The 57,671-nt window shown below is 67.9% G+C and carries 40 protein-coding genes and 1 pseudogene; 32 read left to right on the forward strand and 9 right to left on the reverse strand.

Annotated elements, in window-relative coordinates; all coding sequences use genetic code 11:
* Window positions 1-494: pseudogene (locus LRH25_RS31335) on the reverse strand (RHS repeat protein); the annotation flags it as partial.
* A 163-nt stretch (window positions 495-657) separates the two neighbouring features.
* On the opposite strand from LRH25_RS31335, the gene LRH25_RS31340 reads away from it, so the two are divergent.
* Window positions 658-2,694, forward strand: coding sequence for an alpha/beta fold hydrolase (locus LRH25_RS31340; RefSeq protein WP_231013166.1), 2,037 nt, complete (start codon window positions 658-660; stop codon window positions 2,692-2,694).
* A 2-nt stretch (window positions 2,695-2,696) separates the two neighbouring features.
* Here LRH25_RS31340 and LRH25_RS31345 read toward each other — a convergent pair whose 3' ends face one another.
* Genes LRH25_RS31345 through LRH25_RS31360 form a run of 4 tightly spaced genes read right to left on the reverse strand, consistent with a single transcriptional unit; the run spans window position 2,697 to window position 7,283 of the window.
* Window positions 2,697-3,326 (reverse strand): hypothetical protein, encoded by a 630-nt coding sequence (locus LRH25_RS31345; protein ID WP_141288015.1) that lies wholly within the window; start codon window positions 3,324-3,326, stop codon window positions 2,697-2,699.
* A gap of 15 nt (window positions 3,327-3,341) precedes the next feature.
* Window positions 3,342-4,910 carry a vWA domain-containing protein gene (locus tag LRH25_RS31350; RefSeq protein WP_141288014.1) on the reverse strand — a complete coding sequence of 523 codons (1,569 nt, stop codon included), beginning with the start codon at window positions 4,908-4,910 and terminating at the stop codon, window positions 3,342-3,344.
* A complete protein-coding gene (locus tag LRH25_RS31355) occupies window positions 4,907-6,133 on the reverse strand; it encodes a toxic anion resistance protein (protein WP_141288013.1) in 1,227 nt (408 codons plus the stop codon). Before LRH25_RS31355 ends, LRH25_RS31350 begins: the two co-directional genes overlap by 4 nt.
* Before the next feature lie 31 nt (window positions 6,134-6,164).
* Window positions 6,165-7,283: a hypothetical protein gene (locus LRH25_RS31360; protein WP_141288012.1), complete on the reverse strand. Its 1,119-nt coding sequence runs from the start codon at window positions 7,281-7,283 to the stop codon at window positions 6,165-6,167.
* Between the two features lie 469 nt (window positions 7,284-7,752).
* Between LRH25_RS31360 and LRH25_RS31365 the strand changes: the two genes are divergently transcribed.
* The 25 genes from LRH25_RS31365 (at window position 7,753) to drt3b (ending at window position 37,744) form a co-directional block, all read left to right on the forward strand.
* Window positions 7,753-7,935, forward strand: a complete 183-nt coding sequence (locus LRH25_RS31365; RefSeq protein WP_231013167.1) for a hypothetical protein — start codon at window positions 7,753-7,755, stop codon at window positions 7,933-7,935.
* An 82-nt stretch (window positions 7,936-8,017) separates the two neighbouring features.
* Window positions 8,018-9,973 carry a phage tail sheath C-terminal domain-containing protein gene (locus LRH25_RS31370; RefSeq protein WP_170200891.1) on the forward strand — a complete coding sequence of 652 codons (1,956 nt, stop codon included), beginning with the start codon at window positions 8,018-8,020 and terminating at the stop codon, window positions 9,971-9,973.
* 15 nt (window positions 9,974-9,988) lie between these two features.
* Window positions 9,989-10,489, forward strand: coding sequence for a hypothetical protein (locus tag LRH25_RS31375; RefSeq protein WP_141288010.1), 501 nt, complete (start codon window positions 9,989-9,991; stop codon window positions 10,487-10,489).
* Window positions 10,490-10,494: 5 nt separating this feature from the next.
* Window positions 10,495-11,004, forward strand: a complete 510-nt coding sequence (locus LRH25_RS31380) for a hypothetical protein (protein WP_211361401.1) — start codon at window positions 10,495-10,497, stop codon at window positions 11,002-11,004.
* Window positions 11,005-11,355: 351 nt separating this feature from the next.
* Entirely contained in the window at window positions 11,356-11,640 is a 285-nt protein-coding gene (locus tag LRH25_RS31385; RefSeq protein ID WP_231013168.1) for a hypothetical protein, read from the forward strand.
* A gap of 176 nt (window positions 11,641-11,816) precedes the next feature.
* Entirely contained in the window at window positions 11,817-12,191 is a 375-nt protein-coding gene (locus tag LRH25_RS31390) for a hypothetical protein (RefSeq protein WP_231013169.1), read from the forward strand.
* A gap of 30 nt (window positions 12,192-12,221) precedes the next feature.
* Window positions 12,222-12,818, forward strand: coding sequence for a DNA circularization N-terminal domain-containing protein (locus LRH25_RS31395; RefSeq protein ID WP_231013170.1), 597 nt, complete (start codon window positions 12,222-12,224; stop codon window positions 12,816-12,818).
* A complete protein-coding gene (locus LRH25_RS31400) occupies window positions 12,815-16,231 on the forward strand; it encodes a hypothetical protein (protein WP_231013171.1) in 3,417 nt (1,138 codons plus the stop codon). The genes LRH25_RS31395 and LRH25_RS31400 overlap by 4 nt, the downstream gene beginning before the upstream one ends.
* Entirely contained in the window at window positions 16,231-18,390 is a 2,160-nt protein-coding gene (locus LRH25_RS31405; RefSeq protein ID WP_231013172.1) for an RHS repeat domain-containing protein, read from the forward strand. Before LRH25_RS31400 ends, LRH25_RS31405 begins: the two co-directional genes overlap by 1 nt.
* A 13-nt stretch (window positions 18,391-18,403) precedes the next feature.
* Window positions 18,404-19,462 (forward strand): hypothetical protein, encoded by a 1,059-nt coding sequence (locus tag LRH25_RS31410; protein ID WP_231013173.1) that lies wholly within the window; start codon window positions 18,404-18,406, stop codon window positions 19,460-19,462.
* A 58-nt stretch (window positions 19,463-19,520) separates the two neighbouring features.
* Window positions 19,521-20,198 carry a hypothetical protein gene (locus tag LRH25_RS31415; RefSeq protein WP_141287781.1) on the forward strand — a complete coding sequence of 226 codons (678 nt, stop codon included), beginning with the start codon at window positions 19,521-19,523 and terminating at the stop codon, window positions 20,196-20,198.
* Between the two features lie 6 nt (window positions 20,199-20,204).
* Window positions 20,205-20,618: a hypothetical protein gene (locus tag LRH25_RS31420; RefSeq protein WP_141287782.1), complete on the forward strand. Its 414-nt coding sequence runs from the start codon at window positions 20,205-20,207 to the stop codon at window positions 20,616-20,618.
* 2 nt (window positions 20,619-20,620) lie between these two features.
* Complete coding sequence (locus LRH25_RS31425) at window positions 20,621-21,358, forward strand: hypothetical protein (RefSeq protein ID WP_231013174.1); 738 nt, start codon at window positions 20,621-20,623, stop codon at window positions 21,356-21,358.
* An 11-nt stretch (window positions 21,359-21,369) separates the two neighbouring features.
* A complete protein-coding gene (locus tag LRH25_RS31430) occupies window positions 21,370-21,810 on the forward strand; it encodes a GPW/gp25 family protein (RefSeq protein ID WP_141287784.1) in 441 nt (146 codons plus the stop codon).
* Window positions 21,807-23,759, forward strand: a complete 1,953-nt coding sequence (locus tag LRH25_RS31435; protein WP_141287785.1) for a baseplate J/gp47 family protein — start codon at window positions 21,807-21,809, stop codon at window positions 23,757-23,759. Before LRH25_RS31430 ends, LRH25_RS31435 begins: the two co-directional genes overlap by 4 nt.
* Window positions 23,760-23,775: 16 nt before the next feature.
* The gene (locus tag LRH25_RS31440) at window positions 23,776-25,098 is read left to right on the forward strand and encodes a hypothetical protein (RefSeq protein ID WP_141287786.1); all 1,323 of its coding nucleotides are present in this window, start codon (window positions 23,776-23,778) and stop codon (window positions 25,096-25,098) included.
* Between the two features lie 23 nt (window positions 25,099-25,121).
* The gene (locus tag LRH25_RS31445) at window positions 25,122-25,595 is read left to right on the forward strand and encodes a hypothetical protein (RefSeq protein WP_141287787.1); all 474 of its coding nucleotides are present in this window, start codon (window positions 25,122-25,124) and stop codon (window positions 25,593-25,595) included.
* A 41-nt stretch (window positions 25,596-25,636) separates the two neighbouring features.
* Window positions 25,637-26,779: a hypothetical protein gene (locus LRH25_RS31450; RefSeq protein WP_141287788.1), complete on the forward strand. Its 1,143-nt coding sequence runs from the start codon at window positions 25,637-25,639 to the stop codon at window positions 26,777-26,779.
* A gap of 15 nt (window positions 26,780-26,794) precedes the next feature.
* The gene (locus LRH25_RS31455; protein WP_141287789.1) at window positions 26,795-27,331 is read left to right on the forward strand and encodes a hypothetical protein; all 537 of its coding nucleotides are present in this window, start codon (window positions 26,795-26,797) and stop codon (window positions 27,329-27,331) included.
* A 12-nt stretch (window positions 27,332-27,343) separates the two neighbouring features.
* Window positions 27,344-27,604, forward strand: a complete 261-nt coding sequence (locus tag LRH25_RS31460) for a hypothetical protein (protein ID WP_141287790.1) — start codon at window positions 27,344-27,346, stop codon at window positions 27,602-27,604.
* A 15-nt stretch (window positions 27,605-27,619) separates the two neighbouring features.
* Entirely contained in the window at window positions 27,620-28,390 is a 771-nt protein-coding gene (locus LRH25_RS31465; protein ID WP_141287791.1) for a hypothetical protein, read from the forward strand.
* A 21-nt stretch (window positions 28,391-28,411) separates the two neighbouring features.
* A complete protein-coding gene (locus LRH25_RS31470) occupies window positions 28,412-33,541 on the forward strand; it encodes a S8 family serine peptidase (protein WP_231013175.1) in 5,130 nt (1,709 codons plus the stop codon).
* A 185-nt stretch (window positions 33,542-33,726) separates the two neighbouring features.
* The gene (locus LRH25_RS31475; protein ID WP_141287765.1) at window positions 33,727-34,050 is read left to right on the forward strand and encodes a hypothetical protein; all 324 of its coding nucleotides are present in this window, start codon (window positions 33,727-33,729) and stop codon (window positions 34,048-34,050) included.
* A 282-nt stretch (window positions 34,051-34,332) separates the two neighbouring features.
* The gene (gene drt3a, locus LRH25_RS31480; protein WP_170200865.1) at window positions 34,333-35,679 is read left to right on the forward strand and encodes an antiviral reverse transcriptase Drt3a; all 1,347 of its coding nucleotides are present in this window, start codon (window positions 34,333-34,335) and stop codon (window positions 35,677-35,679) included.
* A gap of 37 nt (window positions 35,680-35,716) precedes the next feature.
* Complete coding sequence (gene drt3b / locus LRH25_RS31485) at window positions 35,717-37,744, forward strand: antiviral reverse transcriptase Drt3b (RefSeq protein WP_211361387.1); 2,028 nt, start codon at window positions 35,717-35,719, stop codon at window positions 37,742-37,744.
* 415 nt (window positions 37,745-38,159) lie between these two features.
* Here drt3b and LRH25_RS31490 read toward each other — a convergent pair whose 3' ends face one another.
* Window positions 38,160-39,437 (reverse strand): hypothetical protein, encoded by a 1,278-nt coding sequence (locus tag LRH25_RS31490; RefSeq protein WP_141287768.1) that lies wholly within the window; start codon window positions 39,435-39,437, stop codon window positions 38,160-38,162.
* Between the two features lie 189 nt (window positions 39,438-39,626).
* Window positions 39,627-42,116 (reverse strand): bifunctional diguanylate cyclase/phosphodiesterase, encoded by a 2,490-nt coding sequence (locus LRH25_RS31495; protein ID WP_141287769.1) that lies wholly within the window; start codon window positions 42,114-42,116, stop codon window positions 39,627-39,629.
* 263 nt (window positions 42,117-42,379) lie between these two features.
* Between LRH25_RS31495 and LRH25_RS31500 the strand changes: the two genes are divergently transcribed.
* The 3 genes from LRH25_RS31500 (at window position 42,380) to LRH25_RS31510 (ending at window position 50,490) form a co-directional block, all read left to right on the forward strand.
* Window positions 42,380-45,217 (forward strand): ATP-binding protein, encoded by a 2,838-nt coding sequence (locus tag LRH25_RS31500; RefSeq protein ID WP_231013176.1) that lies wholly within the window; start codon window positions 42,380-42,382, stop codon window positions 45,215-45,217.
* Window positions 45,218-45,409: 192 nt separating this feature from the next.
* The gene (locus tag LRH25_RS31505) at window positions 45,410-47,599 is read left to right on the forward strand and encodes a TonB-dependent receptor (RefSeq protein ID WP_231013177.1); all 2,190 of its coding nucleotides are present in this window, start codon (window positions 45,410-45,412) and stop codon (window positions 47,597-47,599) included.
* 14 nt (window positions 47,600-47,613) lie between these two features.
* Window positions 47,614-50,490: an ATP-binding protein gene (locus LRH25_RS31510; protein ID WP_231013178.1), complete on the forward strand. Its 2,877-nt coding sequence runs from the start codon at window positions 47,614-47,616 to the stop codon at window positions 50,488-50,490.
* 4 nt (window positions 50,491-50,494) lie between these two features.
* On the opposite strand, the gene LRH25_RS31515 is transcribed toward LRH25_RS31510, so the two are convergent.
* Complete coding sequence (locus LRH25_RS31515) at window positions 50,495-51,865, reverse strand: MFS transporter (RefSeq protein WP_231013179.1); 1,371 nt, start codon at window positions 51,863-51,865, stop codon at window positions 50,495-50,497.
* 291 nt (window positions 51,866-52,156) lie between these two features.
* Here LRH25_RS31515 and LRH25_RS31520 point away from each other — a divergent pair, with 291 nt between their 5' ends.
* The 3 genes from LRH25_RS31520 (at window position 52,157) to ribA (ending at window position 56,459) form a co-directional block, all read left to right on the forward strand.
* Complete coding sequence (locus tag LRH25_RS31520; protein ID WP_231013180.1) at window positions 52,157-54,910, forward strand: ATP-binding protein; 2,754 nt, start codon at window positions 52,157-52,159, stop codon at window positions 54,908-54,910.
* Window positions 54,911-55,092: 182 nt separating this feature from the next.
* Entirely contained in the window at window positions 55,093-55,593 is a 501-nt protein-coding gene (locus LRH25_RS31525) for a universal stress protein (RefSeq protein WP_170201136.1), read from the forward strand.
* 227 nt (window positions 55,594-55,820) lie between these two features.
* On the forward strand, window positions 55,821-56,459 hold the full coding sequence (gene ribA, locus LRH25_RS31530) for a GTP cyclohydrolase II (RefSeq protein ID WP_141291294.1): 639 nt from the start codon (window positions 55,821-55,823) through the stop codon (window positions 56,457-56,459).
* A gap of 7 nt (window positions 56,460-56,466) precedes the next feature.
* Here the strand turns inward: ribA and LRH25_RS31535 are convergent, their stop codons facing one another.
* The gene (locus LRH25_RS31535; protein WP_231013181.1) at window positions 56,467-57,528 is read right to left on the reverse strand and encodes a glycosyltransferase family 4 protein; all 1,062 of its coding nucleotides are present in this window, start codon (window positions 57,526-57,528) and stop codon (window positions 56,467-56,469) included.
* Between the last annotated feature and the right edge of the window lie 143 nt (window positions 57,529-57,671).

Here is a 57,671-nt window from a genome sequence, read left to right on the forward strand (position 1 = left end):
GCATGGCCCAGGCGGGCGTGCATGCGGATCAGCTCGCCGACGGCCCGGTCGGCCATCGCGCGGGCTTGGGGGGATGGATCCTGCAGCGACTGGCCGATGGTCCAGGCGTCTTCCCAGGCGGCAATGGCGCGGGAGAAATAGCCTTCGCGGTAGTACCACAGGCCCAGGTTGGTCTGCAGGCCCAGGCGCCAGGCGGACTGCGGGTGGGCGGCGAGGAAGCGCTCGACCGGGGCCAGGCCGTCGAGACTGCCGGGGTTGAGGCCGGCCAGGGCCTGGGTGAGGGCGGCTTCGTCTGCGGCCACCAGAGGGCTGGTGGCGATCAGGGGTTCCTCAAAGCCGGGGACGGCGCGGGGCGCCAGTGACAGCGTGGGGGCGGCCACCATGCTGGCCGCAGGCGCTTCGGTGGCCTGGACGTTGGCGACCTGCAGCAGGCCGCCGATGACGAGCTTGGCGCTCAGGCGAGCCAGCATGCGCAGACTAGAAACCATGGCCATGGATCGCTCCCGTGGAAGGTGACGCAATGCGAAAAATTCTTGCACGCTCGCTCTCCCGCTTGCCGGTCTTTCGGCGAGCAAAGTAGGGGGATGGGTTAACGCGAGGGTGGCCGCGTTTTTGCTGGCGCGGATACTGCTGCCCACCGTTGTGACAAGGTTCCGCATGCGCCTGCAAGAGTCCCTGAAGTTCGCCTGCCGGCCTTTGCTGCTGCTGGCCCTTGCCTGTGTCACCGCTGCTGCGCAGGGCGCTGCGCAGCGCCTCGCGAAACCGGTCCCTGCCTGGCCGGACATGGCGGTTGGGCCCAGCCAGATCCAGGTCGGCAGCCTGACACTGGAACGCTGCCACGAGATCGCCTACTGTGGCCGGCTGGACCGCCCCTTCGACCCCACCGGCACGGTGCCCGGCACCATCGCCATCCGCTTCGAGCTCTACCGCCGCCACCTGGCGGACCAGCCGGCCACAGGTACCTTTGTCGCCGTCGAAGGCGGGCCTGGCTATCCGTCCAGCGGCACGCGCAGCGCCTACCTGCGCCTGCTGTGGCCGCTGATGGACAGCAAGGATTTGCTGCTGGTCGACAACCGCGGCACCGGCGGCTCACAAGCCGTCGACTGCCCGCGCCTGCAGACCGAACACCGCAGCGGCGGGCCGACCGTTGCCGACATCGCCGCCTGCGGCCGCCAGCTGGGCGCCAGCGCGCCGCTCTACAGCAGCGCCTACGCGGCAGACGACCTGGCCGCAGTGCTGGCGGCGCTTGAGCGCAGCTCGGTCGACCTCTATGGCGACTCCTACGGCACCTACTTCAGCCAGGTCTTCGCCTACCGGCATCCGTCCTTGCTGCGCTCCGTCGTGCTGGATTCGGCCTACCCTGTGCCCATGGTCGGCGGCGAGTCGCCCTGGTACCCGTATTTCGCGCCGACGATGAACAACGCGTTCAACCAGGTCTGCGCCCGCTCCCCGTACTGCGCTGCCTTGCCCGGCAGCGGCATGGACCACATCCAGCCTGCACTGGACCTGCTGCGCGCCCATCCGTTCGACGCCCAGGCCCGCAATGCCGACGGCGAGATGACCAGCTTCCGCGCAGAGCCCTCGACGCTGGCGCTGGTGATGCTGGCCGGCGCGCCGCCGTACGCGGTGGCCAGGGAGCTGGACGCGGCCTCGCGTGCGTTCGCGCAGGGCGACCAGGCGCCGCTGCTGCGCCTGATGGCCGAGGCCGTCAGCTCGCAGGACCCGCGTTATGCCCACGACCTGCCGCAGGCCTACAGCGAAGGCCTGTTCTGGGCCGTCAGTTGCCAGGACTATGCGCAGGTTTACGACATGACGCTGCCACCCGCCGCGCGCCAGCAGCAGCGCGACCGTCGCATCGCCGAGCGCGAGCGCCGCCAGCCCGGCACCTACGCACCGTTCAGCATCGACGAATTCCGCGGCATGTCGCTGGACTACAGCCTGCTGGACGCCTGCGTGCGCTGGCCCGCGCCTTCGGCCGCGCACCCGCCCGGGCCACTGCTGCCGAAACACCCGCAAATGCCGGCCGTGCCGGTGCTGGTGCTCAACGGCGAGCTGGACACCATCACCACGCCGCCCGAAGGCACAGCAGTGGCCTCGCTGTTCCCGAACGCCCGCCACATCGTACTGGCCAACGAGTTCCACATCGGCGCCTTGCCGCCGATGCTCGACGACTGCGGCGCAAACCTGGTGCGCCGCTTCTTCACGACGCTGGACGCAGGAGACGCCGACTGCGCGGCCCGCATCGCCCCGATCCGCACCACGCCGCTGTTCGCCCTGCGCTCGACCGACCTGCCGCTGCCCCAGCCCTTGCCCGGCAACCAGGCCGGGCCAGCCGCGCTCAAGGCCGCAGCCTCGGCCGTGCTTGAGTTGGGCGACGCCGTTGCCCGCCTCGAAAGCGCAGGCGGCTCGCTCAGCCCGGCGCTGCGCGGCGGCAGCGTGGCCAACCAGTTCAGTGAAGGCGTCTACCAGCTGCAGTTGGTCCAGGCGCGCTTCACGAACGACGTGGCCGTTGACGGCCAACTCAGCTGGCCCTGGGGCCGCGGCACCGCGGTTGCGCAGATCCGCTTCACGACCGCAGCCGGCGAGCGCGGCGAGCTGGCCGTCAACTGGCCCGAGCAGCAGGCCGGCAGCTTGGCGACGCTGAGCGGCACGCTGGCGGGCCGCCGCATTGAAGCGCAGATGCCCGCGCCCTGATCTCAGCCGGCCAGAAAGTCGGCCTGCCTGAACCTCGCCGCCAGGAACTGGCCGTTGGCGACCAGCGCGGCGGCGTCGTGCGAGGCCACGTTGGCGACGATTTCGCGCAGTTGGCTGTCCAGCAGGTCCAGCTGTTCGGCCAGCAATTCGCGTGCTGTCTTGCCGTCTTTGAGCGGATGGTTGAGGCGGAAGGCAGGGGGCAGGGCGGCGTAGTTGGCGAGGGTTTCGGGCAGGTAGCGCAGCACGGTTTCGCGCACGGTGAAGAGCTCGTCGCCGTGGGTCTGCGCGCCCACCAGGCGGGGCAGCACTTCGGCGGCGGACTCGCGCACGCGGGCCAGGTGCTGGCGCATCTCGTCGTTCAGGTGCGGGCTGGCCTGGGCGATGACGGCGTCCAGGCGGTCCAGCGTCTGCGCCACGGTCAGGCTGTCCTCGATGTGCCGCTCCAGCGCCGGTGGGCGGCGGCCGAGCAGCCAGCCCGCTGCGTACAGGCCGACGGTGATGAGCAGCCAGCCGTGGCCGATGAGGCCGGCGAACAGCAGCGCAGGGCCAAGCAGCGCCAGTGCGCAGCCGGCAATGTTGGCGCTGCTGTACAGCCACAGCAGCAGGCGCAGCTTCAGCGTGCGTTCAGGCATCGGGGTTCATTGAGGTCACTGATAACCGCGGATTTCCTTGAACACCTGGCTCAGCTGCAGCTTGCGGCCGTCGAACTCGCGGCCACCGGAGAGCTGGGCGATCTGCTGCATCTCGGCCACGTTGCCTTCGCCGAACAGGATGGGAAAGATGCGCGCCGGCAGCGGGCCGGTGTGGCTGGCGCGGAAGTCGGCCAGTTTCAGGCCCGCGTTGTTCTCGCCATCGGTCAGCAGCACGACGCTGACCTGGCGCTCCGGCTCGCGTTTCATCTCCTGCGCCGCCAGTGCCTCGGCCTCGCTCAAGGCGGAGTAGATCGCGGTGCCGCCGTCGGCACTCATCGCATCGGCCTGGCGCAGCAGGCTGGCGCGGGCGCTGTCGATCTGGCCGGCGTCAAAGCGCACCCAGACCGGTGGCGCGACCTCGCTGGCGAAGGTGATCAGCACCACGCGTTCGCGGCTCTGGAAGGCGCTGTAGCGGGCGCTGGCGGTGGTGGCAGTGGTGTCGGCACCGGTCAGCTGCTTGAGCGCGCTGCGCATCGCCTGCAGGCGCTGGCCCTGCATCGAGCCGCTGAGGTCCAGCACGAAGATGGAGGTGGCCGGCTTGCGCCATTTGGCCTGGTAGGCGGCCAGCACCGCGTCTATCACTTCCAGCCGGTTCGGGAAGGCCAGCTCGGCCACCGCGCTGGCAGGCAGCGTGCTGGCCAGCGGCGCCTCGGGGTTGGCCGGGCGAAGGAAGGCGGCGGCGAGCGCATCACGCTGGAAGGGCAGGGCCTTCAGCGCAGCGACCAGCTGGTTGTACGGCGCGCGTTGCGCCTCGTTCAGCAGCATCAGCGGGTAGTCGGCCGAGATCATGCCGTCGCGCGGGTAGACCAACACGAGCCGGTCGGCCGGTGCCAGCCGGGCATTGGCGCGCAGGATCACGGCCTCGTAGTTGACCATCGCGTCGATGGCCGCGGGGTTCTTGATGTAGGCCTCGGCCAACCAGCCCGAACTGCCGGCAGTCAGCTGCTGGCCGCTGAGGAAGGCTTTCAGACTGGCCTCGTCCACGTCCTTCTCGCTCAGGTCTTCGGTCTTGCCGGCCAGCGCCGAGGCCACGGCGAACAGCGCGCTCATGCCGGTGTTGGAACTGGTGGCGTTGGTCATGCCGTAGCGCAGCCTGCCGTCGCCCGCGGCCTGGGCGATCTCGGCCCAGCCGGGCGCCTGCCGGTCCCAGCCAAGCTCGGCCGCCTTCGCGGCCTTCACGCCCAGCGCAATGCGCGAATAGAAGAGCTTGTCGCGCGCCAGCGGTTTGGTCTGCAGCGCCAGCGCCGGGTAGGCGCCGTTGGGCGGCAGGATGGCGTCGAAATGCTCGCCGGCGTTGATGCGCTCGACGATGTCCAGCGTGCCGGCGTACGAGAGCTGCAGGTCCACGCCCGCGGCGCGCGCCGCGGCGATCAGCGGCGCTTCCAGATCCTTCAGCTCGGAGCCGGCGAGCACTGTGAATGGGGTGGCGCCTGCGCCGTTGTCGGCTGACGCTGCGGGCTGCTTGCCGCAGGCCGCAAGCGCCAGCAGCACGGCGGCGAAGAGCCACCACCGGCCCAGCCTCACAGCGTGACCCCGCCGCTCGGTGCTTGCAGTGCTGCGCTGCTGTCCTGCTGGCGCACCCTGTCCAGGTAGCTGCGGCTCTTGGCCACCTCGTCGCTCAGGGCGTCGACGGTGGTCTGCATGGCATCCAGCGCCTTGACCTTGAAGTCGGCAATCGCGTCCATGGTCTGGTAGATGTTGGCAAAGGCCTGCTGCAGCTTGGCAAGCTCGATGGTGCTGCTGGCGGCCTGCTGGTGGATCGCACCGCTCTGCTCGCGCAGCAGCTCGCTGGTGCTGGCGATCAGCTTGCCGGTGGTGGTGTTCAGCGCGCTCACCTGGTCCAGCACCAGCTTCTGGTTGGCCAGCGCCTGGGCCACGATCACGGCGGTGCGCAGCGCAGAGACGGTGGTCGTGGTGGCGCGGTCCACGCCCTTGCTCAGTTCCAGGTTGTTCTTGCGGATCAGGTCCAGCGCCAGGTAGCCCTGGATGTTGACGGCCAGCTGGGTCAGCAGGTCCGTGACCTTCTGGCGCGCGTAGAACAGCATTTCCTCGCGCACCACGCGGGCCTTCTCGGGGTCGCTGGCGTCCAGCTCGGCGGCCTTGGCGGCGAGCTGGCTGTCCAGGGCCTTGCCGATGTGCACGTACTTCTCCAGCCGCGTCATCAGCGCCCAGAGATTCGTCTTCTCCTGCTCGATCGCGGCGTTGTCGCGCAGCAGCTCGTCCTTGCCGCGCTTGAGCGATTCGATGATGGCGTTCAAGTGCGCCTGAGAGGACTGGTAGCGGTCGAAGTAGTCGACCAGCTTGTTGCCCAGCGGAATGAAGCCCAGCAGCTTGCGGGCCGAGAACAGGTCGCCCTGGCGGGACGGGTCCAGCGCCTCGACCTGGCGGCGCAGGTCGACCAGCGACTGGCCGATCTGCGAGCCCTGGTCGAACAGCCCATTCTTCAGCGAGCCGACCGGCCGCTCCAGCATGCGGTTGGACACCGAGGCCGAAGCTTCCACCTCCTTGTTGCCCATGCTGTGGATGCGCTCGACCGCCAGCTTGAACTGCGGGTGCTGGCTGTCGTGGGCGCTGATGTCGTCAATGAACTGCCGCACCTGCGCGTCCAATTCAGAGACCTCTTCCGGCTTCAGCCGCACCTTGCCGCTGGCCGATTCGATGGGCAGCGCCACCACCGGCGCCGGCGGCTCCAGCGTGAAGCTTGCGGGCGCTTGCAGCGTGTCGGTCGGCTTTTCGATGTTGTTCATGTTCGGCTCCCTTTCCTTGTTGGGTTCGTGTTCACTTGAAGCGGGCGTCAATGCCCACGATCATTCGTTCCAGCCACTCGAAGCTGGGCGGGTCGATCACGTCCACCAGCACCTCGGGCACGTTCACGCCCCGCTTGGCCCAGCCCTCCGGGCCATGGCTGTCGCCGCCGGTGCGAAAGCCGTATTCGTGGGCCAGCGCGCGCAGCGCCGGGTCGTTTTCCAGGGCAGTGCCCAGCCGCGCGCCGGCGGCGGTGTAGGGCACCAGCACGTGCTTGGAGAAGACGGTGGGGCGCGGGTAGATCAGCACCATGTCGCGCTGGCGCTGGTTCGGGTTCTTCAGCCAGAAGGCCACCAGCTGCGACTCGTAGGCCACCAGCAGCGGTGCCTTGCCCATGCCCAGCGCCAGGTAGTCTTCGAATGGCCCGGCAGACGACTGTTCCTGGAAGCCCTGGCGCAGGAACAGCGGCGCGACCATCGGCATCACCCGGTCCACGTCTTCCTGGCTCTGCACGATCTGCTGGCGGTTGGCCAGGTAGCTGGCCAGCGCCAGGTACATCGCGGCCGAGTTCGAGGTGCGCACGTCGGTCGAACTCACCAGCACCGACTTGCGGGTGGCAAAGGCCTCGCTGGCCTTGAGGTCCTGCCAGCGCGTGCCGTTTTCCACCAGCTTCATCAGCGCCGGCAGGTCGGTCAGCTCGTAGTAGTCGCCGTGTTTCGTCGCGATGCCGTTGGCCAACAGGATTTCGGCGATGGGCCGCCAGCTGGCGAAGACGATGGGCGTGTAGAACGGGTTGAAGACCGCGGCCGCCTTGGCCTTGGCTTTCAGCTGCTGCGCGGCCGGCGCGCCGGACGGGAAGCCGAAGTCGTAGCGGCTGGCGTCAAAGCCGGCGGCAATCGCGCGGGAACCGGCCGTCTCGACCGTCACGTGCAGGCCCTGGGCCGCCAGCGCCTGCTGGACCCGCGGGTCTGCGAAAAACGCTTCTTTCTCCGAGCCGATCAGCCCACGCAGCGTGACCTGCTGCGCCTGGACCTGCTGCGCTGCGGCACTGGCCGCGGACTCGCCTTTCAAGCGAGCGTGGGAGTACCACGCGCCTGCGCCGACGGCGGCCAGCAAGGCCAGCCCCAGCACAGGCGCCAACAACTTACGCACTGCCAAAGATTTGCGCTCCTCGCGACCGGTGGATGGTCATTGCGCGCGACGCTAGCGTCGCTTTGTGACAGGACACTGCACACGCGTCCTGATTTCCGCAGCGCTGGCCATCACCGTCACCTGATCAAGCGACAGTGATCGGGTATTTGTAACGGAACCGGAGAATCCCGATTCCCCATGCGGCAGCGCGGCGCCTGGGAATAACCCGCGGCTTCGATAATCATTGGCAGGTGCTGTACATCAAACAGGGGATAGGGTGATGGGTAGCGCTTGCTCGGCGGGTTGGCATCGAGTAAATTGAAATTGGAGTTGCGCTGCAGGGAATGTGGCGCGGTTTCAGTTCGCGTTGTAGGAAGAACTGCAATAAGACCTTGACGCGCACGCGGGAAATTCTGAGCGCTTTGCCCTTGGCTTGATGTTTCGCCCGGGCGTTGCGGCAGTACCTTGAATTCCTCCGAGTGTGGGCCCGATGTTGGCTGCCGCTGTTGCGCTTTTGGCGCCTCTGCGCAACCAGCAGGTTTGCTGCTGCATGGGAGTTTGGCGAAAAGAGTTCATCAAATCAGGCGAGGGTGCCGGTGAATACCGCGGCGAAGCCGTGGGCGTGCCCATTCATGCAATGCGCGTTACTGTTGCGGCAGCGCCGTTGCGTTGAAAAATTATTCATAAGCTCGTCTGCCCCATGCATATGGGGCTGGATTATCTTTTTCTTGGCTGTCCGAATATTGGAGGAAGTCATGGCAGAAATGGTGGTGCCTGGCACCTACGTCGAGGTACGTGCGGAAGGTTTGATTTCGGCGGGTGGCGTGAGCTCCGGCATCGTCGCCGTCATCGGGACCGCCGCGGCGGGCCCGGTCGGCCAGCCGGTCACCCTGTCTGGCATGGCAGACGCCAGTGAGCTGTTCGGCGCGCCCGACAGCTTCAGCGTGCCCAACGACGGCAGCAACCCGCTGACGCTGACGCGCGCGCTGCAATACGTCTACGGCAATGGCGCCTCCACCGTCATTGCGGTGCGCGTGGCGAGCTCGCGGGCCACTGCGGCCCAGTTCGCGCTGAAGGATGGTGCGGACAACACCATCGCCACGCTCAGCGCGGCCACGCCCGGTTCCTGGGGCAACAACCTGCAGGTTTCGGTGGACGCGGCCAAGGTACCGGCGCGCATCAACAGTGAGCGCCAGACCTCGGGTTTCGCCAACCTGGCCTACCACCGCGTGCTGCCCACGCCGCAGAACCGGATCCAGGTGATCCGCGGCGACACCCGGCGCGTGGACACCTTCAACATCGTCTACAAATCGGTCGCCACGGCCGAGCCGGTGGGCAAAGTCGGCAACGTGTTCCAGCTGGCCAGTGCGCCGGTGGCGCAGGTCGCGTCCATCAATGCCGTCACCGTGCTGGACGGCGATGGCAAGCCGCTGCGGGCCTATGGCGCCAACCCGCCGGCCGGCGTCACCGCCGGCACGCTGCTCTACGACATCGCGGTCACGCCCGCGCTCAACGAGTTGCGCATCAACCCGGCCAACGGCCAGCTGACCTTCGAGGCCACGCAAGTGCCCACGGCGCAGCAAAGCGTGGTCGCCACCTACGCGGTGGACCACGCCGCGCCAGCCGCCGGCCAGGTGCTGGTGACGGTGTGGAACGGCCACCTGGACTTCCACGCCGGCGAAGCGCCGCGCGCGCCGGCCGCCGACACGCTGCTCGCCAGCTACTCGGTCGAGTCGGCAGACAGCGTGCAGGTCACCATCGGCGGGGGCCAGACCAAGGAAAGCTACATCGTGCCGGACGGCAACATGCTGGCGCAGCTGGCCGCAGGCTCGCGGCTGGTCAGCGTGGCGCCCAACGGCAACTTCGCCAGCGCCAAGCCGGCGGCAGGCGTGGCCTCGTACTTCGGCACCGGCAGCAACCAGGGCGGGGCAGACGGCGCCGACGCGGCGGACACCGATTACGCCGCCGGGCTGGAAGCCATCGCCAACCAGCTGGTCAACATCGTGCTGCTGGCCGGGCAGGACGCCAACACCATGGGCTCGGTGCTGATCGACCACCTGAAGGCCACCGAGGAAACCGACTTCGAGCGCATCGGCGTGATCGGCGCCACCGGCAGCTCGGTGGCCGAATTCCTGGGCCACAACCTGGCCGAGGCGCGCGTGGTGCTGGTGGCGCCCGGCATCAAGCTGCCGGACGGCTCGGTGCTGCCGCCGGCCTACACGGCTGCGGCGGTGGCCGGGCTCATCTCGTCACTGCCGGTGCAGACCAGCCTGACCAATAAGGCGCTGAACATCCCGAACGTGGCCTTTGCCGCCAACCGCGGCCAGCAGGCGCAACTGATCGAGCGCAACGTGCTGGCTGTCGTCGTGAAGGAAGGTTTGCGCGTGCTCAAGGGCGTGACCACCGAAGGCGTGGGCGAGCCGTATTCGGCCATCCCCACGCGCCGCATCGTCGACTACGCCAAGTACGGCGTGCGCTCTGCCGCCAACCCTTACATCGGCCGGCTCAACAACACGCGGGTGCGCACCGCGCTGAAGGCCACGCTGGACGCCTTCCTGACCGGCATGGTCCAGGACGAGGCGCTGACCGGCTACTCGCTGGACGTGACCGCCACGCGGGCGCAGGAGATCGCCGGCCAGGTGAGTGTCGTGATGACCATCCAGCCGACCTTCAGCATCGACTTCATCCGCGTCGTGATGACGCTGCAATGATCAGGAGCACGCTTCATGGCCAATGATGTCTTTCGCGCGATCGACGCGGTGCTGGTGCTCGGTGTCGAGGACACCTCCACCCCCGAGGGGCAGGCAGCCGACGCGATGGTCTCGCAGTACGACCTGTCCAACGTGGTGGGCCGGCTCACCAATGTCGCGATCAGCGTGACCAGCGATGTGCAGCCCTTCTACGAGATCGGCAGCCGCTACCCCACGCATTTGCGCCCCGGCGTGGTCCGCGTGACCGGCACCGCAGAGCGCGCCCACGTCAACGGCGCGCTGGTGCGGCTGATGCTGGGCGAAGGCGCCACCAGCCCGCCGTCCGGCCCGTCCTTCGTGCAGCCCTCGTTCAACCTGATCTCCACGCTGCGCGATCCGAACCACCCGACGCAGTCGACCAAGGTCACGCTGTTCGGCGTCAAGTTCGACAGCTGGGCCTATGCCATCCCGAGCGACAGCTTCGTGATGGAGTCGGTCGGCTTCCAGGCCATGCGCGTGGCCTATGAGGAAACCTGAGCGCCATGTCCAACGCCCAGGCCTTGCGCGTCGACACCCCGCAGATGCTCTCGCCGCAGGAACTGCTGGCGGGCGGCTCGCTGGTGCACGAGGTGGAGGTGCCGGCTGCCGTGCTGTCGCCAGCGCAGGGGGCAGAAGCAGGTGGCCGCGTGCGCTTGCGGCCGCTGAAGGTCGCCACGCTGGCGCTCATTTCCAAGGCCGCGCAGGATGACAGCTCGCTGGTGCCGCTGCTGATCGTCAAGGAATCGCTGATCGAGCCGGCGCTGTCGTTTGACCAGGTGCGCCAGTTGCATGCCGGACTGGTGCAGTTTCTGGTCGCCGAGGTCAACCGCATCTCGGGGCTGGACACCGACGGCGGCGCGGCCCGCGCGGCTGCTTCTGCGCCGATTGGCGCGGCGCATGTGCTGCTGGCGCGGCACTACGGCTGGACGCCGGCCCAGGTGGGCGAGTTGTCACCGGGGCAGGTGGCGGTCTACCTGGCCGGGCTGCAGGGCAGCGATGGGGGCGAGCCATGAGGGCCCGCTGGGACGCGGGCGCGCAGCTTTCTGTGCGTTGCGCTGAACGCCTGTTTGAGAGTGCCGGGCTGCAATGGGTGGACCATGCGGACGCCGCCTGGCCGGCGGATCCTTGGGCGCGCTTCGACCAGCTGATCCGCGCTGCGCTCAAAGGCGGCACACCTCGCCAGGCAGCAGTGGCCGAACCTGTGGCCAGCACACTGGCGCCGAACTGGCCACGGCCGCGGCCGGTGCCCGTGGTGGCGTCGCCGTTGGCCAGTGCGCGATCTGCGTCCGGCCCGACGGCCGGCGCGTTGCTGCCACCCGGCTGGGCGCCTCGGGCGCCAGTGCAAGCCGCGCAGGCCGCGGCAGTTGCAGAGCAGCCCCTGGGCTTGGTCACCGCTGTGCCCGCCGGCCCGGCAGCGCGGCGAGCGGCGCTGGCAACGCTTCGCGAGCCGGCCGCTCGGTCAGCCGGGGCCATGCGGCAACACGCTTCCCTCCACTCCGTTCACCCTGAGCCTGTCGAAGGGCCGGGGCTTCGACAAGCTCAGCCCGAACGGGATGCGGATGCGGGTGCGGGTGCGGGTGCGGGTGCGGGAGCGGGAGCGGGAGCGGGAGGCGCGCCTGTTTCCCCCGTCCGCCAACCGTTCGCCCTGAGCTTGGCTAAGGGTCAAGGCTTTGACGGAGCCTTTAGTCCCGAGCACGGTCGAAGGGTCAGCCAGAACGGTGGTGGGGCGTCACCCTCTCACGGCGGCGCTGCATCACTCTCTCAGGGGGGCGCTTCGTCACGCTCTTCGGTGGATGGGGCGTCCCCCTCTCCGTTCGCCCTGAGCTTGTCGAAGGGCCGGGGCGTTGACCAGGTCGGGCGTGCGCCGCTGCCGCACCCCACCCGGCTCGTGCAAGGCCTGTCCGGGCTGCGTGCGCTGATGCAAGGCGCGGTTGCCGAGAGCCAGGCGCGTGTCGATGTGCCGCCGTCGCTGCAGCCGTCCAATGCGGCCACCGCCGAGGCAACTGCGCAGATCGCCGCCGCAGCGCCCGTCGCATTGCCGCCCGTGCCCGCCTTCACGCCCGCACCCACACCCCGCCCCTGGCCCGAGCTGGACGCCGTCTCCGAAGACATGCTGGTGGACCGCCTGGTGGACCGGTTGCAGGAGCGCTGGCGTGAACACGCGCTGCGCCAGTTCGGTTTCACCGGGGGGCTGCTGTGATGCGCGTCCCGTGCCTGCAAAAGGCTTGAGATGGCGCTCGAACTCGCCGGCGTGGTGCTGGACAAGCTGCTCAGCATCGACGTGACCGAAGGCGCGCGCTTCGTGCGCCATGCCGTGCCCGGCCAGGAGGGCGACTATGCGCAGGCGCTTGGCCGGCCCAGCGTGCAGATCCGCGTGCGCGGCATCTGCTACGGCGACGGTGCGGCCGACGACATCCAGACCCTGCGCGGCCACCTGCTGGGCCGTGCGCCGGTGGACTTCCTGTGCGAGATCACCGGCCAGGGCTACTTCTCGCAGGTGCTGGTGGACAAGCTCGAAGTCGGCCAGCGGGCGGGCCGGCTGGACGAGTTCGACTTCAGCTGCGAGCTGACCGAGTACCTGCCGCCGCCCCCGCCGCCAGCATCCAGCCCGTTTGGTGACATCGACACCAGCCTGCTGGACGAAGCCGGCGCGCTGATGGATGACGTGCAGAACGCGCTGGCCGAGGTCGCCGGCCTGGTGGACCTGATCGCCGGCGCCGCCGACTTCGCCAACCCCACGACCCGGCTGCCCGGCATGCTGGACGCCTTCAGCGGCGCCACTGGCGGTGCGGCCGGCGCGCTCTCGGCCATCGGGGAACTGCTGTGACCGGTGCCACCGCCAGCCTGCCCGACCTGGGCCCGGCGCTGGACGCCGCGACCAACGCGCAGACGGGCCTGTCCAGCTTCATGGACGTGGCCGGTTCGCTGGCGAGTGGCGACTCGGGTTCTCCATTGGGCGCCGTGACGCAGGCCTTTGGCGGTGTGCAGGGCGCGCTGGACATCGATGTCAGCGGCCTGTCCGAAGCGCTGCCCAAGGCCATCAGCACGATCCAGAACGCCCTGCCTGGCGACGCGCTGGCCTTCATCGAGAACCTCAACGAAAGCTACCAGGGCCTGTCGGACTTTCTCGCCAACAGCCCGCTGGTTCAGCAGATCCACCCCGGCGACAGCCTGGAGCAGACCGCGCTGAAGCTGATCGAGGCCGTGCTCAGCGCCTTCAGCGACCGGCTGGCCGAACTCGGCAGTACGCTGATCGACACCGACACGCTGGCCCAGGTCACCGCCGCCTTGGGCACCATCGAGCAGTTGGCCGGCGGCCAGGTGCCCTCGGCCGACGACCTGCTGAACTTCCTCGCCCAGCAGCTGGTGGGCGTGGACCACGACCTGCTCGCCGGTGCCAGCCAGCACCTGGACGGCGCGCTGGCGCTGATCCAGCCGCTCACCGCTGGTGGCATCGAGGGCCTGATCGGCACGGTGCGCGACCAGGCCGCCCTCAGCTTCCAGGCCCTGGCCAACGCCATCGTCAGCTTCGACGCGGCAGACGCTGCTGCCTACGCAGCGCTGGAGGCGCTGCTGCAAGCCTGGTCCGACGCGCTGGGCCTGGCCTTCGACGCGATTGACGCCGGCTGCGACGCGCTGACCGCGCTGGTCGCGGACGACGCCTGGGACACGCTGTTCTCGGCCTATGCCACCGTGCTCGGCGCCGTGCCGCTGGTCGAGCTGCCCAGCGTGGACGACGCGGTCGATGCGATCGCCTCGGTGATCGAATCGCTGCTGTCGCGGCTGCGCATGAGCCTGTCGCCGCAGGACTTGGCGGCCCAGATCGCGCGCGCTTCCAACGGCGTGCACGAGATGTTCGCCGCCTCGCCGCTGTCGCAGGTCCAGCAGATCCTGATCGACTTCATTGGCAAGATCCAGCAGGCCATGGCAGACGTGCCGACCGAGCAGGTGCAGCTGGCCGTGAGCGGCATGCTCTCGCGCGTCAAGCAGGAGCTGGACGCGCTGCACATCGACCAGGTTCGCACCGGCATTGCCGAAGGCTTCCAGGCCGCGCACGACTTCATCGAGCAGAACATTGGCGACGACCTGCTGGGCGACCTGAGCAGCACGCTGGCCGACGCGCTGGACCAGTTCAAGCAGATTCCGATTGCCGACGTGGCCGACGCCATTGGCGACGTGGTGCAGCAGGCCGGTTCGCTGATCCAGCAACTGGCCAGCGACCTGTCTTCCGCGCTAGACGACCTGAAGGCCTTGCTGGCCCAACTCGACGGGCTGGACTTCAAGCCGGTGGCCGACGAGGTCATCGACGAGATCGACGCGCTGAAGGCCAAGCTCTCGGCCATCAAGCCCGAGTCGCTGTCCGAACCCGAGAAGATCGCCATCCAGGGCGGCCTGGCGCTGCTGCGCGCGGTGGACCTCGAAGGCATGATCGAGACCCAGCTGAAGACGGGTTTCAAGACCATCGACGACGAGCTGGCCGAAGCAGTGCAGGCCGTGCTGGACGCCTGGAACAACTTCCGCGACCGCATCATCGGCTTCGACGGCAGCGCCATCCTGGCGCCTGTCAATGCGCTGCTGGACCAGGTCGAGAAGTCGGTCAACGGCATCAATGCCACGCTGGTGCTGGCGCCGCTGGACGGGCTGGTCGACGAACTCGTGGCCCAGGCCGACAAGCTCTCGCCTGGCCAACTGCTGGAACCGCTGAAAGCGCCTTACCAGCAGATGATGGCCGCCATCAACCGCGCCAGCCCGGACGTGTGGGTCGAGCCCTTGCGCCTGCTGCACACCGAGATCGACCGCCTGGTCGACCTGATCGACATCACGCCGCTGCTGGACACGCTGGAGCAGAAGGAGCGCGAGCTCTTCACCCAGGCCCGCGACGGCCTGGCCAGCGCGCTGGACAGCGTGCACCTGCCGCCGCCGCTGGACACGTTTTTCGAGACCATGAAGGCCTTGATGCTGGGCCTGGCCGATGCGGTGTTTGGCGACCCGGACGGCGCGCTGCGCCAGTACAACCTGACGCTGGGCGACAGCGTCAAGCCCAGCAGCCTGTTCAAGCCGCTGGACCTGGTGTTCGACCAGCTGATGGCCGCGGTGGACAAGCTGCCGGTGGCCGACGTGGCCAGCGCGCTCGAAGCCATCCGCACGGGGCTGGGCATGGCCTTGCCGGCGTTGAACCCGGCCCAGGTCACGCGCTTGTTGCGCGAGGCCCAGCAGCGGGTGGACGCGCTCTCGCCCAGCGCGCTGGCCGGCGCCGTGACGCTGCCGGCGCTGCGCGTGCGGCTGGACGCGCAGATCGCGCTGTCGGCCGGTAACGGCGCCGCCAAGGCCTCGCTGAGCGCGAAGTTCGACCTGGTGCTGGCGCCGCTGAAGCTGGATGTGCCCAGTTCGCGCCTGCAGCAGCTGGACGGCCGCGTGCGCGAGCTCTCCGCCGCCTTGCGCCAGCGCATCAACGGCCTGGACGCCAGCGGCGCGCAGGCCGCCTACAACCGCCTGAACAGCGGCCTGGCCAAGATGCTGCCGGCCTTCCTGACCCAGCCGCAACCCATCACCGCCGACACGCTGCACGGCGCGCTCGCCACGCTGCGCCCTTCCACCAAGGCACGCCGCATCGACCTCGCGGTCGACCGCTTCCTCGGCGACCTGGCGCCGCTGCAGGCCGCGCTGGACGATGCCGTCAACGGCTTCTTCGGCGAGATCCGCCAGGCCGCACTGGTGCTGCACCCGGCCGGGCTGAAGACGGCGGTTTCCGGCGTCTACGACACGCTGCGTGCCAAGCTCAACATCCTGGACCCTGACGCGCTGGCCGCCGAACTGAAGACCACCGTTTGGGACCCGCTGATGGACCCGCTCAAAGCCATCGACCCGGCAGCGATCCAGGTCCAGCTCGATGCGCTGTACCAGCAACTGGTGGCCAAGATCACCGGCAGCCTGCGCGGCATGCTCACGCAGCTGAAGCAGGCCATCGACGGCTTCCTGAACCAGGTGCGGGCCGAACTCAAGAAAGTGCTGGACGCGCTGAAGGCCCAGCTCGAAGCCATCCTGGCTGACGTGACCGCCTTGCTGCAGCAGGTGGACCAGCTCATCGTGCACGACCTGCTGGAACGCCTGCTGACGCTGCTGGCCAACCTGCAGACCAGCTTCGACCAGCAGCTCGACCGCGTGCTCAACGAGTTCGACACCATGCTGAACGCGATCCCGCTGGGCGCGCCGTCCCAATCTTCCGCACTGGCCCTGTGATGGACGCCCTGCAACGCCTGCAAGCCTTCGACGCCACGCAACGCGCGGCGCGCGACACGCGCTGCGAGCAGGGCCTGCCGGTCGAAGTGCACGAAGGCCCGCAGCTCTGCAGCTACGCCTGGCAGGCTGGCGAACTCGCCACCCTCACCGAGCCCGACGGCACCCGCTACGACTACCGCTATGGCGTGGACGGCCGCCTCACCGAGGTCGACCGCAACGGCCGCGCATGGGCGCGCTACAGCTACGACGCCTCCGGTCGGCTGACCGAAGCCAGGCGTGCGGATGGCGAGCGCGCGCACGATTACGACGCCCAGGGCAAGCTGCTGCGCACCCGCCGCGGCGGCGCCAGCCCGTGGGTCTACCGCTGGGTGGGCGGCCGTGTCAGCGAAGCGCGGTCGGACCACGAACATACCGCGTTCGACTACGACGAGGCGGGCCGCTTGATCGGCCTGACGCAGCGCGTCGACGGCGTGGCACTCAGCCTGCGTTTCGACTTCGATGCCAACGGCCGCCTCGCGCAGGTCAGCTTCCCCGAGTGGGACCAGCGCATCGGCTTCGAATGGGACGTGCGTGGCCGTGCCACCGAAGTCAGCTGGAACGGCGCGACCGCGGCAGAGCTGGGCAGCGACGACGCGCAGCGCCTGGCCTGGCACCGCGGGCCGGACAAGCTGCTGCACCAGACCTGGCACGACCCCGAGTCCGGCCAGTCCCTGCGCGAACAACTGACGCTGGCCGGCCGCGAGCTGTGGGCGTGTGCGCTGGAACGCGACGCCGCGTTCCGGCTTTCGCGCGAAGGCGAACGCCAGCACCGCTACGACGCGCAAGGCCGGCTGATGGAAGCCACCGAAGGCGCGCAGGCCTGGCGCTACGCCTTCGGTCCGGCCGACGAGGTGGTGGGCGAGGGCGACGACTTCGCCATCGACTGCGACGCCGTGGGCCGTGTGCTGCGCGTGCGGGACGCGGCTGGTGAGAAGGTCTACCGCTACGACGACGCGGGCGAGCTCGAATCGCTGCTGGTCAACGGCGAATGCGTGGGCCGCTTTGTCTATGACCACAAGGGACGGCTGGTCGCCAAGCACGGCCAGTCCGGCGGCGAGCGCTACCTCTACGGCGCAGACGATGGCCTGCTCGCGGTGGCCGACGGACACGGCCGGCCGAAGTTCATCGTGCTGCGCCTGCCCACCGGCGTGGTCGGCCTGGTGGACTTCCGCGGCAACCCGCAAGGTGAGCTGCGCAGCCTGCATGCCGATGCCGGTGGCAACCTGGTCTTCTGCGGCGAAGAAGGGCCGTATCGCTACGACCCGTTCGGTGTGCCTCTGCGAGCGGATGGCGAGGTGCCGGCCATGTACCGCGGCCGCTTCTGGCATGCGGAGCTGGGCCTGTACCGCCTGGGCGCGCGCTGGTACGACCCGCGGCTGCGCCGCTTCCTGACGCCCGACAGCCACACCGGCGCACCGGACGATGCGCGCCTCGTCAGCCCGTTTGTGCTGGCTTCGGCGCAGCGCATGCAGCGCGCCGGCCTGCTGGCCGACTGGCTGCGCGAGCCGCGGCTGCGCTGCCGTTACGCCTACTGCGCCAACGACCCGGTCAACCGCTTCGACCCGAACGGCCACTGGAGCTTTGGCGGCGTTTTGCTGTCGCTGCTGGGCGTGATCTGGACGCTGCCGAACACCGCGTTCGGCCTGGCCATCGAGGTCAGCATCCTGATCGGCGAAGTGGTGCGCTGGCTGGTCTGGGCTTTCACGCTGGGCCATGTGAGCTGGCAGACCCCCGGCTTCGACGTCGCCTCTTCCGGCAGGCTGAATGCCTTTGCGCTGGTCTTCAAGGGCGGCTGGCTGGGCTCGTTCGACGGGCTGCTGGGCATCACCTTCGGCAACGTCTTCTTCGTCAACGGCGAGTACGAACAGAACGCCGCCTGGCAGGCCTTGCCGGATCCGGTCTCGCCGCCGGCCTACAGCGGCGCGGTGAGCATCCCGAAGTCCCAGGCGCTTTACGAGCACGAGCTGCGCCATGTGAACCAGTACGGCTGGTTCGGCCCGTTTTTCCACCTCGGCCTGCCGCTGTTCGGCGTGTACCTGTGGGACGTGATCCTGCACGGCTACCAGGACGCCGAGCTGGAAAAGGATGCCCGCGCCCACGGCGGCTTCCCCACGAATTGAGGGCCTCGCAAACATGGCTGGCCTGAACCCCCGTTTCGCCTTCACCGCTGGCAGCCTGAGCGCAGACAGCAGCGCGCCGGTGGCTGCACCCTCGCGCTTTGTCGTCGAGCGCAGCCTGGACGTGCCGCTGGACGGCTTGCGCGTGCTGCTGGCCGAAAGCGGCGGCGTGGCCGTGGGCGACCCTGTGACGCTGGACCTGGGCGATGAGGACGGGCTGGAGCGAGTCTTCACCGGCAGCGTGGCCGAGTTGCGGCCGCGGCTGGGCGGCTGCCAGCTGGTCTGCGTGGGCACGCTGCTGTCGCTGGTGGAACTGCGCGTGGCCTCGTTCTACCAGCAGCAAAGTGCCGGTGACGTGGTGCGCGACCTGATTGGCCAGGCCGCGCTGGAAGCCGGCCAGATCGAAGACGGCGTGACGCTGGCGCGCTACGCCTTCGAGCGCCGGCAGGGTGCGCACACGCAGCTGCGCCGGCTGGCCGAGCGGCTGGGCTTTTCGCTGTTCAGCGACCGCGAGGGCAAGGTCAATTTCCGCGGCGTGGGGGCTGCGGCTTCGCTTGGCAGTGGCGGCGTGGGCGGCGCCCTGGGCGCGGCTGCGGGTGCTGCCGGTGCGCTGGGCTTGGGCGGTGCTGGCAGCCTGGCCTATGGCAAGCATTTGCTCGCCGCCGAAGCCATGCTGCAGCCGGCGCTTGCACGCCAGGTCACGGTCGGCGGCGAGAGCCCGATGTCCGGCCAGGGCGAGGACAAGAGCTTTTGGCTGACTGCCACCGACAGCGCCTATGAAGACTCCGCCGGCAGCGGCGACGAGTGGCTGATCACCGACCCCGCGGCCCGCACCAAGGACATGGCCGGCCGCTTTGCCGCCGGTTATGCGGCCGGTTTCGCACGTCGAGCAGCGGCCATCCGCCTCAGCGTGCTGGGCATGCCGGCGCTGGAGCTGGGCGACGCCATGAGCGCCAGCGATGCGCCCGAGGCTGGCCTGAACGCCAGCGGCACCATCACCGCGCTGCGCCACCGCTTTGGCGAGCGCGACGGCTTTGTCACCGAGCTGACCCTCGCCACGGAGCCGCAGCCATGAGCGCGCCGGGCCGCTCCCAAGCGCTCATCCCGAAGCACGCAGTGCGGAGGGACTTCCAATGAACGAGCTCATGGACATGGTGCGCCGCCTGGTGCGCGAGGAGCTGGCGCTGCGCCGCGGCCCGCAGCTGGCCACGGTCACGGCCATCAGCGCGCATGAAAGCGACTCGGACACCAACAACTACGAAGCCGACGTGCGCCTTAAGCACGACGGGCTGGAACTGCCCAAGGTGCCGATCGCCGTGCCGCACGTGGGCATTGCCGCGCCGCCGCGCGTGGGCGACCTGGTGCTGGTCGAGTTCCTGGACATGGACCTGCAGCAGCCGCTGATCTGCGGCCGCTTTTATCACGACCAGGAGCGCGCCCCGCTGTTCAAGGAGAGCGACGTGCTGTTCGAGCACCGCCTGCCCGACGGCACGCTGAACCACCTGCGCATGGCGGCAGACGGCAGCCTGTTCCTGCAGCGCGACGTGACCAAGCCCGAGGACAACAGCGAGTGCAAGGCCGGCCTGCGCATCGACCCGCAAGGCCTGATCGAGCTGAAGTCCGGTGACGATTTCGTGCTGACCATCGACCCTGCCGGCAGCATCACGCTGCAGTCCAAGGACAAGGACGTGAAGATCGACTGCAAGACGCTGACGGTCACTGGCGACGCTCATGTGCAGGGCAAGATCACCGTGGACGGCGACGGCAAGATCGCCGGCATCTCGATCTCCGGCACCGAGATCTCGGCGTGAACCACGATGGCCAACATCACGCTCAAGGGCCCCGTCATGCTGCGCGGCAACCTCAGCTTCAGCGGCGGCAAGCTGATCGTCGGCTCGGCCGAGGCGCTGGTGGTGGTGACGGGTGGCGATTCGCCGCAGTGCAATGGCGCGCCGCCGGTGCTGCTGCCGCCACCGCCCGCGTCGCCCACCTTCCCGCAGCCCACGGTGTGGATCATCAGCAGCTTCAACCAGACGGTGAAGGTCAACAACAAGGCCATCGTTGCGCTGGGCATGGTGATGCAGGGGCAGGCCGGCGCACCGTGGCCCGGCATGATGCTGCCCGGCAGCGGCCCGGCGCTGATCAACGGCATCCCGATCAACATCGTCGGCGACCAGGCGGTGATCTTCCCGTCCGGCGGTTCGGCGTCGTTCACGTCCAGCGGGCAATGACCATGGCCGACGTGACCTTGACCATCACGCAACCGGCCAACGGCGCCGGCTTGATCGGTCCGGTCACACTGGTCGGCAGTGCGGTGGGCAACACCGCGGGCCTGTTCTTCAAGTGGTTCTCATCCCTGAACAGTGCCGCCACCGAAGCCAAGCCCGAGATCAACCCGCTGGACCACAGCCTGGCCGCGCTCAGCCATGCCATCCCGGTGCTGGGCGAATTCGGCAGCCACGCACTGGTGCTGGCCGCGACCGACCGCGAAGGCATCGACCTGGCATCCGTCAAGGCCATCACACGTTCCGCATTGGCCGGCGGCGCGCCACCGGCCGCGCCCACGCCTTGCGTGGTGCACCAGCTTGCCGGCGCGCAGTTCCTGAACCCGGCCAGCGACGGCCTGAACCTCTCGAAGGCCAGCGCGACGATCGACTTCCTCGCGCCCGGCGCCTGGCTCAAGCCCGGCCCGGCCAACACCTGGGTCGCCAACACCGACTACCAGGCGCTGAACGGCGTGCTGCTCAGCCTTCGACTGGAGCCGGACGGCCCGGCTGACGCCGCCCACAGCGCCGACATCGCGCTGAACCTGCCTGCGCTGCCGTTTTTCCGCCAGAACGACAAGACCTGGCTGCGCAAGACCGGCCCCTTGCCCGTCAACCTCGGCACCGGTGCCTACCGCCTGCTGCTGAAAGCCAGCGCGGGCGGGCAGACCGTCACCGTGACCCGGCACATCAACTTGAGCGCCTGAGGACACAGCACATGGCCCAACCCGCAACCCATCTTTTCGGCACCGACCTCGCACTTCGCGACGTGGCCGGCGCCGCCGACTTCACGTTCCAGGGCGTGGTTGGCGGCAGTGGCGACCTGGCGCTGGCCATCGGCAACGACAACATCGTGCAGGCGCTGACGATGCGGCTGCGGGTTCGCGTGGGCGAGCTGGCGCCGTTGGGCTGGGCCGATTACGGCTCGCGGCTGCACGAGCTGATCGGCGAACCGGACCTGGCGCGCACGCGGCTCAAGGCCCAGGTCTTTGCGCGCGACGCGGTGCAGGCCGACCCAAGGGTCGAGCAGGTGCTGTCGGTCGACATCGTCCGCATTCCCGGCGAGCGCCAGGTGCTGCGGCTGGCGCTGCTGGTGCAGCTCTTCCAGGCCTCGCAGCCATTGAACCTGGTCCACGACCTCGCGTTGGAGACTACATGATCGTCGACGTTGGCAACCCCTTCTCGCGGCCCTACGGTTCGCTGGTCGAGTCGCTGCAGGACAGCCTGCTGCTGGGCGTGGCGCAGCCGGCGACGCTGGAGCTGATTTTTGTCGGGCACGCCGAGACGGACTCCCTGAGCTATCCGATCAGGGGACCAGGTCCCGTCAGCGGGCTGGCCGCGCAGATCACGGGCTTCGCAGGCGGCAAGCCGGCGGTGTTCGACATTGAGGTTCACTACCGTTACTCGGTCGGCCAACTGGTCTGGAACAGGTCGCCAGGCTATCCCGGCGAGGAAGCTCCGCCGGGCTGGTACCCGGACGACAACTCGCGCCTGACCGTCGGCTACAGCTACCGCGACCTGCCTTCGGGCATCACCGACTTCAACGCCGGCAGCGTGGCCGGCACGCTGGTGCGCGCGGTCTCGCGCGAGCTGAAGCTGCTGTACGAACAGATGGACCAGGCCTTCCAACGCGCCTTCATCGACTATGCGCAAGGCGTGGCGCTGGACAACGTGGTGGCGCTGCTGGGCATCGTGCGCAACCCAGCACTGCCGGCGCAAGGCGAGGTCACGTTTTCGCTCAAGCGCGCGCCACGCAACGACGTGATGATCCCGCTGGGCACGCGCGTGGCCGATGCGCGCGGCCGCCTCTTCAAGGTCACCACGGCCGGCGTGATCCCTGCCGTCGTCGTCGAGAACTTCGCCGCGGCCAAGGTGCTGCACGTCACGCAGGCGATTGCCAGCCTGGCCAGCGTGCAGCTCAAGGGCGTGGCCGGCAACCTGGTCACGGTGGACAGCGCGCTCGGCAAGCCCTTTGGCGCCGACGGGCTCACGGTGACGCTGGCCGCCGCGCCGCCCGTGGGTTCGACGGTGGTTGTCAGCTACCTGGCCAAGGCGCCGAACGTCACGGTGCCGGTCATCGCGTTGGACAACGGCCCCGAGGGCAACCTCGGCTCCGACAGCCTCACGGTGATGCCCACGCCGCCTCGCGGCGTGGACGGCGGCGTGACGAATGCCAAGCCACTGACCGGCGGCGAAGCGGCCGAGGCCGACGACCCGCTGCGCGAGCGCGCCAAGCACGCGCTGGAGCGCGCCGGCAATGCCACGCTGAACGCGATCCGCTTTGCGGTGCTGAGCATCGACGGGGTCGACAGCGTTGAGGTGAGCGACTTCTCGGTCGACTCGCAGATCCCGCTGGGCGAGGTCCGGGTGCTGTTTTCCACCGGCAAGCCGGAGATCGAGGATGCCGTCAAGGCGACGGTGGACAAGACGCGCGCCGCCGGCATCCGCGCGAACGTCAAGAAGGTCTCCACCGTCACGCTGTCGGGCCAGTTCCTGGTCATCCCGGACGTGGCCGGCGCTGGCAAGGAAGCCTTTGCGCGCTACAAGACCGCGGTGGTCAAGGCGTTGAACGGCCTGGGCATTGGCGAGCCGGTGTCGGCACGCAAGCTGTCCTCGCTGGTGTTCCAGGTCGCCGGGCTGGCGGACGTGGGCGAGGCACAGCTGAATGCCGATGGCGTGCCGGTCACGACCGATCCGTTCCTGATCCAGCCGGGCGCGCAGGTTCGGCCCGATGAAGGCGCGATTTCGGTGTTGCCCTTGCAGGCCCTGGCAGTGAGCAACGCCAAGCTCACCGGTGGCAACACGCTGGCCTGCACGGTTGCGATCCGCGATGACGCCGATCTGCCCGTGACGCTGCGCAACTTCAAGCTGGCGCTCACGGTTTCGGTGCGCGGCCGGCCCACCGCGGCGCCCAGCCAGTCCTTGCAGCAGGTTGGGCAGACCACAGGCACCGTCACCTTCACCAATGCCAGCAGCGCCGCGGCCACGTTCGCGACGATCAGCATTCCTGGCCTTGCCGGCTTGGAAGCCGCATCGCTGCAGGTGATGGTCCAGGCCTCAGCCTACCCTGGCATGCGCGGCGGCCCTGCGCCGCTGGCCCTGGCGTGAACAGGCGGAGCGCAAGATGAGTTTCAAGACGGATCGTCTCGTCGCGCTGTTCCCGGACGTCTACGCGGCGCACGAGGACGGCTCGCTGCTCTACACCGTGCTGGACGCGCTTGGTGCCGAGCTGATGCAGGCCGATGCGGCCATCAAGGACCTGCTGAAGTCGCACTGGATCGATTACGCCAGGGGCGGCGGGCTGGACGGGCTGGGCGCGCTGCTGGGCGTGGCCCGGCGGCTGCTGCCGAACGGCACGCCCGAGGGCGACGACACCTTCCGCCCGCTGGTCAAGTCCACCGTCTCGTCCTTCATCGGCGGCGGCACGGTGGACGCCGTCAAGGGCGCGGTGCGCGCCGCACTGGGCCTGCCCTACGACCTGGCCTTGTTCAGGCAGCAACTGGAGTCGCGCAGCGGCACCAGCAGCGCCACGGATGCCTTGATTGCCGGGCTGGCGCAGCTGGTGCAGGTGGAGGAGTTCGCGCCCAAGCTGGAGGTGGTGCTGGGCAGCAGCCTGCCGACGGTGGGCGGCAGCACGGCGACGCTGAATCTGGACTTCAGCAGCGTGGAACCCATGCCGCCGCGCATCGAATGGACCTTCGGCCCGGGCGGCGGCCGCGGCCTGTCGATCACGCTGCAGGACACCGGCGCTGGCGTGGTGGCCGACGCGGCATTTGAGGTGCCTCAGGGTCAGGCGCTGGTGATCACAGGCTCGACGGTGGCCGAATTCAGCGCGTCCATCGCCAGCACCGACGTCAGCAGCCAGTTCAGGATGCTCGATGGCGTGTCGCCGCCTGCCTTGCCCGCCGTGCCTTCGGGCGCGTCGAAGTGGGTCTTCAAGGCTGCCCGCGGCGCGGTGTTCGACGCTTCGGCCTTCGACCGCGACGAGACCTTCGACAGCGCCGGTTTTTCGGTGCGCATGCAGTGGCTGCGCCTGCAGCCGCTGGTGTTCGACGTGATCGTGCCGTATTTCGTCAGCGCCGCGGTGCAGCGGCTGTTGCACGGTACGGGCTACGAGGACCGCTTCAAGTTGTTCAAGGGCCTGTCGCTGGACGCCATGCAGCGCGTGGTCGACAACAGCCGCGCAGCCGGCGTGCGCGGCATGGTGCAGTACGCGATCAACCTGCCGTTCGAGTCCAGCGAGCGCCAGCCCTGGGAAGACCAGGCGGCCAAGGAACAGTTCAGCGCGCTGCTGGACCAGCGCAACACCGAGACCCAGGACGCCAGCGAGGCGCTGGCCATTGGCGCGCTGGACAGCGAGTCCGAGCACCACGACGCCAGCGAGCGATTCGTGATTGGCGGCGTCTACAACGTTGCGGTCTTCGACGGCGCGTTCGGTTTCTTATAGACAAGACACAGCGGAGCAAGACCATGCAGGAAAACATGAACATGCAAGGCCGGGTGCGGCTGATTGCCCAGGCGCGGGACGGCAGCATCCTGCTCGACCGCAGCCATGCCAATCGCATCGTGCAGGCGGGCAGGGCGCTGGTGGCGCAGCGCTTTGCCGGCGTGCCAGGCACACCGCCGGCCATCGTCAGCCACATGGGCGTGGGGACGGGATTCACCGCGCCGGCCGACGGCGACCTGAAGCTGGTGGCCGAGCGCGCGCGCAACCCGGTGGCCGCGCCGGTCTACAGCAACGTCGTCGACGGCGGCATCAGCCGCATCAAGGTCAGCCTGCAGACCGTCTTCGACTTCGGCGAAGCCAATGGCGCCGAGCCGCTGCGCGAGGCCGGCATCTTCACCGCGGCCACCGGCGGCACGATCTACAACCGCGTCGTCTTCGACGCCGTGACCAAGGCCAACACCTTCAAGCTCACGCTGATCTGGGACATCGTCTTCTGACGTGACCCGCTCGGCCGCAATGCACCTTCAGGAGACGCCCCATGGCCTTCACGCCCGACCTGCCATTTCCCAAGAGCGCCGGAGATCCGCTCAAGTCCAAGGACTGGAACGACCTCGTCGTCGAAACCAAGCGCCTGGACACCGCCAAGGTCGAACGCGCCGGTGACGCGATCACCGGCTCGCTGTCGGTGTCCGGCACGCTGGCCGTCGGCAAGACGGTGGCCACGTCCACAGCCAAGCTCGATGTGGCCGGCACCCTGGCGCTCAATGACAACAACCTGATGCTGCGCGCCGGCAACGACACCTTCCACGGGCTGGGCTGGTTCGGCACCGGCAAGCTGTTCGCCAGCACCAATCCCGACGGCCCCGTGCTTTGGGGCAATGCCGGTGGCGCGCTGGGGACCCAGGCGGGCGGAACGCAGAAGGTCGCACTCAGCTGGAACAGCAGCGGCAATGTCGCGATCGGCGTGGCGTCGACCGAGCTGAAGGTGGACATTGGGGACCGCATCCGCTTGCGCCAGGGCGCCAGCGGCAGTGCCGGGCTGTGGCTCTACCAGACCACGCCGGCTGCAGACCGAGCCTTCATCGGCATGGCGGGCGACACCACCGTGGGCCTGTACGGCACCACGGCGGGCTGGTCGCTGACCACGGACACGAACACCGGCACAGTTGGCGTGCGAAGCTTGCCTCAGACCTATGCGGCCTGCTACGTGAACGCAACTTCCATCGGCTATGGGCTGGAAGTGATTGGTGCCACATCGTATGCGGTGTATGCCGGAGGCCGCATTTTCGACACCAGCATTCGCAGCATCGTTCGCGCCACGAACTCGACGAACACCACGTCCACTGGCTATGTGGACGTGCCCAACATGCAGACCAGCGTGACGGTGCCGGCCAACATCTACAGGTGGTTCCAGATCCACGTGTTCATCAACGGCGTGCAGACCCAAGGGCCTGCCAATGTCGCCGGCTACTTCAGGCTTCTGGTCGATGGCAGCGTGTATGACGTTACCCGCCACGAGTTCAACAACAACGGCTGGGAGCTGCGCGGCGTCACGCTGGCCACGATGGTCTACCTCGGCGCGGGCAATCACACGATTTCGGTGCAATGGGCCACCACCGCCGGCACCTTGTACTGCTGCTGGTACGGCGATTCGCGCCAGATCCAGATCGTCGAACTCTGAGCACCGGGAGATCGCATGAACATCATCATCGACAAGCGCAGCCACGCAGTGCTGTTCCAGGTCAACGTGGACGCTGGCCGGGAGCTGAAGCCGGAAGAACTTTTCCCAGGGTTCGATCCCAAGACCATGGTCTTCGGCCGCGCCCCTCTGCCCTACGTGCCCGCCCGCTTCGAGATCAGGGACGGCGTGGTGGTTGACCTCGATGCGCCACCGCTGCCGGCCGAGCCGGTGCCGGAGACGCTCGCTCAGGCCCGGGAGCGCAAGAAGCAGTTGCTGACTGGTGATGCCCTGGCGCAGCGCTCCAAGCTGGTGCCCGACTACCAGCTGCTGAACATCGGCCTGGGCGTCTATGACGAGACCCGCGTCGCCGGCATCAAGGCCACCGTCAACGCTTTCCGCGACGAGGTCAACCGCGTCGAAGCGCAGATCGACAAGGCCAGGACGATCAAGGAAGTGGACGCGCTGCAGCCCAGCTTCCCGGTCGCGCTGGTGCGCACCGGTGCGGTCTCCGGCACCGGACTTCCGAAGGCTGCGGCCCGTACCAAGAAATAAGGAACCTGAATCATGAGCGACATCGAATCCAAGCTGCGCCAGCGCCTGTCCGAGCTGCGCGCCGAATACGACAAGGGCCAGGAAGCCCTGCAGGGCCTGGAGAGCCAGGCCGCGAACCTGCGCGCCACGCTGCTGCGCATCAGCGGCGCGGTGCAGGTGCTGCAGGAGACGCTGGGCGATGAAGTCGAGGCGGGTGAAGTCGTGGCCGGCGAGATCGCCGCCAGCACGCCGCCGGTCAACGGCCACGCTGCGGCCCTGCCACCGGCGCACTGAGCCCGGGTCGCCGCCATGCTGCTCGCGCTGCAGACCGCCATCACCGCCTTGCTGGGCGATTCGCTGCCAGCGCTGTTTGTCGGCGACGGCGGCGTGCAGACCAGCTACGGCCTGGACAGCTGGACCTTCGACCCGAACTCGGCCGACCCGGTCGCTGGCGAGCCCGGCCCGGAAGACGCGGTGGACCTGCTGCCCTTCGACCCGATGGCGCCCACCGGCCCCTACGCGCTGACACGCCCGCCATACCCCGGCCCAAAGCGTGTCTACCTGCGCTCTGCCGTGGGCGACCTGATCCCCCTGTCGCCCACCGAGCTGAGCTGGGACCTGGCCGACGCCAAGGCCTTCAGCGTGCTGCCGCGCCCCGGCCGCGAGCTGGAAGACTTCAACCAGCTCGAAGTGCATTACGGCGTGGTCGCCGCGGGCTCGTCGCTGAAGCTGCTGCACCAGGCCACGCTGAGCCTGAGCGCGGCCGACGACGAGACAGCCGCGCAGGTGGCCGCGTTGGCATTGGCCGTGCTGCTGCTGAACCGCGACACGCTGCGCCAGCAAGCCGGCTTTGCCTTCAACGGCGGCAGCTACCAGGCCATTGGCAGCTTCAAGAAGCTGAGTTTCGTGGCCGGCACGGTCAACGGCACGGTGGCCACGGTGAACCTGACGGCTGAGCTGGCCCTGCGCGTCGAACGCCTGCTCGGTGAAGACGAGGGCCTGCCCATCGCGCAGATCCTGTCGCCCGGCCGACCGGCCAGCGGCCGCAAGGTCGACATCGACCCGATGGTCCAGAACTAGCGTCCAGAAGCAGAGGCTCCCATGGCCACGATCCAAGCCTTTGTGCGCTTCGACCCTGAGCGTGCGCCCGAGCAACGCAGCTTCCTCGACAGCCGCGTCAGCGTGTTGCGCGAGGCCGGCGGCCAATGCTGGGTCAGCCTGGACGAGGCGCAGGTGGCCACGCTGGTGGCGCAAGGCATGTCGGTGCAGCCCGCGCCCGAGGCCGAAGCCTTGCAGCTCGGCCCGCTGGCCTGGACCCCTGGCGGTGACGCGCCGGTACCGCCGGCCGCATTGAGTGCAGCCGTGCCCGCCGGCAATGCCCCGGCCTACTGGCTGGTGGTGTTTGTCGCCCCGGCCGACAAGAGCTGGTTGACCGAGCTGGCGCTGGCCGGCGCCGAGCCGGTGCAGACGCTGGCGGCGGCAGCCGGTGTCTGGCGCATGAGCGCCGCGGTGGCCGAAGCCGTGCGCGCGCTGCCCGAGGTGGCCTTTGCCGGCCTGTTCCACCCGGCCTATGTGCCCACGCTGGCGCTGGTCGGCGCCCAGGCGCCGCTGGACCTGGCCGGCTTTGCCGCGATGACGCTGGCGCTGCCGGCTTCGGTGCCCGAGGGCAACCTGCAGGTGCGCAGCTTCGACGGCGTGGACCCCGAGACGCTGCGCGCTGCGCTGGAGGCAGCCGGTGCTGCCATCGTCAGCCCGGCCCCGCAAGGCTTTGTGCTGCAGGTGGCGCCGGAGGCAGGGGCGGCGGTGCTGTCGGTGCCGGGTCTGTTCAGCGCCAGCCCGCCGTCCCTCGCGGCGGTGTGCAACCACAACGCTGGCGTGATCATTGGCGCCAACCAGGTGCGCGACCTGGGCACGGTCAACTTCCTGGTCAACCTCGACGGGCTGGGCGAGATTGGCGCGGTGGTCGACACCGGGTTCGACATCGGCGCCTTCGCGAGCACCACGCCGCCCGCCACCGCGGTGCTGACGAATTTCCACCCCGAACTGGCGGCCAACATCCGGCTGCTGGCCAACCACGGCGCGCCGCTGGTGGCCGGCGCCGTGCCTGACGAAAAACCGCACGGCACCCACGTGGCCGGCATCGTCGTGGGTGACGGCAGCCAGTCTGCAGGCCAGGCCCGCGGCATGGCGCCGCGCGCCGCGCTGGTGGGCCTGGGGCCGCTGGCCGCCGCAGTGCGCCCGGCCACGCAGGGCCAGCTGCCGCGAGACCCTCGCGTGCCCTTCGACTTCGCGGCGCAGAACGGCGCCTCGGTGATCAACAATTCCTGGGGTGCCTCCTTCAACACCGGCAACCAGAACCGCTACACCGACAACGAGACCCGCCCGGTCGACCGCTGGTGCTTCGACCACCCGGACGTGCTGGTGCTGTTCGCGGCCGGCAACGACGAGTCCGACACCGCGGCCGGTGGCGACGGCGTGCTGGATGCCAGCACGCTGAAGCTGGAGGCCACGGCGAAGAACGTGCTGACCATCGGCGCCTCCGAGAACCTGCGGGTGGACAGCGGATGGCGCGACGACTACCGCCGCTACTTCGGCCCGAAGTTCAACAACACCGCGTTCGACATCGCGGCCGGCACCGGCCTGAAGACCTTCGGCATGTCCGACAACGCCGACGAGATCGCGCTGTTCAGCGACCGCGGTCAGGTCCGCACGCCGGCACTGGTCAACACCTTGCGCGTCAAGCCCGACCTGGTCGCGCCCGGCACCAACATCCTGTCGGCCCGCTCGCAATGGGTGGCCCGGCCGCCGGCCCTGCCGCCGCCGCCTGCACCCGCCCCGCCTGCGCCCCCGCCGCCCCCTGCGGCCGGCGTGCCGCCGCCGGTGCCCTACAAAGGCCCGGTGTTCAACGACCCGTTCTACTTCCAGAACTTCGACACCATGCTGGCGGCCGGGCTGGACCGCAATCTCTACCAGGTCTTCCACGGCACCAGCATGGCCACGCCCATGGTCAGCGGCGCGGCGCTGCTGGTGCGCCAGTACTACCGCACCCGCCATGCGCAGATGCGCCGGCCGCTGCTGCTGGAGGGCGTGCCGCTGCCGGCCGCCCCTGCGCCGCCACCCGTCTTCGCCAGCCGGCCGTCGCTCGCCCCGCATCCGGACGGGCTGCTGTTCGCCTGGGCCACGCCGGCCCTGGCGGCCGATGCCAAGCGCATCGTCGCGCTGCGCGTGGGCCGCCACCAAGCGCCGGTGGACGCTGCGCCGGTGCTGCTGCAGGCAGCAGTGGGCGAGCACGCTGCGCTGCAGGTGGCCACGCTGGGCGAAAAGAGTTACCTGTTGCACCGGCATGCCGACGGCAAGCTGCGGCTCTCGTGCTACGACCGCAAGCTGGCACCGGTGGCCGCCTTTGGCAGTGCAGGCGTGGTGACGCTGGACCCGGCAGCCCGCAGCACCGACGCCGTGCCGCCAGCGCTGCTGGCGGTCAACAACCAGCTGGTCTGCGTGTGGCCGGTCAGCGCAGACAAGGGCGTGGTGTTCCAGCGCTTCAATGCCGACACGGGCGCCGCGGTGGACGCGGCAGCGGTCAGCTTGATGAACTGCGACGCCATCGGCCCGCAGCAGCCGCTGAGCTGGAACGGCAGCCGCTTTGCCTTTTGCAGCGTGCTCAACGACAGCAGCTTCCAGCTGCAGGTGAGGCAGTTCGGCACCAACGGCAAGGCCCTGGGCGCCAGCGCCTTCACGGTGCTGGACCAGGCCCAGGCCATCCGCGAGCCCAGCCTGGTGTGGGACGGGCGCAAGAACGAATACCTGCTGGTCTGGGTGGACGCGCGCAATGCCGCGGGCGGCGAACTGTGGCGGCAGCGGCTGGGCCCGCAGCTCGCCAAGCTGGGCATGCCGGAGCTGCTCATGTCCCTGCCGGCTGGCGTTCACCTGCGGCGCCCGCAGATCCTGCTGCACCCGGACGGCGGCTATCTGCTGACCTGGGAAGACGACAGCCAGGACACCCGCATCGACCTCTATCTGGCCACGCTGGACGCGAATGCCGTGCCCGATGGCCGCACCCCCATGGACGCGGCCTCCGGCCGGGCCGTGCTGCGGCTGACCGACTCGCCGGGCGACACCAACGGCCACGCCGTGCTGGCCGACGCGCAAGGCCATGTGCTGGTCTACCAGAACCCGGACGAGGTCAACGCCGATCGCATGGGCGTCTACGCGCTGAACCTCACCAAGGGCCAGGCCTTCGAGGCGCAGGAAGACCCGTCCACCCCGTGGCAGAAGAGCGGCCGTTATGTGACCACCACGCTGGCCGAACATGCGAATGCGTCGCTGCACCCGCTGTCTGCCGTGTGGACGGGGGCCAGCTGGGACTTCCTGCGGCTGGTGCCAGGCCCTGTCATCGGCGCGCGGCTGCAGTGGCTGCGGCTCACGGCCGATGGCCTGCCCGATGCGCGCCACGGCGTGGACGGCCTGCGCGAGCGGCCCTGGCCCTTCATTCCCACCGGCGCGGAGCTGCTGTGGAACGGCAATGACCGGCGCGTGGCGGTGGTCAACGACATGATTGCCGGCATCAGCGTCCACCTGGCCGACGCCGACGGCGTGCCGGTGCCCGGCTTCGGCGCGGCCGGCAGCGCGGCGCTGGCAGACACCGTGGCGCTGCACGACGGCACCACGCCGCAGCTCGGCATGCTCACGCCGCCAGCCTTTGGCGTGCTGGTGGCCTACGGCAGCCTGCAGGAAGGCGTGCTGCACCTGCGGCAGCAGCAGCTGGACGCCGCCGGCAAGGCGGTGGGCACGCCAGCCGAGCTGCTGAGCTGCGACGGCGTGGCCGCGCACCAGTGGTGGCAGTTCGCCAACAGCGAGGCCAAGGCCACCGCCATTTACCACCGCACCAGCGGTGCGAATGTGCAGGTGCTGAGCCGCCAGTTCGACGCCGCAGGGGTGGCGGCCGGCGCCGAGCAGCTGCTCAGCGCCACCACGGGCGAGGCCCGCAACGGCGTGGTGGCGCGCCGGCCCACCGATGCCAGCAACGCCAACCGCGAATACGCCGCGGCCTGGCAGTTCCGCGCCACTGCCGGCGCGAACTGGGAGATTCGCTTCAGCCGGCTGGACCGCAACGGGGTGCCCATGAGCAACCCGCCGATTCCTGGCGTGATGCAGTCCGTGAAGGACTTTGCCGTGGTCAATGCTGCGATGCCCGACTGGGGCGCCGGCCACGATGCCATCGAGCCGCAACTCGTCAGCACCTACACCCACGAAGCCTGGAGCGAGCCGCCGCCGGTGCTGCTCACGCCACCCGAGTGGAGCCCCAGCTGGGGCCTGGCCTGGATCGGCATCGAGCCCGACACCACGCGCCGGCTCTACTTCAGCGTGCTCGACGAAAACGGCCGGCGCGTCAACGTGCCGCAGCCGCCACCCAACCCCAGGCCGGCACTGCCTGCCTCCGGGCTCAGCGCGCCGGCACCGGCCGCCATCCTCGGCCTCAGCACCCCGGGCGCCAATGTGCGCGACCATCGCCTGGTCTGGAACGGCCGCGTCTTCCTGCTGACCTGGACCGAAGAGCAGGCCGGCAAGCTGCGTCACATGGCCACCCTGGTCAACCGCCACGCCACCCGCCTGGCCTACGACCTGCCCAGCGCCGCACTGCTGCGCGCCACGCTGGTCAACGGTGCCACCAACATCACGCCCGGCCCGCTGCCCGACACCGCCGCCGGCTACGGCTGGGGCCGCGTGAACCTGCGCCAAAGCCTGGCCCCCGCGCTGCCCGTCACCTTCCACGCCCGCGACGACTGCGCCCTCGGCCCCGGCCGCAGCGTGCGCTACCACTTCACGCTGCCGCCCGGCACCGCGCTGCTGCGCGTCACGCTGAACTGGACCGACCCCCCCGGCCCCCGCCTGGTCAACCACCTGCACCTCACCGTGCGCGCCCCTGGCGGCACCCCTGAATACCGGGGCAACCTCTGGGACACCACCGCCACCCGCACCCACCTCTCCCGCCCCGTCGCCACGCCCCCGGTCCCCGCAGACGCCCACGAAGACATCCAGACCTTCAAGCAGGTCGTGCTGGAGAACCCCGCCCAAGGCGACTACGAAGTCGAGGTCTCAGCAGACGCATTCCCGGCGGACCCGTTCAACCAACAGAACCTGCAGCCATTTGCGCTGGTGTTCCTGGGGACGGGGACGGAAGCGAAGTTTGCGCAGACGGTGGCGCAGGTGGTGGGGGCGGCGGTTTATTGAGGGCGGCGCTTTCGGACTGCTTCAGGCTGGCTGCTGCCGCTGGGTTTCTGCGGTCCGTTGACCGCTGTCGGTTGGGAAGCCGCCGGTGCCAATGGTAGCCAAGGTCAGGTTCAGGCAACAATGCGGAACTGACGCGGCCGGCCAGGAGCGGGCATTGCCAACGTGCAGCTTTGAGGAAATAGAAAATGGGATTGGACGCACAAGTCATTGCGATCGGGCCGTTTAACGCCGACATCGCTTCTGCGCTTGAATACGGCGAGAAGCGATATGCTGGGGTGCCACCCGGCGCCACTGTGGTGTCCACAGTTTTTCTAGCAGCGACGTCGGATGAAAGCGTCGCGCTCGCTGCGGCCTTTGGAGTTGGTGCCTTTGAGATGGGCAAGCACAAGCTCGATCCGAAAAATGCGGACATTGAAGCGCTTGCCTTGCAATTCGGAGAAGCCGATGCAGGCAACTTTAGACGACTAGCAAGTCGAGGGTTTGAGTTCTACTACATGCCGAACGGCTAGCGTCCGCAACGGGTCGGCAAAGTGAGCTCGCAGTCTCAAGAACCGGTCGCTCAGGCTTGGTCAGGCCGTACGTCAGCTCCCGGAGCTGTCTGCGAACTGGTAGTCCCGGCCAGGAACGGTCATCGGTGAATGTCTGCCATCAGGCAACATGCAACAGCACTGATCTTGTTTAGCCACGTTGCCGCGGCAGCTCACGTTCGAAATTCACTAAGATGTAGGATATTCAAGATCTGAATTGGCCACCAACATTCAGCCAATATTCATTTGTAAGACTAGTCAGTAATGCTTGACCAAATGTTCACGGCGGAGAACTTTCGTCGCATCTATGACGCCGAAAACCGCAAAGGCGCCGACTTGGCTACCCGCTACTTTCCGAGTCTCGAGCCGGTCACGCTCGCCGTGCGCGACAAGGTAAAAGACATTCGAGATCTACGGAAGGTGGCATCCAAACTGACAGCTGAAGATTTCGAGACACAGTTGCTTGCCTTGAAAGATGAACTAGTTACCTTAAAAGCAACCAAGTCATCCGCTGTTGACGTCTTGATGGGTGAAATTAGTCGGAAGGTCCACAAGTCAAGCTTCAAAATAGACCTCTCTCAAAAAACTGGGCCGAAAGGAAAGTCGGTTTTCTGCATCGACGCGGAGCCCGAAACCTTTTTTGTCATCAAGCAGCTTCAACGCAACATTCATTGTACCTACGACGTCAAGCAGGCTAACCGTCATGACTTGGTCTGCCAGCTTCGCGATATGCTAGGCAGCAAATTTCCTTTCGAGTTAGTCCGCACCGACATTTCGTCGTTTTATGAAAGCGTTGATCGTCAGCGGTTGATCGAAAAGCTCGATCGCGACCAGCTACTGAGCGCCGCGTCAAAAAAATACATTAAGCAAGTGCTGAACTCATACGGAAATATTTCTGGCAACGCGACCGGCATTCCACGAGGTGTTGGCGTTAGCGCATATTTGGCTGAGTTGTATCTAGGACCAGTAGACAAAGCGATCCAGAACCTCCCCGGTTTGACCCTATATTGCCGATTTGTAGATGACATCGTGGCTATGTTTGCACGACCACCAGTCGGTAAAGATCTTGGTTCGTTCAAAGACCAAATCATTGCTATTTTTGGAGAAAACGGGCTTACTTACAATGCAGCCAAAACCTCCGAATTCAAACTTGCCGATGCAGGGCCAAAAAAATTTGAGTATCTTGGTTATCGCTTCCTCGTTAGACCAGGAAAGGTAGAAATCAGCCCAAGCTCAGCGAAGATAATGAAATATCGTGCAAGGATGAATGCTGCATTTGCGGACTATTGGCGGGAGATGCCGGTAAGCCCGAAAGGTGCATATCGGAAGTTACACGCACGTGTGAGGTTCCTGACTGGCAATACCCGCCTTTCCAACAGCAAGTCATGCGCTGTGACCGGCATCTATTTCAATAATTCGATTGCGAACAATTTAGCGAGCCTCAAGCTCCTCGATAAGCGTCTCAAAACACGCATTGGTGAGCTAAAGCGGACCAGCCTTCAGAAGACACTGAAAAACCTCAAATTCACCACAGGTTTTGAGCAGCGCCGTTATCATAACTTCAGTACGCAAGAGCTTCAAGTGATCGTGGAGGCTTGGAAATATGTCTAAACGACGTGTCTTGCTAACCCACAGGAAGCAAAGGGCCGTGCTGACTGACATGCTGCCGTTCGAGGTGCCTCCAACTTTTTCCAATCGAGGCTATTTCCGATTTCTAAGAAACCACAGCGTTGAAATCGAAAAGGGTCAGTTGCGCTGGATTTGTGAAACAACAGATCTAGACCTGACATTGCGGATACTGTTCGGGATTGCCCCCAATACTCCTATCGCAACCGAAACTGTAACCGAATGGGGCAAGCACAAAACGCGCCGTTCAGTGCCCATTAGCAAATGTCGGATGGATACGGTCCCGTTCAATTTTCGGGTAGCTCACAATCTTGATGGACGCACCCTGAGTATAGTGCATCCGCGAAATCAGGTTGATGTGGCCAACTTCTATGTAACGCACAGCGCATTGATTACGTACTATACGTCCGTCAGCGATTTTTCGATTCGTCGCCCAGTGTCTGTGTCGCGATATGTTTATTACAAGGACAAGCTCCATGAAGAGCGCCTGGACTCGACAGCCGGGGTAGAAGAGGAAGGCCGTGAATATGAGCAGCTCGGCTCCTACTTCGTTTACAAGAAGTATCGAAACATACATCGATTTTTTGAATCTCACCAGTATCACAGTAGCGAAAAGAAATACGACGCGATGGTGCAGATCGACGTCAACAAATGCTTCGATAGCATTTACACTCATTCGCTGCCTTGGTCTGTACTAGGAAGGGATCAAACGAAATTCAGTTTGGAAGAATCGAAAGCTACTTTTGGAGGGCGGTTTGACGCCCTAATGCAAAATCTGAATCATAAAGAGACAAATGGTATTGTTATTGGTCCGGAGTTTTCTCGGATTTTTGCTGAAATCATTTTGCAATCGGTCGACGCCGAGCTCTGCAAAAAATTATTTGAAGGCGAGAATCTGACTCATAGGGTAGATTATGAAATATTTCGGTACGTGGACGATTTTTTTGTTTTTTACAACAAAGAGTCTACACGGATAAAGATATTTGAAACGCTTCAGGGAATTCTAAAATCCAAAAAACTGAGCATCAACACTGCAAAGATAAAGCAATATCAAAAGCCGATCATTACCGAAATCACAATCGCCAAAGAGCGGATCTCAACCCTTTTAAAAGATGAGATTGATCCAGTGTGTGAAGAGGAGGAACCAACACCGGATTCCCTCACAGCACCAAAGCGGAACCTGGTCTGCTCCATAAATACAAACCGCCTAATCACCAGATATAAGTCCGTCATCAAGGGGGCAGGTGTTACCTATGGTGATCTACTCAATTACACATTTGGAATAATTGAGAACAAGCTCGAAAAGCTTTGTAGAGCGTATGTCGAGTGCGACAAATCAGATCGTGATCGCAAGCGCCTCATTAAGGCCATGCTTGCGAGCATGGAGTATGTATTTTTCTGCTACTCTGCAAGCCCGAAAGTCAACCACACTATCCGCCTCTGCCGGATGGTTGCAACTTCGGTTGGCTTCCTGCATGCTCAAGGCCTTCCATACGAGTTGAAGCATTTGCTGTTTAAGTACATCCAAGAAAACGTGATGCAACAGCTCGAAAAGAACACAATGAGTAATCAAAGCGAGGTTGAAAGCCTATATTTACTCATTTCTCTATCGTATATCGGGCGTGAGTATTGGCTACCAGTCTCCGTCATTCTTCGGCATTTTTTGATCACGGAAGAAGCAGGTACGGGAAATTATGTTCGCCCAGGTTTCATGAGCCACTTTTCAATCACGGTCCTTCTTTCTTACATTAAAGACAAGGTTCGTTACGTGAGGTTGAAGACCTTCTTGGAAGCACACATCATTGCCAAGCTTGAACATATGGAGGCCTATCGCAACAGTGATACCGAGGCGCTGATCTTGCTGCTCGATCTCGTGATCTGCCCTTATATCAGTTTCGCTACCAAAACTCGCATTGGACAAATTTTTGATTTGGATGCAGTAGGGCTCTCGTCTATCCAATCCTCCAACGACCACTGGTTCACGGCCTGGGGAGATAGGTTCGATCTCGGGAAAGAGCTGGACGCGAAGCGCAGTCGTGAGGTATATTGATTGCGGCGCCCCGCTTTACCCGAATGGCTGTTGGCAGCCCACACACAAGCGCCATCTCTTCCCCTATATCAATTGGGGGAAGAGTAGTGAGACGGTAGGAGTGGGCCGTCTTACCCCCCGTCAGCACTGCATACGACATGATCGAACGCAGCTATGGGTCGAGAGCACCTGTTCGCCGCCGGTGGCAGCAGACATTCGATCAATGCTTGACTCGGGGGCTTTGCGGCTTGGACGGCCGCTGTGCGCTCCGCACCGGACGTTGGTGTCGCCGGCAGGGGCTCAACTTAGTGGCTGGTTCGTGGCCGGCAGCGTGCCCCCGATCCCCAGCAGCCAATGGCAGCACCCGCTGCGAAGCGGTCATGTCGGTAGCCCTGCAAAATTCAGGTAAACGTTCGGAGCGCGAAAGGTGGCGCCTTCAGGGCCCCGCCGCCAGCTTCAGCTGAACAGGCGCCGCGGCAGCGGTCTGGTTGAAGTTGCTGTCGTAATCCGTGGCGTTGAGGGCCACGCTGGCGGTGCCGGGCTTGAATGCGTTCGGGACGATGGCGTCGATGGTGCCGTTGCCCTTGCCGCCAGCGCATGGCACGGTGCCGCTGCCCGAGCCTTGTGCCGCGCCCTGCGTGATCGTGAAGCTGACGCCGACCGATGGGATGGACGTGCTGCAACTCAGGTTCACGCCGACGACGACATGGGTCACCTTTTCGTAGAACGGATCCACCCAGACCCAGCGGTGATAGAGCTTGTCGGTCCTGGCCGCGGAGACGCTGCCCGTGGTGACGGGCGGTGACGGGCGCAGCGCCAGCGAGGCGTAGACATCGGCCGTGTTCTCGGCGCCGCCGGACGCGAACTCGAACAGGTAGGTCACGCCCGGCTGTGCCGAGAAGCGGGTTGCGCCGGGCTTGGACTTGCCAGGGGTGAAGCTGTTGGCCACCAGCGTCGGCTGGTCCAGCGTGCCGGTCATGACCTGCACGACCGGCGACACGTAGGCGCTGGTGAACAGCACGTCCAGGTCCTGCTGGGCCGTGGCGGTGAAGCTGTACCACAGCGTGTCGCCATAGGGGTAGCAGAAAGTGACGCCGTTGTCGGTGTAGCAGGGCGTGAAGGGGTCGTACGAACTGTCGCCTTGCGCCGCACCGACATCGCCGTTCGTGCTCCATGGCACGCCGGGAATCGCTTCCGCGAACCAGAAGAGGTCATTGGCCGGCGGCACCGCGCTCCACGGATTCACGTAGGCATGCGGATTGACGTTCAGGTTCAGCGTGGTCTCGCCGTTCGCAACCGGGGAATAGACCTCGAAGTAATAGGCCGTGCCTGCCGTGGCGTAGAACTCGACTTCGTGCGCATCCGGATGGCATTGCACCGCCGATAGCGCGCCCGGCGCGCCGCCCCACACCGCCATGCGCGGGCGCAGCGGGGTGGAACCGGTGGTCGCTGAAACGCGTGCCTGGATGAACTGATCGACGGGCGAGGTGTAGCGGTACCAGACGCTCTGGTAGGGCGTGGTGCCGCAGGAAGGATCTGTGGCCGACTGCGTGGCGCCCGTCATCAGGACGGTTGCGGCCGTGCCGCCTGCGGCAATGACGATGGCCTGGGCAATGTCGTCATTGGCCGGCGCGGCCCATGCAATCGCCGGAACCGTGGTGGCTGCTGCCGTCAGCAGTGCAGCAAGCATGCGTCGAATGTTCGGCTGAAACATCAAGGCTCTCCTCGTCTGGCTGCCTGGACGGCATGCGTTGCACGCGGAGATTTTGAGGCCTTGGCAGCCGGCGCAGTTGGCACGAAAGCGGGACAGGCCGTGGCAGTGCGACGAGAAGCGGGTGTTTGCGACGCCCGCAACGGGCTCTCACCTGCGAGCTTCTGATGGACCTGCCACGCTGGTGTGCGCTCAATTGGCCGCTGGCGACGCAGGCACGTCCTGCAGGCGGAACCACGCGGCAAAAGCCTGGGCCACCACCGGCCGGCTCAGCAGGTAGCCTTGCAGTTCGTCGCAGCCGTGCGCGTGCAGGAAGTCGAGCTGCGCCTGTGTCTCGACCCCTTCGGCAACGACCTTCATGCCCAGGCCGTGGCCGAGCGCGATCACGGCTTTGGCGATCGCACTGTCCTCGGAGTCATTGGGGGTGTCCTTGACGAATGAGCGATCGATCTTGAGCGTGTCCACGTTGAAGCGCTTGAGGTAGCGCAACGACGATTGGCCGGTGCCGAAGTCGTCGATCGCGATGCCAACGCCCATGCGGCCGAGCTCGGCCATCGTGCGCGAGACCACCTCCGAGTCGTCGATGAGCATGCTCTCGGTGAGCTCGACTTCCAGCAGTTGCGGTGCCAGGCCGGTTTCGCGCAGCACGCCTGCGATCTGCTGGACCAGTTCAGGGTGCCTGAATTGCCTGGCCGAAACGTTCACCGCAACCTGCAGCGGGCGCATGCCCGCACGCTGCCACTTCATCATCTGTCCACAGGCTTCGCGGAAAACCCAGGCGCCCACCGGCACGATCAGGCCGGTCTCTTCGAGGATGGCAATGAAACGGTCGGGTGCGACCAGCGCCTGGCCTGCCGGCTTCCATCGCAGCAGTGCCTCGACACCGATGACCTGGCCTGTCCGGATGTTGGCCTTGGGCTGGTAGTGGAGCTGGAACTCGCCGCGTTCCAGCGCCTGCCGCAGTTGGACTTCGAGCGCGTGGCGTTCGGTGGCGGCCCGATTCATCTTCTCCTCGAAGAAGCAGAAGGTGTCGCGCCCAAGCTCCTTGGACCGGTACATCGCCATGTCGGCCTGCTTGATCAGACCATCGAGGTCCACGCCTGAATCACTGTTCAGCGTGATGCCGATGCTTGCCGTGACGAAGAGTTCATGTGCACCGACCTTGATCGGTCGCGCCAGCGCGTGCAGGATTCGCCTGGCGATGGCCGCTGCTTCGCCGGCGTTCACGCCCTCGGTCAGGATCATGAACTCGTCGCCACCCAGCCGAAAGACTTCGTCTGCCGCCGCAGCCTGGCCACTGCGCGCGATCGAGTCGCTGTCGCGCAGGCAGTCCGCCAGCACGTCGGAAATGGCCACCAGCAATTGGTCGCCAACTTCATGGCCCAGGCTGTCGTTGATGACCTTGAAACGGTCGATGTCCAGAAACATCAAAGCCAGTCGCTTGGATGAACGGCGCGAGCGCCTGATGGCTTGCTGGAGGCGGTCACGAAACAGCGTTCGGTTCGGCAGGCCGGTCAGGCCGTCGAAGTTGGCCAGGCGGGTCAGCTGCTTCTCGTTCGTCTCGCGCTCCGAGATTTCGCGGCTGTGCGCTTCGCGCAGGTGTTCGGTGAGCTCGGAGATCGCCGAGCGCTGCCGGCCCAGGGAGTTGGCCATGCTGTCGAGCGCGGACATCAGCCCACCCAGCTCGCCGCGTGGATAGGGCGGGGCGATGCGCGCGTTCAGGTCGCCCGCACCCAGGTTGCGAACCATCGACGTGATGCGCACCACGGGGCGCCGGATTCCCCATTCCGCCAGCGACCAGACCCCTGCAAACAACAGCAGCGCTGCCCCGATCAGGACGACCAGACCTTCGCGAAGGTGTCGTCTCGAACTTGCCACCAGCACCTGGTGAGGCTGGCCCAGCAGGACGCGCAGGCCCGCAGCCCGCATCGCCGGAGAGTCCGCCACGGCCCAAACGTGACGCAGGCCGTCGACGCCAATGATTTCACCCATGCCGCCGGACTGTGCGAGGGCGAAGAGGGGACTGCCCGCCATCGACGCGCCGGGTGTGTGCAGAACTTCCTTGCCGCCCACCGAGGCCAGCACGGTGCCTTTGTCGTCCAGCAGCAGCAGCTCGGCCGCCTCCAGAAGAGACTGCCGTCGTGCGTCTTCGGCGAAGCTCTGCAGGTTCAAGGAGGCCACCAACATGTAGCGAAGTGCACCGTCGTCGGCCCGGGCCGGATACACGACCTGCAGCACTGCAGTGCCCGTGAGGCGACCGAATGCGGGCTCGGTCGAGACGCCGGTTGCGCCGGCCAGCACACGCTTCACATAGTTTCGGTCGGACAGGTTGACCACACGTCCGCTCTGCAAGGAGTCGCAATGCAGTTGCCCGTCGGGCAGTACCGTCACGATGCCGGTGTATTGGGGGTAAGTCTCGCGCACCGCCGAGAGATGGGCGGAGCACAGAACGCGGTCCGCGCTGTCGAGAAGTTGAGAGTGCGCCAGACCGTAGTGCAGCTGCGCAGTGCCCTGAACGCGCTGATCGAGCGCCGCCGCCACGTTGTTGGACGAAAGGGCCAGGTTGCTGACCGCGTCGGCGATCTCGGCTTCGTTCTCCTTCAGGAAGCGCCAGCCGAGAAGCGAAGCCGGCAGCAGCGTGGCCAGCAATACCAGGCACAGAAGGCGGGAACGCAGGCTCATCGCGGCAGCTCTGCAGGTGGATCGACGGGAAGGCAGGACAGCCCCCGCTGCGCATCGCCGTGGCGCGCAGCGCTGGGTTCATCGGCATCGTGCTGAACGACGTACATCCGCTTTTTTCGGCGAGACGCGACAAGACTTGAGCGGCTGCCATGCGCAGCCGCGGCCGCTGCTCGCCAGCCCCCCGCCTCTGCGCGTACATTTACCCCTCTCCCCCGAGGCGTTTGCGCCTCCCCCAATGGGCTCACCCACGAGGAATGTTGTCGATGGATGCGCGTGGAGTCTTGCCGGCGCTGGCCTTCGGCCCTTTTGTGCTTGACCGCTCTCACAAGCAGTTGCTGGAAGCCGGCAGGCCACTGCACCTTGGCGGCAGGGCTTTTGACCTGCTGGCGGCGTTGACCGAGCGGCCCGGGGAAGTGCTCAGCCGGCAGGCGCTCGAAGCCAGGGTCTGGCCGCACACCATCGTCGAGGAGACCAGCCTGCGCGTGCACATCTCGGCCCTGCGCAAGATCCTCGGCGACGGCGTGGCCGGCGCGCGCTACATCGCCAACGTGCCCGGCCGCGGCTACAGCTTCGTGGTCCCGGTGACGGTGCTGGCCCCGGCGCCCGAGGCCGCGGTGCCGGCCCTCGCGGCCGCTGCGGCTGTCACGCCGGCGAACCCGCCGCGGCGCACGCACAACCTGCCGGCCCGGTTGAACCACACGATCGGCCGCTCTGCCGTCACCCAGGCGCTTGGCGAGCGCTTGCTCACGCGGCGCCTGGTGTCCATCGTCGGCCCGGGCGGCATGGGCAAGACCACGGTGGCGCTGGACGTTGCCGAGGCGCAGCTGGGCCACCACCCGGATGGCGTGTGGTTCGTCGACCTGGCGCCGCTGTCGGACCCGGCGCGCGTGCCGCTGGCGCTGGCCCTGGCGCTGCAGATCTCCGTGTGCGCCCGGGATCCCTGGGAAGCCTTGCTGGGGCCGCTGGGCAACAGCCGCATGCTGATCGTGCTGGACAACTGCGAGCATGTGATCGAGGCCGCCGCGCGCCTGGCCGAGCGTGTGCTGCGGGCAGCGCCGGGCGTGCACATCCTCGCCACCAGCCGCGAGGCGCTGGAGGCCGAAGGCGAATGGGTGCATCGCCTGTCGGCGCTGGAGGCGCCGGTGCCGGAGGACGCGACGGATGTCGCGCAATGCCGGGCCTTCCCGGCGGTGCAGCTCTTCGCCGAGCGCGCCGGCGCCAACTCGGACGGCTTTGCGCTGACCGAGGCCAACCTCGGTGTCGTCTGCCACCTCTGCCGGCAGCTGGACGGCATGCCGCTGGCCATCGAGCTGGCCGCGGGCCGCATCGACACCCTGGGGCTGCAAGGCCTCGCGGCTCGGCTCGACGAGATGTTCGCACTGCTCACGCGCGGGCGCCGCACCGCGCTGCCGCGCCATGTCACGCTGCAGGCCTTGCTGGATTGGAGCCATGCACTGTTGACCGAGGTCGAGCGTGTCGTGCTGCGCCGCCTGTCGGTCTTCCGCTCGAGCTTCACGCTCGAATCGGCAACCGCGGTGCTGGCCAGCGAGGACCTGCCGGCGACGGCGGTCGTTGAAGGCGTGATCGGCCTGGCCGCCAAGTCGCTGGTGGCCGTCGACGTCAGCGGCGAGGCGGTGCTGCATCGCCTGCTCTACACGACGCGCACCTATGCAGCCGACAAGCTGCAGCGCAGCGGCGAGGCCGGGCAGATCGCCGCCGCCCATGCCAGGCACTTCGAGGACCTGCTGACGCGCACGCTGCGGGACCGCGACATGCTGCCCATCGCCGAATGGCTGCAGCGCCACGGCCGGATGATGGACGACGTGCGTGCGGGCCTGGACTGGGCCTTCTCGCCGCAAGGGGACACGCTGCAGGGCGTGCGGCTGACGGCCGCGGCGCTGGACCTGGTCTACGAGCTGGGCCTGCTGGATGAATACCGCAGCCGCGTGGACACCGCGATGGAGGCGGTGGCTTCGCTGCAGCCGCCGCAGGCCGGCCTGGAGCTGCGGCTGCGCGCCGCCCGCAACTTCCTGCACACGCAGACCACAGGGCGCGACTATTCGCGTGGCGCGAACTTCGCGCGCACGCTGGAACTCGCCGACCAGCTCGATTCGGTGCCGCAACGCATCGAGGCCATGTTCAGCCTGTGCGCCAACGCGTTTGGTACGGGTGACTACCGCGACGTGGCGGAAGTCGCCATGCGCATCAAGCAGCACGCGCCCGATCCGAACGAGCCGGTGGCCGTGCTGCTGTCGGACCGCTTCCTGGCGCTGAGCTACCACTACCTCGGCCGGCACGAGGAGGCCCGCCCGCTGGTGGACCGGGTGCTGCACTATCCGGCGGGCAACGCCTACCGCGAATACATCGGCCACATCCCGAAGACGGTCTCGATGGGCATCCTGATGGCGCGCACGCTGTGGCTGCAGGGCGCCTGCGACCAGGCCGTGGCGGTGGCCGCGCTGGCCGAGGCCGAGGCCGAAGGCGTCAACCCCCTGGCCTTGAGCCAGGCGCTCGCGATGGGCTCTCTCCCGATCGCCCTGTGGCGCGGCGAGAACGAGCGCGCCGGCGCGCTGCTGGACCGGCTGCAGGCGCATGCCACGCGGCATTCGCAGGGCTACTGGCAGTCCTGGGCGCGCAGCTACCGGCAGGTGCTGGACGCGCGTGTCAACGGCGTCGCGCCGGGCCTGGGCCTGGCGTTGTCGCCCGTCGAGATGCTGTCCGGCCCGGCCGAGCTGGACATGCTGGGCACCCTGGCCGTGGGTGCCGTGTCGCCGCTGGGCGTCGAGCGGGTCGATGGCGGCATGGTGGGCTGGTGCGGCCCTGAGATCCTGCGCGCCGACGCCGAGAACGCCTTGCGCGACGGGACGCAGGCCGTGGCCGCCGCTGAAGCCACTTTCATGCGCTCGCTGGCAATGGCCCGCGCGCAGAACGCGCTCTCATGGGAGCTGCGCACCGCCACCAGCCTGGCCCGCCTGTGGCGCGACCAGGGCCGGCGCAAGGAGGCCAGCAGCCTGCTCACTGGCGTCTACGGCCGCTTCGAAGAGGGCCTGGCGACAGCCGACCTGGTGGCCGCGCGGGCGCTGGTCGACGAACTGAACTGAGCTGCCCGCCCCGCGCCCGGATCCGCAGATTTCACACCAATTCACGCGGCGCTGGCCGCGACTCGATCATCATTCCCCAGGGGCCGCGCAGGTGCGCGCCCGGCACAGGACAGGGGAGTTTCGATGGTGCAGCGGGGCAAGGGATGGGGTTCGGGAGCGGGTTCGCGGCGGGGCGGGCGGTGTGGCCCGATCGTGGCCACGGGATCGGCCGCAGGATCGGCCGCCGGGCTGGCGGTTGCCCTGGCCGCCGCCGGCATGGCCTCGCCCGCGCTCGCGCAGGACGCTGCCGCGACGCCTGCGGCCGCAGCTTCCGAGCCGCCGCAGGTGCAGGAGGTGATCGTGACCTCGCAGCGCGTGCAGACCGTGCTCGGCCGCACGCCGCTGTCGGTCGGCGTGCTGGACCAGCACCAGATCGAGACCCGCGGCACGGCCCAGCTGAGCGACCTCGTGGGCGTGGTGCCCGGCGTGACCGTGCCCAATGGCTTCAGCAACCAGCCGCAGGCGGTCGGCATCCGCGGCGTGGGCGTGTCGTCGGCGGCGATGAGCCAGGCGGTGGGCATTTATGTCGACGACGTGCCCATCGTGCGTGGCTATACCAGCGCGCTGTGGGACCTGCCGGACATCGCGCGCATCGAGGTGCTGCGCGGGCCGCAGGGCACGCTGTACGGCCAGAACCTGACCGCAGGCGCGGTGCGCATCATCTCCATCGACCCCGGCACCGAGCGCGCGGCCTGGGTCTCCGGCTCGCTGGGCAACCACGACGAATACCAGGCGCACGCCTACTTCAACGGGCCCATCGGCGACGGGCCGCTGTCCGGCAGCCTGGCGCTTTCGCGCCGCCGCAACCAAGGCTTCGGCTACAACGCCACGCTGGACGAACACGACAACAAGCTGGACGCGAGCCAGTTCCGCGCCAAGCTGCGCTGGCAGGAGCCGGCCGGCTGGGACGCCATCCTGGCGGTCGACGGCCTGCTGGACCATTCCGACACCAACACCGGCAACTTCCCGCTCAACGACCCCAACGCCGCGCCGCGGGTCAACTTCACGTCCACCACCTCCGGCCCGTTCAAGCGCCTGGCCGGCGGCCTCGAACTCAAGCTGAGCCACGCGCTGGGCGAGGGCCTGCAGTTCCACGCGATCACCGGCTACCGCGCCTTCAAGGACGATCCCACCGTGGCCGACATCGGCGGCCTGGCGATCCAGCGCTACCTGCTGGCGCAGAAGGTGCACCAGAAGGTCTTCTCGCAGGAGCTGCAGCTGCAGGCCAGGCAGGGCGACCTGGACTGGACCGCCGGCGCGATGCTGGTGTCGGATGACTTCCACTTCGAGCGCTTCGTCAGCATGACGCCGCCGGGCGCACCGGCTTCGTCGAACTCCGACGCGATCACCCACCTGGAGACCACAGACTTCGGCCTCTACGGCCAACTGCACTACCGCTGGACGGAGCGGCTCGGCATGACTGCCGGCCTGCGCGCCTACCGCACCGGGCAGACCGGCGCCAACCAGTACTGGCTGGCCGACGAACAGGGCGAGCACACGCAGAACGTCTACCAGGCGCCCCACCTGTCGACTGCCAGCAAGGGCCTGCTGCCACGGCTGGGCCTGGACTGGCAGCAGGACCGCGACCTGTTCCTCTACGCGAGCTTCGCGATGGGCCAGAAGTTCGGCGGCTTCAACCGCGCGGCCCAGTCCCAGCGCTCGGCCGAATTCGCCACCGACCCGGAGAAGGTCACCAGCTGGGAGCTGGGCAGCAAGTCGCGCCTGGCCGGCGGGCAGGTGAAGCTGGACATCGCGCTGTTCTACAACGACTACCGCGACTACCTCGCGTCGCTGAGCAACGCCGTGATCGACGGGGTGCACATCCCCGAGCCGGTGCTGGTCAACGCCGGCAAGGCCAAGACCTATGGTGCCGACATCGACCTGGGCTTCAAGCTCGCCGCGCACACCGATGTGGCGCTGTCGGCCGAACTGCTGCGCACCCGCTTCGACCAGTTCGAGAACCCCACCGGCGCGGCCGCCAGCAACTACGTCGGCAACCAGCTGCCGTTTGCGCCGCAGTTTTCGTTCGGCGCGAGCCTGGAGCACATCCAGCCGCTGCCGGACGGCTCGTCGCTGGGCCTCTCGGCTTCGGTCCAGCACCTGTCGCGGCAGTATTCGGACGTGCAGAACACGGCGCTCACCTCCGTGCCGGTGCAGACCTACTTCAACCTCGGCGCGAGCTGGCTGACGCCCGAGCGCGGCTGGACCTTCTCGCTGCGCGTGCGCAACCTCACCAACCGCAGCTACGTGCTGCTGCGCACGAGGATCCCGCCGGCCGACGTCGACGCCGCGTTCTACAACGCACCGCGCACCGTGCTCGCCACCGTGCGCCACGACTTCTGACCCCGGGGCGAGCCATGAGATCCGGCCTGGCGAGCGATTCGGCGCCGCCGCTGCCACGGCAGCCGCAGCCCTTTGAACGGCCGCTGCGCTTCGGCCGTTTCTCGCTCGATCCCGCCCGCAAGCTGCTGCTGGACGACGGCCAGGCCGTGCGGCTGGGCAGCCGCGCGCTGGACCTGTTGATTGCCTTGGTGGAGCGGGCCGGCGAGGTGGTGAGCCACGACGAGCTGTTCGCCCGCGTGTGGCCGAGCACGGTGGTGGAACCCTCCAGCCTGCGCGTGCACATGTCGGCGCTGCGCAGGGCGCTGGGCGAGGGCAGCGGCAACCTGCGCTACATCGCCAGCCTGCCCGGCCGTGGCTACTGCTTCGTGATGGACATTGCCGAGCTGGATGCCGCACCCGCACCCGTCACTGCGCCCGCCACCGCACCCGCGGCCGCGTCCTTGTCGCGCCCCTTGCCGTCGCGGCTGACCGCGCTCGTCGGCCGCGAGCAGGTGCTGGCCAGGCTGTCGGCCAAGCTGCAGCTGGGCCGGTTGGTGACCATCGTCGGCCCCGGTGGCATCGGCAAGACCACCGTCGCGTTGGCCGTGGCCGAAGACTTCGCCTGCCGGCACGCCGAGGGCGCGGTGTTCGTCGACCTGGCGCCGCTGGTCGATCCGGCGCTGGTGCCGGCCACGCTGGCGGCCGCCCTGGGCATCCCGGTGCCGGCCCAGTCGCCGTGGCCTGCGCTGGAGGCGACGCTGGCTGAGCGCGATCTGCTGATCGTGCTGGACAACTGCGAACACCTGATCGCCGCCGCCGCCGTGCTGGCCGAACGCGTGCTTGGCGCCGCACCCCGGGTGCGTGTGCTGGCCACCAGCCGCGAACCGCTGGAGGCAGAGTCCGAAGCCATTCTCCGGCTCGAAGCGCTGGGCGTGCCGCCCGAGTGGCCGGTGCTCGACGTGCGGGCCGCGCTTGCCTATCCGGCTTTGCGCCTGTTCGTCGAACGGGCCACCGCCAGCGACGATGGCTTTGCGCTGTCGCCGGCCAACCTGCCGGCCGTCATCCGCCTGTGCCGCCACCTGGACGGCCTGCCGCTGGCCATCGAGCTCGCCGCGGCGCGCGTGGGCAGCCTGGGCATGCACGCGCTGGCCGAACGGCTGGACGACCTGTTCCGCCTGCTGCGGCGCGGCCGCCGCACCGTGCTGCCGCGCCACCAGACCTTGCAGGCCTTGCTGGACTGGAGCCACGGCCTGCTGGCACCGGAAGAGCAGCGCGTGCTGCACCGGCTGTCGGTCTTCCGCGCGTCGTTCACGCTGGAGGCTGCAGCCGAGCTGGCGAGCTGCGAACGCATCGCGCATGAACGGGTCACGGCCAGCCTGCTCAATCTGGTCGCCAAGTCGCTGGTGGAACGCGTGGCGGACGAGGTGCCGCGCTACCGCCTGCTGTTCGTCGCCCGGCTGTACGCCTCGGAGAGACTGTTGGCCGACGGTGATGGGCACGAGGTCCGCAGGCGCCACGCAATCTGCTGCCGCCGCCTGCTGGTAGGCGCGAATGCAGAGCTGGAAAACTATTGCGTGCCGCTGCCTGCGTGGCGGGCCGCCCACGCGCCGCTGCTGCCGGACATTCGCGCCGCGCTGGACTGGGGCGCTCACGCTGGCGGTGACGAGGCACTCTGTGCCGCCTTGCTCGTCGACTCGGGTCGCCTGGTGCTGGAACTCGGTTTGAACGACGAGTTCCTGCCCCGGGCCTTGCGCGCCCTTGCCATCGTGCGGGCGGAGGGCGGCACGCCATCGCAGCTCGAACTGGCGCTGCTGGCACTCGCGTGCATGCTGGAGGCTCAGTGCCGCATGGCGCGTGGCTTTCAGTCTGACATCGCGGCCCAGTTGGAAGCGCTCTCGCCGCGCATCGGCTCACCGCGGCAGCAGCGCACGGACCTGATGTGCCTTTGCGCCAATGCCTTCGCCCGTGGCGACTACCCGCGTCTGGCCGCGTGCGCCGGGCGCTTCGGCGAGCTGCCGCCGGACCCGGACGATCCGATCGACGCAGGCGCCATCGTGGTCGGGCGCCGCTTCGGCGCGCTGGCCAGTCACTACCTGGGCGATCACCGCGCCGCTTGGGCGGACTGTGCCGTCGTGCTGGCATATGCCGACACCCAGCTGCGCAGCAACCGTTATCCGCATCTGCCCTTGCAAGTGACCATGGGCATCCAGCAGGCGCGCATCCTGTGGCTGGAGGGCTGGGCGGACCGCGCGCTGCAGCGGGCGCTGGAGGTGCTGGCCTTTGTCGGAGGCGGGCACCATTTCGCAGTCAGCCAGACGCTGGCGCTGGCGGTCATCCCCATCCTGCTCTGGCGCGGTGACGACGTGCAGGCGGCGAGCTTCCTGGATCGACTGATCGACAGCGCCCTGGGCCATGGCCAGAGCTTCTGGCTGGGCTGGGGCGATGGCTACTGCAGGGTGCTGGCGCTGCGCGGCCAGGCGGTCGATGCGCTGCGGCGGCGCATTGGTGCCGAGCGGGGCTGGAGCAGCACCATGGAGGGCGACATGCTGGCCACGCTGGCGCCGGCGCTGGCCGGCCCGGCGCAGCTCGCCCGCGTCGAAGCCGGCACCGTGGGCTGGTGCGCGCCGGAAATCCTGCGGGCTCATGGCGAGCAGTTGCTCGCGGTGCCGGCACAAGCTGCGCAGGCCGAGGCGGTGTTGCTGCGCGCGCTGGCCCTCGCGCGGCAGCAGGGCGCGCGGGCCTGGGAGCTGCGCGCCGCCGCCAGCGTGGCCAGGCTGTGGCACGCCACCGGCCGAAGCGAGGCCGCGCGCGAGCTGCTGGCGCCGGTCGTGGCCGGTTTCACCGAAGGCCTGGGCTGTGTCGACCTGCAGCAAGCCGAGCGCTTGCTGGCCTGTTGGAAAAGCGAGCGCTGAGCCTTCAGCTCACGGCCTGCCGCTCGCGCCCGCGAGGGGCGAGCGACAGCAGCAGCAGCGTGGCCACCAGGCTGGCAGCCACGACCGCGAACATCGCGGCCGGCCCGGCGTCGCGCAGCATCGGCACCAGCAGCAGCGGGCCGAGCGCGGCGCCGGTGCGGTTCAGCGCCCAGGCGCCGGCGGTGGCCGAGGCGCGCGAGCGCGTGGGGAACAGCTCGGCGCCATAGACCGTCAGCAGCGTCACGTACAAGGAAATCGCCAGGTTGAACAGCGCCATCGCGACGATCAGCGCTGTGGTGCCGCTGCTGAAGACGAAGGCCGCGCCGCAGGCCAGCATGGCCAGGGCACAGGCCGCCATCGCCAGCCGCCGGTCGAAGCGGTCCATCACGGTGGACGCCAGCAGCGTGCCCAGCAGCGGGCCCAGCGACGACAGGCCGAAGATTAGCAGCGCAGCGTCGAGCTTGAAGCCGCGCTGCGTCAGCACCGCACCGGTCAGCAGCGGGAACGCCACGGTGGCCCAAGGGCTCAGCGAAAACAGGCCGGCCACCCAGGGCCAGCGGCGCCCGGCGGGGGCCGCGCGGTCGTCGTCGGCACTGGCCAGCGCATTCGCATCGCGCGGGGCAGGCGTGGCCTCGGGGCCGGGTGTGCCGGCCAGGCGCCGCGAGCGCTCGAAGGCCTGGCAGCCGGCCTCGGCCTGCGCCCCGCGCCCGCGGGCCTGCAGCCAGCGCGGCGACTCGGGCAGCGCGAGGAACAGCAGCCCCGAGAGCAGCGCGCCGGCGCTGCCCAGCAGGAAGCCCCAGCGCCAACCTTCGAGTCCAAGAGGCTGCAGAGGGGTCAGCCAACGCACCAGGAAGATGGCGGCGGGCGGGCCCAGCAGCGAGAGCGATAGGCTGCTGAAGATCAGCGTGCCGCGGCGCCGCGGCGGCAGCAGGTCGGTCAGGTAGGCGATGACGATGGGCGGATAGCCGCCCAGCGCCAGCCCGGAGAGGAAACGGCACAGCGTCAGCGCCACCACGCCGTGCAGCATGCCGGCGGCGAGCGACACGGCGGCGATCCACAGCATCAGGCTGATCAACGCGGTTCGCCGGCCCTTCCTGTCGGCCCACCAGCCCAGCAGCGGCGCGCCCAGCATCGCGCCGAGGAAGACCGCCGCCAGCAACAGCGCCAGCTCGCCCGCTGGCACCGGCGTGGGCGGCGCCGAGAAGACGGCTGCCAGCACGCCGCCAAAGGCCATCTCCAGCGTGTCCAGCATCATGCCCAGCGCGCAGATCAGCATCGCCAGGCCGTGCAGCCAGGTCACGGGCAGGCGGTCCATGCGCGCGGCGATGTCGTGTTCGAGCATGCGCTCGGGGGGGTGAGAGGGAAGGGCAGTCATCGGCACTCGTTTATCGGCACTCGTTTTGGGACCAGGTCCGGACGCCTGGGCTTCGGTGCCCACCATACGTGCTGCGCCAGCCTTGCGGCACCTGGCCGGCACCGGATTCACGCAAATTCACACCCGCCGTGGACCCTCGGCCCGCGGCGGCGTGGGAGGATGCCTCGCGATGCCGGATGCGGGTCGACGCACCTGATCCGGCCCCCTGTCTGCCCCCCCACCCACCTACCCACACGAGGCGGAGCGAGTGTGAGCGAGAACCTCTCCGGGAACCTCTCCCTTGGACCCTTCGTGCTGACCGCAGCGCCGCCTGGCCTGTGGTTCGGCACGCAGGCGGTCGAGATGGCGCATGCCGCGCTCGAACTGCTGGCCACCATCGCCCGCAGCGCCCACGGTGCCACCGCCGCGCAGCTCTGGCCGCTGGTGTCCGGCGAGCCTGTGGTCGACGAGGAGCAGCTGGGCGAGTGGGTCGGCCGCGTCAACACCGCACTCGGCCGCTGGACGCCGGCCTGGTACGTCGCGTGGTTCCCCGATGAGGAGGAGCCACGCTTCGTGCTGGTCGACGCCACCCGACGCTCCACCACCATGGCCGCGCTGCCGGCCCCTCGCACCGACATCATCGGCCGCGACGACGCGATCCAGCGCGTCGTCAGCGAACTGCGCGCGCACCGCTTCGTCACCGTGCTGGCCACCGGCGGCATGGGCAAGACCACGGTGGCACTGGCGGCGGCCCACCTGGCCGCGAGCGAGCATCCGGACGGCGTGCACTTCATCGACCTGGCCCCGTTTGTCGATGCCGAGCTGGCGGTGCAAGGCGTGGTGACCGCGCTGGGCTGTGCGGCCAGCGGCGTCGAGGCCCTGGCGGCCTTGCAGCGCTGGGCCGCCGGCCGGCGCGCGCTGTTCGTGCTGGACAGCTGCGAGCACGTGATCGAGGCCGCGGCCCAGGTGACCGAGGCACTGCTGGGCGCCGGGCCGGCGACCGCGGTGCTGGCCACCAGCCGCGAGCCGCTGCGGGCCGCAGGCGAGTGGTTGTACCGGCTTGCGCCGATGCGGCTGCCGCGGCCGGGCGAGGCGGTGTCGGCCAGCCAGGCGCTGGACTTCCCCGCGCTGCGCCTGTTCATCGAACGCGCGGGTGTGCCAGATGCCGGCTTCGTGCTGCAGGACGCGGAGCTGCCGCTGCTGGTTGCGCTGTGCACGCGGCTCGATGGCATTGCGCTGGCGATCGAGATCGTCGCGGCCCGCGCCGGCGCGCTGGGGCTCGCGGCGCTGGCTCGCCAGGTCGAGCAGCGGCTGCTGCAGCTGCCAGGCCCGCCAACCGCCGCACCCGCTCGCCATACCACCTTGTTCGCCTTGCTGGACTGGAGCTACCAGCTGCTGTCGCCCGGCGAGCAACAGGTGCTGCGGCGGCTCTCGGTCTTTCGCAACGGCTTCACGCTGGACGCTGCCATCGAGGTTACCACGGGCCCTGCGGCCGACGCCACCGGTGTGCAGGAAGACCTGCTGGACCTGGTCGCCAAGTCGCTGGTGGCGCCGGTGCGCGGCAGCGAGCCCGGGCGCCTGCGCCTGCTCGACACCACCCGCGCCTACGCCAGCGCCAGGCTCGACGAAGCCCGCGAGCGCGACGCCGTCAGCCGCCGGCATGCGCTGTGGCTCGCCTCGGCCCTGACCGAGGCCGAGCGCCGCTGGGATGGCATGAGCCGCGCGCAATGGCTGCTGCGGTATGCGCCCTTGATCGACGACAGCCGCGCCGCGCTGGACTGGGCCTTCACGCCTGGCGGCGACGTCGAACTCGGCATCGAGCTGACCCTCTCCAGCTTTGCGCTGGGCCGGCAGATGCTGCTGGTCGACGAGTTCACCCGCCGCGTGGAACAAACCATGGAAGCGCTGGTGGCCCGCGGCATGGACCCGGCAGCCAAGGGGGCCGGCGGCGCGATCAGCTCGCCCCACATGCGGCTGATCTTCCTGGTCGGCTGCCTGGGCACCGGCGGCAGCGCCCGGATGCAGGCCCTCGCGCCGGCGCTGAAAAGCCTGTCGGCCATGGCGCCTGACGCGACCAGCCTGCTGCATCGCTTCGGCGCCTGCAACAGCATGTGGGCACTCTCCGTCGCGGAGGGCGACTTCCGCTCTGGCGGCGAATGGGCAGACCGGCTGACGCAAACCGCCGAGGCCATAGCCGACCCGGTGGCGCACCTGGTCGCCGGCCGCATCCAGGCGCAGAACCTGCACTTCATGGGCCGGCACGTCGAAGCCACCGAGATGGCCCGGCGTGTCCTGCACGAAGCCTGGCGCACCATCCCGCTGGCCTACAACCCTTCGCCGGTGGAGCTGCGCGTGTCCATGCGGGTGGTGCTGGCACGCGCGCTGTGGATGCAAGGCCTTCCCGAGCGCGCCGCCGCGATGGCGCTGGAGGCCATGGACCAGGCGCGCACCGACTCGCCGCTCGCCCAATGCCAGGCCATCGTGATGGGCTCGATGCCGGTGGCCTTGTGGAGCGGGCTGGACGACACCGCGCGTGCGCTGGCCGCCCAGGTCACCGACGTTGAAACCATCCAGGGCTTCGGCTACTGGCTGCGCTGGGGCAAGCGCTTCGGCGACGTGCTCTCGCTGCGCGCCGGCAGCCCGCTCCCGGCGATGCAGGATGCCGGCTTCTTCGACGAGCCCGACGAGGTGCTCGCCGACCACCTTGCCACCCTGGACGAACGCTGGCTGTCGCCCTCCTGCATCCAGCGCGTCGAGGCCGGCATGGTGGGCTGGTGCGCCCCCGAAGTGCTGCGCCGCCTGGGCGAACGCGCTCTGCACGAGGCCATGCCCGCCAGCCTGGCGCGCGGCGAAGCGCTGCTGCAACGCTCACTGGCGCTGGCGCGCCGGCAGGGCACCGCTGCCTGGGAACTGCGCACCGCCAGCAGCCTCGCCAGCCACTGGCAGGCGCGAGACCGCGCGCAGGAGGCCAGGGCCTTGCTCGAGCCCGTTCTCGCACGCTTCACCGAGGGATTCAAGACGGCCGACTGGCGTGCCGCGCAGGGCCTGTTGGCGGCGCTGCAATGATCTTCGCTCAGACGGGCGTGGCCTCGATGGCGGCTGGTGACACCCTCTTTGACGTGGCTTGCGCTGGCGCAAGCTGTTGCCTTGGCGCCTCGGTAGCATCGATCGGGACTGACCTCGGCCTGCCGGGGGTGCCCATCCTGGTGCCTGGGTGCCGAGGCGCGTCAGAACCGGAGGACATTCGCATGTACCGTCGCATCCTGGTCCCTTTTGACGGCGGTGAGACCTCGCAGCAAGGTCTCCGCGAGGCCATTCAGCTGGCAACGGAGCTGCAGGCCGAACTGCGCATCCTGGTCGTGGTGGACACCTCTGAACTCCACATGGGCTTCGCTTCTGCGGATGGTCTGCTGAGCACCGTGGCGCTGATGCGGCAGCGCAGCCAGGAACTCGCCGCTGCGGCCTGCACGCAGGCCCACGAGGCAGGCGCCAGGGCCGACTTCGTGGTGCGCGACATTGGCGCAGACCAGGTGGCAGACCTGGTGCTCGCGGAAGCCGACGAGTACCAGGCCGAGCTCATCGTCATGGGCACCCATGGCAGACGAGGCCTGAGCCGCGCCGCCCTCGGCAGCGAGGCCGAGTCCGTCAGCCGGCGAAGCAAGGTGCCGCTGCTGCTGGTTCGAACGCCGCAGGGCAAGCCGTCCGTGCTCGCGCCCGATGTTCCGACCCGCTTGCAGACCTCAGGCTGAGACCGCCTCTTGGCGCGATGCAGATCGTGCGCAGGCCTGGCGATGGGTGGGCGCTGTTTCCGTGCCTGAAGCCTCCTGTTGAACGGATTTGAAGGGCGACGACAACCCCTCGCGGGCAGCAGCTCTTCGCAATCGTCGAAAATGACGCTCCGGAGGCCATTTCCGGGCTGTGACGCGCCAGCGGCGCGCCCTGGCAACTGGCGCCAGCGATCCTTCAGCGACCACCCATGCATCTCGAACCAGAACAAGCCAGCTGCCGATTGACCACTGCCTATGGCGACTTCAGGCTGCATGGCTTCAAGGAACCGGCCACCGGGCTGGAACATGCCGCGCTGTGCTTTGGCGACCTGTCCACGGGCGAGCCGGTGCTGGTGCGGCTGCATTCGGAATGCCTGACCGGGGACGCCTTCGGCAGCTGCCACTGCGACTGCGGGCCGCAGCTGCGCAGTGCGTTGAAGGCGATTGCCACGGCTGGCCGCGGCGCGCTGCTTTACCTGCGCCAGGAAGGCCGTGGCATCGGGCTGCTGAACAAGATCCGCGCCTATGCGCTGCAGGAAACCGGCGTCGACACGTTGGATGCAAACCGCTTGCTGGGCCTGCCGGCCGATGCGCGGGACTACGGCTTTGCCGCGACCATGCTGTCGCAGCTGGGCATCCGCTCGGTCAAGCTGCTCACCAACAACCCCGGCAAGATCGAAGGCCTGAAGGCCCACGGCGTGGACGTGGTGGAGCGCGTCTCGCTGCAGGTGGGCCGCACCACGCGCAACGGCGCCTACCTGGACACCAAGGCCCACCGCATGGGCCATTTGTTCGATTTGGCGCGGGAATTGCCGGACGAAGCTTCGGAGGCCGATCCAGCGAGGTGAGTGCCGTCTATCTGACCCGCAGCTTGGCTGGCCGGTCGAACTGTCCGGAGGCCAGCCGGTCGATCAGGCGGGCCATGCGGCCGGACAGCAGCGGCCGGTCGTAGTGGGTCAGCACGCGCTGGCGGCCGGCGGTGCCCATGGCCTGGCGCTGCTCGGGATGCTGGATCAGCGTCTCCAGCGCGTGTTCCCATTCGGCTGGCTTGTTGGCCAGCCAGCCGGTCTGGCCAGGGACCACCACCTCGCAGTTCGCGCCCACCGGCGAGGCCACGCAGGGCAGGCCGGCGGCCATGTACTGCAACAGCTTGAAGGCGCACTTGCCGCGCGCAAACGGGTCGTCGCTGAGCGGCATCAGGCCGATGTCTGCACCGGCGATCGCGGCCGTCTCGCCCTCGGCCGACCAGTGCACTTTCTCGATCGGCACGTCGTCCCAGTCCGGCCAGTCCGAGCTGATGACACGCAGCTTCAGTTCGGGATGCCGCTGCGCCAGCCTGGCCAGCACCGGCCGCAGCGGCGCCAGGTAGGCCAGGTTGTGCGGCAGGCCGACCCAGGCCAGCGTGGCGCCGCTGCTTGAGCCGCTGCGCTGGGCCGGGTAGGCGGCAGCGTCGACCGGCGTGGGCACGATCTCCACCCGCGACGCGCCGCCGGCCGTGGCATGGCGGGCCAGCTCGGCATTGCCCACCGTGACCAGGCGTGACTGCCGGCAGGCGGCCTCGAAATTGCGCCGCCTGCGCGGCGAAGCCGGCCGCAGGTGACCGATGTATTTGGGCTGGCGCAGCCAGATCGCGTCGTCCAGGTCGAACATGCTGCGCGGCTGCAGACGCTGCAGCAGCCGCATCTCCCATGGCTCCAGCCGCAGCTTGTGCAGCACCACGGCCGAACTTGCGCGCAACAGGTGGCGCAGCTGCCAGATGCGCCAGCCATACAGGCGCTCGGGCAACACCCGGAGTTCATTGCGCCAGCCCAGCGATTCGACCACCGGCATCACCGGCGCCAGCCGGTGGCGGAACGAGGGCGCCTGAGGGTCGGTGCTGAGCCAGACCACGCTGCCGCGGCTTGCCGGGCTGCTCATTGCCATTGCCATCCACTGTTCATCGGAGAACTCTCGCCATCCAGTTGCGGGAGTATCGCCGGCCTGGTTCGCCGGCCCTCACCGGCCACGCAGGCGAACCCGGCACCAGCCGAGCGGGCATGAAAAAACCGGCCAGGGCCGGT

Source organism: Ideonella azotifigens, from assembly GCF_021043325.1.
GTDB classification, from domain to species: domain Bacteria; phylum Pseudomonadota; class Gammaproteobacteria; order Burkholderiales; family Burkholderiaceae_C; genus Ideonella; species Ideonella azotifigens.

Coding starts and splice junctions, on each gene's coding strand:
- LRH25_RS31365 (WP_231013167.1), top strand. CDS start 7,753: ATGTTGGCTGCCGCTGTTGCGCTTTTGGCGCCTCTGCGCAACCAGCAG.
- LRH25_RS31475 (WP_141287765.1), top strand. CDS start 33,727: ATGGGATTGGACGCACAAGTCATTGCGATCGGGCCGTTTAACGCCGAC.
- LRH25_RS31495 (WP_141287769.1), bottom strand. CDS start 42,116: ATGAGCCTGCGTTCCCGCCTTCTGTGCCTGGTATTGCTGGCCACGCTG.
- LRH25_RS31445 (WP_141287787.1), top strand. CDS start 25,122: ATGCAGGAAAACATGAACATGCAAGGCCGGGTGCGGCTGATTGCCCAG.
- LRH25_RS31420 (WP_141287782.1), top strand. CDS start 20,205: ATGGCCAACATCACGCTCAAGGGCCCCGTCATGCTGCGCGGCAACCTC.
- LRH25_RS31415 (WP_141287781.1), top strand. CDS start 19,521: ATGAACGAGCTCATGGACATGGTGCGCCGCCTGGTGCGCGAGGAGCTG.
- LRH25_RS31375 (WP_141288010.1), top strand. CDS start 9,989: ATGGCCAATGATGTCTTTCGCGCGATCGACGCGGTGCTGGTGCTCGGT.
- LRH25_RS31465 (WP_141287791.1), top strand. CDS start 27,620: ATGCTGCTCGCGCTGCAGACCGCCATCACCGCCTTGCTGGGCGATTCG.
- LRH25_RS31515 (WP_231013179.1), bottom strand. CDS start 51,865: ATGACTGCCCTTCCCTCTCACCCCCCCGAGCGCATGCTCGAACACGAC.
- LRH25_RS31535 (WP_231013181.1), bottom strand. CDS start 57,528: ATGAGCAGCCCGGCAAGCCGCGGCAGCGTGGTCTGGCTCAGCACCGAC.
- LRH25_RS31355 (WP_141288013.1), bottom strand. CDS start 6,133: ATGAACAACATCGAAAAGCCGACCGACACGCTGCAAGCGCCCGCAAGC.
- LRH25_RS31405 (WP_231013172.1), top strand. CDS start 16,231: ATGGACGCCCTGCAACGCCTGCAAGCCTTCGACGCCACGCAACGCGCG.
- ribA (WP_141291294.1), top strand. CDS start 55,821: ATGCATCTCGAACCAGAACAAGCCAGCTGCCGATTGACCACTGCCTAT.
- LRH25_RS31500 (WP_231013176.1), top strand. CDS start 42,380: ATGGATGCGCGTGGAGTCTTGCCGGCGCTGGCCTTCGGCCCTTTTGTG.
- LRH25_RS31430 (WP_141287784.1), top strand. CDS start 21,370: ATGGCCCAACCCGCAACCCATCTTTTCGGCACCGACCTCGCACTTCGC.
- LRH25_RS31525 (WP_170201136.1), top strand. CDS start 55,093: ATGTACCGTCGCATCCTGGTCCCTTTTGACGGCGGTGAGACCTCGCAG.
- LRH25_RS31470 (WP_231013175.1), top strand. CDS start 28,412: ATGGCCACGATCCAAGCCTTTGTGCGCTTCGACCCTGAGCGTGCGCCC.
- LRH25_RS31435 (WP_141287785.1), top strand. CDS start 21,807: ATGATCGTCGACGTTGGCAACCCCTTCTCGCGGCCCTACGGTTCGCTG.
- LRH25_RS31345 (WP_141288015.1), bottom strand. CDS start 3,326: ATGCCTGAACGCACGCTGAAGCTGCGCCTGCTGCTGTGGCTGTACAGC.
- LRH25_RS31410 (WP_231013173.1), top strand. CDS start 18,404: ATGGCTGGCCTGAACCCCCGTTTCGCCTTCACCGCTGGCAGCCTGAGC.
- LRH25_RS31510 (WP_231013178.1), top strand. CDS start 47,614: ATGAGATCCGGCCTGGCGAGCGATTCGGCGCCGCCGCTGCCACGGCAG.
- LRH25_RS31460 (WP_141287790.1), top strand. CDS start 27,344: ATGAGCGACATCGAATCCAAGCTGCGCCAGCGCCTGTCCGAGCTGCGC.
- LRH25_RS31340 (WP_231013166.1), top strand. CDS start 658: ATGCGCCTGCAAGAGTCCCTGAAGTTCGCCTGCCGGCCTTTGCTGCTG.
- LRH25_RS31370 (WP_170200891.1), top strand. CDS start 8,018: ATGGCAGAAATGGTGGTGCCTGGCACCTACGTCGAGGTACGTGCGGAA.
- LRH25_RS31490 (WP_141287768.1), bottom strand. CDS start 39,437: ATGTTTCAGCCGAACATTCGACGCATGCTTGCTGCACTGCTGACGGCA.
- LRH25_RS31425 (WP_231013174.1), top strand. CDS start 20,621: ATGGCCGACGTGACCTTGACCATCACGCAACCGGCCAACGGCGCCGGC.
- LRH25_RS31395 (WP_231013170.1), top strand. CDS start 12,222: ATGGCGCTCGAACTCGCCGGCGTGGTGCTGGACAAGCTGCTCAGCATC.
- drt3a (WP_170200865.1), top strand. CDS start 34,333: ATGCTTGACCAAATGTTCACGGCGGAGAACTTTCGTCGCATCTATGAC.
- LRH25_RS31440 (WP_141287786.1), top strand. CDS start 23,776: ATGAGTTTCAAGACGGATCGTCTCGTCGCGCTGTTCCCGGACGTCTAC.
- LRH25_RS31380 (WP_211361401.1), top strand. CDS start 10,495: ATGTCCAACGCCCAGGCCTTGCGCGTCGACACCCCGCAGATGCTCTCG.
- LRH25_RS31455 (WP_141287789.1), top strand. CDS start 26,795: ATGAACATCATCATCGACAAGCGCAGCCACGCAGTGCTGTTCCAGGTC.
- LRH25_RS31450 (WP_141287788.1), top strand. CDS start 25,637: ATGGCCTTCACGCCCGACCTGCCATTTCCCAAGAGCGCCGGAGATCCG.